Source organism: Pseudomonas sp. dw_358 (assembly GCF_018449655.1).
Classification (GTDB): domain Bacteria; phylum Pseudomonadota; class Gammaproteobacteria; order Pseudomonadales; family Pseudomonadaceae; genus Aquipseudomonas.
Genome location: NZ_JAAVUX010000003.1, coordinates 338,433 through 394,690, shown reverse-complemented (window position 1 = coordinate 394,690; position 56,258 = coordinate 338,433). Strand labels below are relative to the sequence as shown.

Below are 56,258 nucleotides of genomic sequence, written 5' to 3'. Positions count from 1 at the left end.
CGTTGAGAGGTGATCATGAGCCTTGCCAATCGACAGGCGTTTCTGATTTGGAGACATGCGAGCATCAGTCATACACTGGATGGTATATTTCATGGTTCTGAATTTGATTTATTTGTAACTAGTTGATTTAAAAGTGATTTAATCTACTGTTGATAATCGAGTGGGAATGATCCCCTCCCGTTGAACGCTCCCCAAAGCCGCACTGGCGCCCAGGCACTGTGCGGCTTTTTTGCACCCGAGTCCTGGACCTACATTTATATAAAGCCCGCAGGGACCCGCCGCTTCCGATACTTCGCGCTCTTTTATCGTTGCGGAGTTTCCCATGAGCACTCAAGCGTCTTTCTCCGACCTTGGCCAGCAGCTGAAGACTCTGGCCCGCGAGGCCGTCATCGAGCTGCCCGAGCTGTACCAGATGGCGTGGGATGTCGCGTCGCATCTACTCGCCACCCTGGGTGTGCAGGGCGACCCGAATGCCATTCACTGGCACCGCTTCGACAACAGCCAGTCCAGTCACCGTTCGTTTACCGGCTATGTCCACGTCGGGCCGCCCACCGAGTCGATGACGTTCACCGAGTTGGTCATGCAGCGCTTTCGCGTGGGTGATCAGGACAATGGTGATGTGTTGCAGGTGATGGGTGGTTTCTATCACGCGGATGCCGGTCAGCGCTTTTATGATGAGCACAGCGAGGTGCGGCTGCTCCCCGCTCAAGTGCTGAACGCGCTCTGGGAGGTGAATTTCAGCCAGGTTTATCATGGGCGGATGACGGCCTTCTGGGCGGCTCATACCGGGGCGGTGAGTGCGCTGATCAGGCTTAACTGTCTGGCTGCGGCGATACAGGCCTGCGAGGTGGGAGAGGTCAGTCGCCTGGAGGTGCAGCGGGTGTTCGATGGGCTGGGGGTCAGGCAGGCCATGGTACCTGTGCTGGCTGATTTTACCGGTGAGCACTCACCGCAGGGCCGTATCGACGTGCAGCGGTTGCGAGTGGCCGGGCACGATCTGGTCAGCGTGTTGTGTTTCGGCGATCCTGCGGGGGCGCGGCTGTTGTACCTGGCGGGGCGGCAGTCGGCGTTCGAGGCCTTTACCGACGAAGCAGCGTTGCAAGCGTGGTTGCACGTTCAGTTGCAGCATCCCGATAGCCGTGATCATCTGCTGGCCCATGGGCGTTTGCTGGGGCCGAGCGCAGCCTCGGCCAGAAGCGCGGCATTCGCGGCATTGGGCACGCGGTCGTTGGCTGCGGCGCGGAGCGAGCTGGAACTGCTGGCCATGACCGGCGATGCCGGTGCCTGGTTGTGCGAACAAACTCGCCAGCAGATGGCCGCCGAGGCCGACCTGCACCTGCGAGGCAATGGGGATTTGCGCAAGGATATGTGGGTCGGTTACCTGGGCGCCGGGTTGCGTGCGTTCGGTGCCGGGGCCATGGTGGCCTGGCCCGTGGCGCTGTTGGTGGTGGTGGCCAGTGGCGCAAAATTTGCGCTGCAGGTTGATCAGGCCGTCAATGCCAAGGACCCCCGGCGGCGCAGTGCCGCTATACTGGCTGCGGTGTTCAGCGGGATCGAGCTGCTGCTCAACCTCACCTTGCTGATCCCCGCGAGCCGGCCACTGACTTCAGAATTGCTACCTTTCCAGGCAGACCCCGCCATCGCGCCGCTGGCCCCGGCGCTGCCGGGAACCGACGGCGTGCTGATGCGCGAAGGGCTGCCGTATGCTCGTCTCGACGGCCGCCTTTATCAAATCCGTCGCGACCCTCGATTGGATTACTGGCTGATTGTTGATCCGCAGCGGCCGTTTGCCTTCAATGGCAATTATCCCGTGCGCTTTAATGAGCAGTTGCAGTGGGAACTGCTTGATCGTCCGTGTTTGCTGGGCGGTGGGCAGTGTCTTGGCAAAGGCGTGGCGGATTCGCAACTGCCAGACTTCCATGAAGCGTTTCAGTTGCCGACACCGCTTTACGAAGTGCCAGTGTCGGCGCGGGGCGCGGTGCGCGAGTTGTACCGGCCGGAATACCGCAACCTGCTGAGTGGCCTTGGGCTGGAGTCTGGACACCCCTTGGAAGCGACGTTGGCGATTGTGAATCGTCTGCGTGGCCAGCTGATCCAGGACTCGCTCGACTTTATCGAGCAGTGGCGGCGTAATCCCCGGCCCCGCTCGGCGTTGCTTGCGCCGGACAGTAGCCTGCCGGTGCCACTGGCTTTTCAGCGGCTGGTCCAGGAGAGCAGAGGGGTGGTGATTGGCGAATCGCACATCGCTACCTCCAGCAAGCGGTTGCTGATCGAGAACATGCACACCTTGGCCCGCGAAGGTGTGGACACCTTGTACATGGAGCACCTGATGAGTGACTTGCATCAGGTCTGGCTGGAAAAGCTTCGGCGCAGTGGCAACCTGCCAACCCGCCTGCAGGACTACTTGCGTGGGCTGGATCAAGGTCATGGCCTGGACATCACCAGCGAATACAGCTTCACGCGGCTGGTGCAAGCGGCGTGTCGCGAAGGCATCAAGGTGCGAGCGCTCGATTGCGCCGCCAGTTATCGCCTTGATGGCATGGACGACGTATTCGATCAAGTCGGCAGCACCCTGCGTCATCAGGTGTTCAGTTATTATGCCAGCCGAGTGATCGGTGTGCGGCAAGCGGCGTCCGGCGCCGGCAAGTGGGTCGCACTGGTGGGCAACACTCATGCTTCGACCTATAAAGGCGTACCAGGGCTGGCGCAGCTCGAAGATGTCTTGGCATTGCGGGTGGTCGACGCCGGCGCAGGGCAGGGGACCGGCATGACCCTCGATCCCGGTGAGTTCTTCCTGCCGTCCATGGGTCGCCCCGATGGCGTAGTGAGAGGCGACTGGCGGCTGGCGCTGCAGGTACGGGTGGAACCTTACGAGTACCTGGACCCCTCTCTGGCTCCGCCGGGTGTGGTCCGGCCCTGAGCCAGCGGGGCGCGGAGACCGTCATCAGGCCAATAACCCGCGTGTCCAGTGGGCGCGCGTAGCAGGTCATCCCAAGTCTGGGTGTAGCAGCAATCGAGGTTTCCCGACGTTGAAGCAAGTAAAGATCATTGATCGCAGCCGCGATGCCTTTTTCATGGGCGAGGCGCTGAAACGGGCCGCCGACGGCGCGCGCCTGGGCGAAGTGCCGGTGGGCGCTGTGGTGGTGCAGGACGGACAGATCATCGGCCAGGGGTACAACTGCCCCATCAGCGGTTCGGATCCCAGTGCCCATGCCGAGATGGTAGCGATCAGGGCGGCGGCCCAGGCGGCCAGCAATTATCGGCTGCCGGGCAGTACGCTGTATGTGACTTTGGAGCCGTGCAGCATGTGCGCCGGCTTGATCGTGCATGCGCGGATCGCGCGGGTGGTGTTCGGCGCACTGGAGCCCAAGGCGGGGGTGGCACAGAGCCAGGGGCAATTTTTCAGTCAGGGCTTTCTCAATCATCGGTTGCTGATCGAAGGGGGGGTGCTGGCCGAGGAGTGCGGGGCGATCTTGAGCGAGTTTTTCAAGGCGCGCAGGGCCAAGCCGTCAGTGTCTTGATTCGCTGGGCTGGATTTTCTGGATTTCAGCTCAAGGCCTGGTGGCGGGAGCAGGCCTTGCCGACCAAAAATCGTGCAGATCACCCTGGAATCTCCCGCAGGGTGAACCTGGGTCTGACACCCGTCCCGCAGCGATTCAACTCCCCGGCGGTGGGTCGGCCGGGGGTTTGGTCTTGTCTACGCCGGGCACGTGCAGGTTGCTCTCGGCCACTTGGCTGCCTTCGAGCTGCGGCTGGGTCACCCAGGTGAGGATGTCATAGTAGCGACGAATGTTGGCCACGAAACTCACCGGTTCGCCGCCGCGGGCGTAGCCATAGCGAGTCTTGCTGTACCATTTCTTCTCCGCCAGGCGCGGCAGCATCTTCTTCACGTCCAGCCACTTGTTCGGGTCCAGACCTTCGTTTTGCGCCAGTTTGCGCGCGTCATCAAGGTGGCCGGTGCCGACGTTATAGGCGGCGAGTGCGAACCATGTTCGGTCCGGTTCGGCGATTTTCTCGTCGAGCTGGTCCTTGATCGTCGCGAAATACTTGGCGCCGCCGGCGATGCTCTGGTGCGGGTCCAGGCGGTTGGAAACGCCCATGGCCTGGGCGGTGTTCTGAGTCAGCATCATCAGCCCGCGCACGCCGGTCTTGGACGTCACGGTGGCCTGCCACATGGATTCCTGGTAGCCGATGGCTGCCAGCAGTCGCCAGTCGACCTTCTCATCCTTGCCGGTAGCCTCGAAGTGCTTCTCGAACTTGGGCAGACGTTGCTGCAGATGTTGGGCAAAAGTATAGGCGCCGACGTAGCCGAGGACGTCGACATGGCCGTAATAACGATCCTTGAGACGCTGCAGTTCGCCGTTCTTCTTGACCTTGTCGATGTACTTGTTGATCTCGTCGAGCAGGCTGGTGTCTTCCCCCGGCGCCACGGCCCAGCGCTGGTCGCGGGCGTCCCCCAGGTCGAAGGCGACCCGCACGTTGGCGAAATACACCTGGTTCATCGCCACTTCGTTGGAATCGACCAGGGTGATGTCGATCTGGCCTTCATCCACCATGCGCAGCAGGTCGACCACCTCCACGGCGTCAGACTCTTCCCATTGCAGAGCGGGGTACTGTTTTTTCAGCTCGGCCAGTTGCTCGGCGTGGCTGCTGCCCTTGAGCACCATGATTTTCTTGCCCACCAGGTCCGCCGCGCTGGTCGGACGTGACTGACCGTTGCGGTAGATCACCTGGGGGCTGACTTCCAGGTAGGGGTGGGAGAAGCGTGCCTGCTGCTGGCGCGAGGTTGTGCTCACCAGGCCGGCGGCTGCCAGCACCGGGCCGTTGGGCTGGTCGAGGCGGCCGAAGACGTCGTCGAGGTTGTCGGCGGTCTCGATCTTCAGTTCCACGCCCAAATCGTCGGCGAAATGCTTCACCAGCTCATATTCGAAGCCAGTCTCGCCGTTACGATCCTGGAAATAGGTCGCCGGGCTGTTGCGGGTGACCACGCGCAGCACGCCTTCTTCCTTTATGCGTTCCAGGGTGCTGGGTTTATCCACGCAGCCATGGAGCAGGAAGAGCATTGCAGCTGCGATGAACCACTTGGCACCGCGCGGTCGTAGGGCAATTGGGGAGGGCATGGCGTGCAGTATACGCAAAGCACTCGCGCCGCCATATCTCGACAGAACGGAGCGAGTCTGCTAGCGAGTCCGCGCGGTGATTTCCCTGTAATTAATGGATCATTCACACCCGTTACGGTAAGTTTTCCTACAGTGCAACGCGGCGCATGCCCTTGTTTTTGTGACCTGCGCGCACCAATGGTCTGCGCCCGACGTGCCAATTGCCGTTTCGGATGCCGTGGGCGGCGGTTTACGCTAGAATGCACGGCCTCAAAGCACACCCCTTCCCGAGGCTGTCCCGAAGATGTTGATCCTGCGCGGCGCTCCTGCCCTTTCTGCCTTTCGCCACGGTAAATTACTCGAGCAATTGGCCCAGAAAGTCCCTGCTGTCAGTGGCTTGTATGCTGAATTCGCCCATTTCGCCGAGGTGACTGGCGAGCTGTCCGGTGACGAACAGCACGTACTGGTTCGACTGCTGAAATACGGCCCCAGCGTGCCGGTCCAGGAGCCAACCGGGCGGTTGTTCCTGGTCATGCCACGTTTTGGCACAATTTCGCCGTGGTCGAGCAAGGCGAGCGACATCGCTCACAACTGCGGGTTGGCCAAGGTGCAGCGCCTGGAGCGCGGCATTGCTTTCCATGTGGCCGGGCAGTTCAGCGAAACCGACGCGCAGCTGATCGCCGACGTGCTGCACGACCGCATGACCCAGATCGTGCTGGCCCGGCTGGATGACGCGGCAGGGCTGTTCAGCCACGCCGAACCCAAGCCGCTGACCGTCATCGATGTGCTGGGTGGTGGCCGTGCCGCGCTGGAAAAAGCCAACGTCGAACTGGGCCTGGCCCTGGCCGAGGACGAGATCGATTACCTGGTCACCGCCTTCCAGGGCTTGGGGCGCAACCCCCATGACATCGAGTTGATGATGTTCGCCCAGGCCAACTCCGAGCACTGCCGTCACAAGATCTTCAACGCCAGTTGGGACATCGACGGTCAGGAACAGGAAAAAAGCCTGTTCGGCATGATCAAGAACACCTACCAGATGCACAGCGAGAACGTGCTCTCGGCCTACAAGGACAACGCCTCGGTCATCGTTGGCAGCGTCGCCGGGCGCTTCTTCCCGAACCCTGATACCCGCCAGTACGGTGCGGTGCAGGAGCCGGTGCATATCTTGATGAAGGTCGAGACCCACAACCACCCGACCGCGATCGCGCCGTTTCCCGGTGCCTCGACGGGTTCCGGCGGCGAAATTCGTGACGAGGGTGCGACCGGCCGTGGCGCCAAGCCCAAAGCCGGCTTGACCGGCTTCACTGTGTCCAACCTGAACATTCCCGGTTTCGAACAGCCTTGGGAAAAGCCCTACGGCAAGCCCGAGCGCATCGTCACTGCCCTGGACATCATGATCGACGGCCCACTGGGTGGCGCCGCGTTCAACAACGAATTCGGCCGTCCGGCCCTGACCGGTTACTTCCGTACCTTCGAGCAATCGATCACCACCCTGCACGGCGATGAAGTACGCGGTTACCACAAGCCGATCATGCTGGCCGGCGGCATGGGCAACATCCGCGCCGAACACGTGCAGAAAGGCGAAATCACCGTGGGTTCCAAGCTCATTGTGCTGGGCGGCCCGGCGATGCTCATCGGTCTGGGCGGCGGCGCCGCCTCGTCCATGGCCACCGGCACCAGCTCGGCCGACCTGGACTTCGCCTCGGTGCAGCGCGAGAACCCGGAAATGGAACGCCGTTGCCAGGAGGTCATCGACCGCTGCTGGCAGCTGGGCGAGCGCAACCCTATCAGCTTTATCCATGACGTCGGCGCGGGCGGTCTGTCCAACGCCTTCCCGGAGCTGGTCAACGATGGCGGCCGCGGTGGCCGTTTCGAACTGCGCAACGTGCCTAACGACGAGCCTGGCATGGCGCCGCTGGAAATCTGGAGTAACGAATCCCAGGAGCGCTACGTGCTGGCCGTGGGCATGGCCGACTTCGAGCGTTTCCAGGCCATCTGCGAGCGCGAGCGTTGCCCGTTCGCGGTGGTTGGCGAAGCGACCGCGGAGCCACAACTGACCGTGACCGACAGCCACTTCGGCAACAGCCCGGTGGACATGCCGCTGGAAGTCCTCCTCGGCAAGGCACCGCGCATGCACCGCAGTGCCGTGCGCGAACAGGAGCTGGGCGATGATTTTGACCCGAGTGCCCTGAGCCTCACGGACAGCATCGAGCGCGTCCTGCATCACCCGGCCGTGGCCAGCAAGAGCTTCCTGATCACCATCGGCGACCGAACCATCACCGGCCTCGTGGCCCGCGACCAGATGGTGGGTCCGTGGCAGGTTCCGGTGGCTGACGTGGCCGTCACCGCCACCAGCTTCGACGTCTACAGCGGCGAAGCCATGGCCATGGGCGAGCGCACCCCGCTGGCCCTGCTGGATGCTCCGGCATCGGCACGCATGGCGGTCGGTGAAACCCTGACCAACATCGCCGCCTCCAGCATCGGCAAGATTTCCGACATCAAACTTTCGGCCAACTGGATGTCGGCCGCCGGCCACCCCGGTGAAGACGCTCGCCTGTATGACGCGGTCAAGGCCGTGGGCATGGAGTTGTGCCCGGCACTGGGCATTACCATCCCGGTGGGCAAGGACTCCATGTCCATGAAGACCCGCTGGAGCGAAGAGGGCGTGGAGAAGAGCGTGACCTCGCCGCTGTCGCTGATCATCACCGGCTTCGCCCCCGTGCTGGACATCCGCAAGACCCTGACCCCGCAACTGCGCCTGGACAAGGGCGAAACCGATCTGATCCTCATCGATCTGGGCCGCGGTCAGAACCGCATGGGCGCCTCGATTCTGGCCCAGGTTCACGGCAAGCTGGCCAGCCAGGCACCGGACGTCGATGACCCCGAAGACCTCAAGGCCTTCTTCGCAGTGATTCAGGGCCTTAACGCCGACGGTCACCTGCTGGCCTATCACGACCGTGCCGACGGTGGCTTGCTGACCACCGCTGTGGAGATGGCGTTCGCCGGCCACTGCGGCCTGGACCTGCAACTGGATGCCCTTGCGCACTCTCGTGAAGAGGTCAACGCGCTGCTGTTCAACGAAGAGCTGGGGGCCGTGATTCAAGTGCGTCAAGGCGCAACCGCCGACGTGCTGACGCAATTCAGCGCTGCCGGTCTGGGCGACTGCGTGTCGGTGGTCGGCCGTCCGGTCAACAACGGCGAGGTGACGATCCGTTACAACGACGAGATCATCTTCGAAGCCCAGCGTCGTCTGATGCAGCGTCAATGGAGCGAAACCAGCTACCAGGTGCAGAAGCTGCGCGACAACGTCGACTGTGCCGAGCAGGAATTCGACGCTCTCCTGGAAGAAGACAACCCGGGCCTGAACGTCAAACTGTCGTTCGACGTCAACCAGGACGTGGCCGCACCGTACATCAAGAAGAATGTGCGCCCGCTAGTGGCGGTGCTGCGCGAGCAGGGCGTCAACGGCCAGGTCGAAATGGCCCAGGCCTTCGACCGTGCCGGCTTCAATGCCATCGACGTGCACATGAGCGATATCCTCGCCGGCCGTGTCGACCTCAACGAGTTCAAGGGGCTGGTGGCCTGCGGTGGCTTCTCCTACGGTGACGTGCTGGGTGCGGGCGAGGGCTGGGCCAAGTCGGCGTTGTTCAACAGCCGCGCCCGGGATGCGTTTCAGGGCTTCTTCGAGCGCACCGACAGCTTTACCCTCGGCGTGTGCAACGGTTGCCAGATGATGTCCAACCTTCACGAGCTGATCCCCGGCAGCGAATACTGGCCCCATTTTGTGCGCAACCGGTCGGAGCAGTTCGAGGCCCGCGTGGCCATGGTTCAGGTGCAGGAGTCGAATTCGATCTTCCTGCAGGGCATGGCCGGTTCGCGCATGCCGATCGCCATCGCCCACGGTGAAGGCCATGCCGAGTTCCAGAATGAAGAGGCATTGCTGCAAGCGGATCTGTCCGGTTGCGTGGCCCTGCGTTTCGTCGATAACCACGGCAAGGTGACCGAGAAGTACCCGGCTAACCCGAACGGCTCGCCGCGCGGGATCACCGGCCTGACTAGCCGCGACGGCCGCGTGACTATCATGATGCCGCACCCTGAGCGGGTCTTCCGTGCGGTGCAGAACTCCTGGCGCCCGGATGACTGGAACGAAGATGCCGCATGGATGCGCATGTTCCGCAACGCGCGAGTCTGGGTGAACTGAGGCGTGTACAAGCTGGCCTTCTTCGTTCCGCCCAGCCATGTGGCGGCCGTCAAGGAGGCCGTCTTTGCCGCCGGTGGCGGCCGGATCGGTGACTACGACTGCTGCGCCTGGCAGGCCCTCGGCCAAGGCCAGTTTCGTCCGCGGGAGGGCAGCCAGCCCTTCATCGGACAGACCGGTGTGGTGGCGCAGGTCGAGGAGTGGAAAGTCGAATTGGTGGTTGCCGATGACGTGATCGTGGGGGTGGTCCGGGCCTTGAAGGAGGCTCATCCCTATGAGACGCCGGCTTACGAGGTGTGGCGGCTGGCCGAGTTCTAGCGGTATTGCGCGGTGCTGTCGTCGCAGGTAAGCCTTGCTCCTGCAGAGTGATCTCGGCATGGATTACACCCTGTGGGAGCAGGCCTTGGCCGCGTTGGCCTTTACACGGTGTCAAGCCATCAATCGATACTCGACTTCAACACCTGCACCGTGTCATGCCCTCCCGCTCGGATCAGCCCCAGATCCAGCGACGTCTCGCCACTGATCTTGCGTTTGGCCGCCTCGATGATGCCCTGCGTCAGGTCGACCGGCGCGTTGCTCAAATCCACAATCGCTTCAGCGCGATAATCGCTGCCTGACAGCGTCTCCAGCTTGACCGAACTGCCACCCAGAGCGACCTTGCCCGCGACGGCATTGATCGCCGCGCCGCTCAGACGGGTCCCGCCGCCAACGTTCAAGTCAATGCTGTCCATGGCCTTGATCCCGGACGCCTGACCCACGGTGTTGCGGTCCTGCTTGATCACCGAAATGTCCAGGCTTGGGGTGATCCCGGTATCGAACAGTTGGATCTTCCTGCCTGCGTGTTCCTTGACCTTGGCCGCAGCGGGCCCTGCAAACGCGCTGACGCCATTGATCAACCCCTGCGGATTCTTCTCGCTGCTCAGGCGTGCATCGCCGTCGATTTTCAGGCTGTTGACCTGATCCTGGCGGCTTTCGACGATGAGGTCACCGCCAATCGTGCCGGTCATCCGCTCGGCCGCCAGATTGGCCCCCGATAGCCGCACGTCCTCGCGGCTATCGACGTTCAGAATGCCGTCGGCGCGCAGCTGGGTGTTGCTGTGGGTGGTGCTGGCGATGCGGTCCAGGTTCAGCGTGGCGCGGGCGAACCCGGCGTGGGTATTGGTGCTCGCGTCCTGATTGCGGCTGGCGTTCATGCCCAGGCCGCCCGCGGCGCTCAGGTTGTCGCGTGTTTCGGTGGTGGTGGCCGCCTCGATCAATACGCCACCGTTGCGCGCGTTCAGGTCGATAGCCCCGGCGTTGGCATGCAAGCCCTGAATTGTCAGCGCGTCATTGCCGCGAGCAGCGGCGCCCAGATGGGTGGCTGCTGTGCTGTGAAAATCACCTCCCGCCAAAGTCCGCGAGCCTTCGTCGAGTTTGCCCATGGTGATGCTGCCACCCAGGCCACCGCCTTGGCCGGTGCTGCTGTGGCTGACGGTGGGTTGCAGGCCGCCGCCGATCTTGCGTCCGCTGAGGCTGTGGGTATCGACCGAGGCCAGCAGCCCGGTCCTGCCGTCGGCAGAGAAATCGATACTGGCCACCTTCGCCTCTTTCGAGCCAATACGCCCACCTTCCATGCGCAGGTTTTGCCCAGCCTTGGCGGTCATTGCGCCTTGGCCGTCGAACTGTACGGTTCGTGCATGGCTATCATCGCCGGTCTGCTGGCTGTACTGGCCGATGCCGCTGCCGCCGAACGATTTGCCCGCGGCCGGGCTGCTGCCGCCCTTGGCCCAGGCACTGCCATCAATGAGGACTTCATCCAGGTGTTGGCGGTCGTTGGCCTGAGCAAAGTCCAGCGAGCCTCCGGCCTTGATGGTCACGTCGCCGGTGCCGCCATTGAACGCGCTGCCTTCGTAACGTCCGTCGGTCCCCAGCTGAACTTGCAGGCCGGTGGCGCCGCTGAGGCTGCCGACCACGGCGGTCTCGTGGCGGGTGGTGCGGTCGATCGAGCTGCCAAGCCCACTGAGGCGGACATTGAGATCGGCGCCGGTGTTGCTGTCCACGCGTACGCCACCTTCGATGTCCAGACGCTTGAGCTGGGTTTCGCTGACATTGGCCACCGTCAGTTGCTCGTGTTGCCCTGCCTGGACTCGGGCTGTGCCGCCCGTGGCGACGTATTGCGTCGCGTGATCGCGCAACAGCTCGGTGCCTTGGACGTCGATTGTCTGGCCTTGGAAGCGGGTGACCTGTGCGGTGCTGTCAAACTGATCCGTAGCGCGCTGCTTATAGCTCAGATCCAGGTCGGCGCCCAGGCTCGGCGGGGCAAGGGCGTCTTCTACGCCAGGCTGCTGGAAGCGCGCCTGCTCCTCGCCCAGCACCAGTTTTTCGATCGGCCGGGTGAGGTCACGGTATTCCAGGCTGGCCCCAAGGCTGCCTTTCCACTGACTGCTTTCTCGCGTTTCGCGAACGCTGTCGGTGGCTTCGCGATTCTCGGCGCTGTCGAAGGTCGCAATCAGTTCGCCGCCAGTGGTGATCCGGGTGCCCTCGTTGGTCAGCTTCTTCGTCTCCAGCGTCAGCCCTGCGGGGGCATTGATGCTTGAGACTACGGCCTTGGTGGTATCGAGGGTGACCTTCTCGTGGCTGGTATGACCCTCGAATGCGCTGCTCAGGCGGTCGATGCCGCCGCCCACTTGCAAGCTGCCGCCGGCCTGGGTATTGACGGTTTCTACTGTCTCGCGGTCGCGGCTGGCCAGCAGGTTGATGTGCGGTGCGGTGACCGTGGCCTTGCCTGTCTCGGAATTCAGGCTTGAGCCGGTGACGTTAAGCGCTGCTTCGCTGTTGACGTTCACGGTGCCGCCTTTGAGCGCAGCGCCGCGGTGCTCGGTCTTGCGAATGCCCTGAGCAGTACGGGTCACGTTGTAGCCGACACCGGCCGTGTATTGCCGTGAGTCGGGTTTGCCGTCCTGGGCGTCCTTGGTCTGGCTCGCGTTGGCGGTGAAGCCGCGTTCCTGTGTGGTGTGATTGACCTCGCTCTGCTCGGCACTGGCCAGCACATTGATCGGCCCCTTGGCTTTGACTTCCAGCAGGCCTCCCGCTGTGGCGTTGGAGCCGATGATGGTCAGCTCTCCGTCGCTCACTAGATGTTGCGAGCCGTTGGCGACGATCTGGCTGCCTTCGCTGTGTGCCTGGCGACCGGTGTCGTTGCTCTTGCGATTCTTGAAGACGCCGCCGAGGGCGTCGCCGCGTGATTCGCGATGGCGGGAGGAGTCTTCAAGCTCCACCGAGTCGACCAGGATCTTTTCCCCCGCCTTGATCCGCAGGGCGCCTTCACTGCGCACGTTGCTGCCGCGCACGTGCACGATGGTGTCACTTTGCAGATCGATTTCAGCCGCCTTGAGCGAGCTACCGGCAACGGTTTCCACCACCGTGTGGCGGTCACTATTGCCGCGCCACAAGTGCTTGCGATGGCGCACGGTTTCGGTCAGCTCGCTGCGATCGGCACGCCCGTCGATGAGTATTTCATCGCCGGCCTTGGCGCTCAGACGCCCGCCGGCTTCGAGGCGAGAGGCGCTGACGTCGATGCGCCCGCCGGCATCCAAGGCGATGTCCCCCGTTGCCACCCATTGGCTGCCGGTGTGTTCGACGTACTCTTGATTGCGGACCTTGGAGAACTCCTCTGTCGGAATGAACCAGGCCTTTTTCTTGTATTGTTCACGCCGCTCTTCCAGGCGTCGGGCAATGGCGGCGTCAACACGGAGGTTCTTGCCGGCGCTGCCGCGAATGTTGCGGCCGGAGATATCGACGGCGGTCAACGTCAGGTCATCCTTGGCGTTCAGTAGTACGTCGCCGCTGCCCCCTTCGAGGGTGGAGCGTTGTACCCGAGTAACGCCTTCGCCACGACCATTGATGCTCCCGGCGCTTTTCACGCTGACGCCCTCGCGCGACAGCATTTCTTCGGGCAGGCGCACGCCGGCGCCCTGGGTGGTGCTGACGATACGGATCCGCTGGCCCATCATGGCGCCAAGCAATTGAGCGTCCACCGGCGGCCGGGAAGGGTCGTGGGCAGCGGTTTCCCGTATCTCGCCGCCTTTGTGGGCGATACGGTTGTTGCCGAGGATCAGGGTGACATCGCCCTTGCCAGACACAGGACCGGTTTGCTCTATATAGGGCGTCAGCAGGTCGACTGCGCCGCTCTCGTGGTCGACGCCATTGCTGCCGACGATCACCTTGCCCTGGCTGTGCAAGGTGCTCAGAGACTGGATCTGGCCATCGACCATCTCTGGTTTGCCCACCAGGAAGGTCATCTGGGCGATATTGATGAAGCTGGCACCGTTGACCACGATGCCGTTGGGGTTGGCGAGGATGTAGTCAGCCTTCTGGCCGAAAATCTCCTGGGGCCCCAGCACGTTGGTGGTGTTGAAACCGACCACTTCATTGATGATCGCGCTGGCCGCGTGGCCCTGAAACTGCGCGTTGGCTTGCAGCACGCCCGCCAGCACAGACTCGCCGGCCTGCAAGGCATTGTTGAGCACGGCGCCCTGCTCGCCGACGTTGAATTCCAGGTATTGATTATGGGAAACGCCGTGGCCATTCGGGGCGACGATATCGATGACCGGGATGCCATGGGCATCGGAGATCATCGGCGTGCCGCCGGGGCCGGGCGTGGCGATGGTGGGATCGGCCGAGGCGGCCAGGGTCGGGGCCAGCAAGGCAGCGGAAATAATCCAGCGCAGGCGATCGGGACGAAGGCTCGTTGAGGTCATTTTTATTTCTCTTGTGGGTGACGGATCAAAGGGCGAAGGAGAGTTCGGTGAGCCAGAAGCCGGGTTCGAGCCGGATGGCGTGGCTGTTGCGAAGGGCGTGTTGGTAGGACAGGCGCAGGCGGCTATCTCGCCAGTGAAGGGTGACGCCCGCAGTCGCTCCAGCCAAGCGCTGGACCGATGGCACAAGTTTCGCGTCCTGGTGGTGATGTTTGGCGACGGCTGCATCCAGTCCCAGGAACGGGACGATTTCGCCTATAGGCATCCGCAGGCCTGGCAAGGTCAATGTCGACTGCCAAACGATACCGCTGGCGCTATTGGCACTCGTGTCCCTGAAGCCGCGAACAGCACCGGGTCCAGTCAGGCCCAGGTGTTCCAGGTCTGGCAGACGGTCAGAACTGTATTGAGCATCGAGCTGGCTGATCAAAAACCAAGGCCGGCTCAAGCCCTTGCCACGCACCTGCCAGCGACCGCTCACGTGGTACTTCTCGAAACGTGGTTCTACGTCGTTGGCAAACCTGGCCGCTCCCTTGAGGCCCCAGGCGTAGCTACCTCCCAGCGTCCACATGGACTGACCGAACCTTGTTTCTTCTCCGATCAGGATCGCACTCAGGCCTATATCGGCTCTCTCGAGGTCCAGTGCCTGATGACGCATGACGAACTCGCCGATGCGGTTCGCTCGTTTTTGGTGCGACCATTTCAGATGGCCATTGATCAGGCTTTGTCCGTCTCGCCACAAGACCCGATCCACGTTCACGCTTTGCCCCGCCAGCTCGCTGTGCAAGAACTGGGAGCGTTGTGTCAGCAGCGAATCGGACTCGGACCGTATGGCATCGGCGCGCAGGGTCCAGCGCCCATAGGGTATTTGATAATTGACGGCCACCAGCCGCGACTCTCCAACCCCCTTCAATGACTGTGCGTAGGACAGGCCGATCAAGTCGTTGGAATGCGTGGGGCTGTCCAGGCTGACACTTAAGTGCGTCCTCTGTCTGGCCACACTATCACTGCCAGAGTTGGCCAACGAACCCTGCAACTGCCATCGCGAAGGCTTGCTCCGTGGGCGCACTACCACTCTGGACCCACCCTCGAATTCCCCCGGCCCCACATCCGCCGTCAAATCGAACGCCCGCAGCCGGTTGAGCTGATCCATCCCCTGTTCCAGGTCGCGCAGTTGCAACGGCTCACCCAGCATCCCGGGAAAGGCGCTGGACAGCGACAGCGGCAGGTCCGGGTCACTGATCTCGATGGCTTCGACAAAACCCTCGATGATCATGATCTCCAAGGGTTGCCCGTCCTCCGGCTGGCGAACCAGATAGGGCCGGCTGGACACATACCCGGCCTCCAGGTAGAGCGTCGTGATCGCCTTGAGCACTTGATTGATCTGACTCACGCCCATGCACGGTTGCAACCATGGGACAGCCACTGAGGTAATGCGAGCGCTGCTCAGGCGCTGGTTCCCCGTGATCTGCAAGCCGCTGACTTGCCAGCAGGCATGATCGGAACCGGCGAGCGTGTCGTCGGGCGCAGCCGGTGCTGGCGCGCTGCGCTTGAGCTGGCGCAGACGCTGCTCCAGCAGCCGTTCCTCATTTTCGCGCTGGTGCTCCTGATAGAGCCTCAGGCTTTCGTCGGCCCAGGCGAGTTGGGCCGGAACAATCGATAACAGGAGGCAGAGGCAGCAAGAGCGATTCATCAGCACCGTTTCCGAACAGGAGAACACTTCAGGTATCCAGACGGATGGATGCTAAAGGCTGATTCATCGCAGAGTGTTTATCCCGATCCGAGAACCGAGTAGGAAATTTCTTATAAAGCTATAGGAAATGTCTGAATCCGATGATCAGGGGCGAATATCGATCAAGGTCCCGTCCCGCACCAGGTTCCACACTTCGCGCATGTCATCGTTCTTCAAGGCGATGCAGCCGTCGGTCCAGTCCAGCGAGCTGAAGTACCACTCGGGGTAGTCGTTATCCACCGGTGTGCCGTGGAGCATGATCATGCCGCCAGCGGCCACGTTCTTGTCACGCGCCTGGGCGGCGTCGCGAATATTGGGGTAGGACAGGTGAATGGCCAGGTTGTAGCGGTCGCTGGTCTTGCGCCAGTCCAGCCAATAGAGACCCTCGGGGGTGCGCAGGTCGCCTTCACGCTCCTTGGGGCCGCGCGGAACTTTGCCCAGAGACACGTGGTAAGTCTTGAGTGCCTGACCGTGGCTGAGCAATTGCAGCTGGTGGGCCGATTTGATCACCAGTACTTTATCAATGGCCCCGGGAATGACCGGAGAGCTGGCTGGGGCGATCAACACCGGCGCACCGGCCGGGGCGACGGGTTTGCTGATGATTGTCTGAGTGAAGGAGGCCGAACACAGCGGAGCGCAGGTCAGACATAAAACGGCAAGCAACCAACGCATCAAGGCATGTTCCCGGGGTGATCGGCTCAGCTCTGTCGCGGGCGCGACAGCAAGGGCGGCAGGTACTCGTTGCGCACCGGGTAATGCTGGTGCGCACGGTCTGCGAAGAAGCATTCTAGAGTACGCCCGACCGTGGGGAAAGCCAGCTCGGCCCAGGGAATGGAACGTTCGTCGAACAGCTGCACTTCAAGGCTCTCGGGCCCCACGGCAAAGTCCAGGTCCACCAGCTGCGCGCGGAAGAACACATGCACCTGGCTGATGTGGGGCAGGTCGAACAGGGTGTACAGCTCAAGCCCGGAAACCCGCGCGCACGCCTCTTCGTCGGTTTCCCGGGCGGCAGCCTGTGCCAGGGTCTCGCCATTTTCCATGAACCCGGCCGGCAGCGTCCAGTAGCCCAGGCGCGGCTCGATGGCACGCCGGCACAGTAGCACCTGATCACCCCAGACCGGCACGCAACCGGCGACGATATTGGGGTTCTGGTAGTGGATCACGTCGCACTGGGTGCAGACGAACCGCAGGCGGTTATCGCCTTCGGGAATGCGCTGGGTCACCGGGTGACCGCACTGGCTGCAGAATTTCATGCTGGGCTTCCTGGGGGCTGGCTCTATCTTGCGGCCATCGGGCCGAACGTCGCAAGTCATGGGTCGAAGGGCTTGGGCGCTTCGCCGGTTTGGTGCATGATGCAAAGCAGCCCTTACTAGAGAGAAGCCATGCTGGACGAGCTGCTCCGACGTGTCAGTGAGTACGTACCCCACGATCTGGAAACCGAGGCCGACCGACGTTTCCCCGAGGCTGCCGTCCTGCTGCCCATTACCCGCAGTGACGAGCCCGAGCTGGTACTGACCCTGCGCGCGTCCGGCCTGTCCACCCATGGTGGCGAAGTGGCCTTTCCTGGCGGCCGTCGCGACCCCGAAGACCCTGACCTGATGTTCACCGCCCTGCGCGAGGCCGAAGAAGAGATCGGCCTGCCTCCGGGCCTGGTGGAAGTGCTGGGGCCGCTCAGTCCGTTGGTGTCCAAGCATGGCATCAAGGTCACACCCTACGTCGGGGTGATCCCTGATTTTGTCGAGTACCGCCCCAACGATGCCGAGATTGCCGCCGTGTTCAGCGTTCCGCTGGCGTTTTTCCGCCAGGATCCGCGCGAGCACACCCACCGTATCGATTACCAGGGCCAGAGCTGGTATGTGCCGAGCTATCGCTACAAGGGCTACAAGATCTGGGGATTGTCCGCGATCATGATCGTCGAGTTGATAAACCTGCTGTACGACGCCGACATCAGCCTTCACCGACCACCGCGACACTACCCCCCTTTCTAAAAACAATCCCATCGAGGCCAACCGTCATGAAATATCGCCTGGGCGATGCTCGTGTAGAAACCCATCCCCTGAGCTGGACAGCGCCCACCGCCACACTGATCGGCCGCGTGCGGCTGCAGGCCAATGCCAGCGTCTGGTTCGGCGCTGTACTGCGGGGCGACAACGAATTGATCGACATTGGCGAGAACAGCAATGTCCAGGATGGCACCGTGATGCATACCGACATGGGCTCGCCGCTGACCATCGGCAAGAACGTGACCATCGGTCACAACGCCATGCTGCACGGCTGTACCGTGGGGGACTGCAGCCTGATCGGCATCAATGCGGTGATCCTGAACGGCGCGAAGATCGGCAAATACTGCATCATCGGCGCCAACGCCTTGATTGCCGAAGGCAAGGACATCCCGGACGGCTCGTTGGTGATGGGCTCGCCCGGCAAAGTGATACGCGAACTCACCGATGCGCAGAAACAGATGCTCGAAGCCAGTGCAGCTCATTACGTGCAAAACGCCCAACGCTATGCTCGCGATCTCGCGCCTCAGGACGAATGATGAATACCCCCGAACGGCCGGTTCGCTCGCCGTGCATCAGTATTTGCGCGCTCGACGAGCAGGATATCTGCACCGGCTGTCAGCGCACGGCAGACGAAATCACTCGCTGGGGCCGCATGCAAAACGACGAACGGCGGGAGGTGCTGCGCCGGTGTCATGAGCGCGCAGTGGCCCAAGGCATCATGATGCCGTAGGGGCGCGCGTAATCATGTAAAATACGCGCCCTTGATCCCGCCATACCCCTGAGGACCTGCAATGACCCGTATCGGAACCCCTCTGTCGCCCACCGCGACCCGCGTACTGCTGTGTGGCTGCGGCGAACTCGGCAAGGAAGTGGTGATCGAACTGCAACGTCTGGGCGTTGAAGTGATTGCCGTCGACCGTTACGCCAACGCGCCGGCCATGCAGGTCGCTCACCGCAGCCATGTGATCAACATGCTCGACGGCGCGTCGCTGCGAGCGGTGATCGAGGCCGAGAGGCCCCATTACATCGTGCCGGAAATCGAGGCCATTGCCACGGCCACGCTGGTGGAGCTGGAAGCGGAAGGCTTTACCGTGATCCCGACGGCCCGCGCCACGCAGTTGACCATGAACCGCGAAGGCATTCGTCGCCTGGCTGCCGAAGAGCTGGACCTGCCCACCTCGCCTTACCACTTCGCCGACACCTTCGAAGACTATCGCCAGGCCGTGCAAGACCTCGGCTTTCCCTGCGTGGTCAAACCAGTGATGAGCTCGTCGGGCAAGGGCCAGAGCCTGCTCAAGAGCGCAGCCGATGTGCAGAAAGCCTGGGATTACGCCCAGGAAGGTGGCCGCGCCGGCAAGGGCCGAGTCATCATCGAAGGCTTCATCGACTTCGACTACGAGATCACCTTGCTCACCGTGCGCCATGTCGGTGGTACCACCTTCTGCGCGCCGGTCGGCCATCGTCAGGAGAAGGGCGACTACCAGGAATCCTGGCAGCCTCAAGCCATGAGCCCGGTGGCGCTGGCGGAATCCGAGCGGGTTGCCCGCGCCGTGACCGAAGCCTTGGGCGGCCGCGGTCTGTTTGGTGTTGAGTTATTCATCAAAGGCGATCAGGTATGGTTCAGCGAAGTGTCGCCGCGCCCCCATGACACCGGCCTGGTGACCCTGATTTCCCAGGACCTGTCGCAATTCGCCTTGCATGCCCGTGCCATTCTGGGCTTGCCGATTCCGTTGATCCGCCAGTTCGGCCCGGCGGCTTCGGCGGTGATCCTCGTGGAGGGCCACTCGCAGCAGACTGCCTTCGCCAACCTGGGCGCAGCCCTCAGCGAGCCGGACACGGCGTTGCGCCTGTTCGGCAAGCCCGAAGTCAACGGCCAGCGCCGCCTCGGTGTGGCCTTGGCCCGCGACGAGTCCATCGACGCGGCGCGCAGCAAGGCCACGCGTTCGGCCCAGGCAGTCAAGATCGAGCTGTAACCGTCACGCCGGCTGCACTGCGCTCGACAGCAAGTCGGGCAAGGTGCGGCCACGGCTGCGCTCGGTATTGAGGGGCAGGTCGTAGGTGATCCGCGCGCCATAGGCTTGTGGCGCGTGAGGATCGACACGCACCTTGTCGAATACCAGCAGGCGTGTGCCCAGGCTGAACCCTTCGGCCAGGTCATGGGTGACCATGAACACCGTCAACCGCGTCTCCCGCCACAACTCCAGCAGCAAGTGATGCATGTCCTTGCGAATGCCGGGGTCCAGTGCCCCGAACGGCTCGTCCAGCAACAGCACCCGGGGTTTCATGATCAGCGCTTGAGCGATGGCCAGACGCTGCTGCATGCCGCCCGATAGCTGGCTGGGGTACTTCTTCAAGGAATGCCCCAGGCCGACCCGTTCCAACAGCTGCGCGGCCTGATCGCGGGCCTCGCTTTTCGCCCGGCCCAGCAGCCGCCCCAGCAGCGGGGCATGGGGCAGCTCCAGGCCGAGGGCGACGTTGTCCAGCACGCTCAGGTGGGAAAACACCGAATAGCGCTGAAACACCACACCACGGCTGGCGTCGGGCTCGTTACGCAAGGGTTGTCCGTCCAACAGGATCTGGCCTTTGCTCGGCACTTCCTGGCCCAGCAGCAGCCTCAGAAAAGTGGACTTGCCGCAGCCGGAGGTGCCCACCAGGGTGCAGAACTCGCCCTCGGCGATGCTCAGGTTCAGACGCTCCAGCACCACTTGCTCGCCGTATTGCTGCCAGACATTGTTGACGCTGATAAAGCTCATGGCCGTGCTCCCTCGTACCACGGAAACGCCAGCCGGGTCAGGCGCTTGAGGCCCATGTCCATCAGCCACGCCAGCAGGGTGATCCACACCACGTAGGGCACGATCACGTCCATGGCCAGGTAGCGACGGACCAGAAAAATACGGTAGCCCAGGCCATCGGTGGAAGCGATGGCCTCGGCCGCAATCAAGAACAGCCAGGCCGAACCCAGCACCAGACGCACGGCGATCAACAGGCGCGGCATCAGTTGCGGCAAGACGACCCGCAACAGCAGCGTCCAGGTGCTGGCACCCAGGGTCTGCGCCTTGATCAACAGTTCGACCGGAATGGACCGGGCATGTTGCTCCAGGTCCCTGGCCAGAATTGGCGTGATGCCGATGACAATCAGCATTACCTTGCTCAGTTCGTCCAGCCCGAACACGATGAACAGCACCGGCAGGATTGCCAGCGGCGGTACCATGGACAGGACGGTCAGCAACGGCGACAGGGTGGCGCCAAACAGCGGCAAAGTCCCCGCCGCGATCCCCAGACACAGCCCGGCCAAGGCACTGATGCCCAGGCCCATGGCCAGACGTCGCAGGCTTGCTTCGGTGTCTTGCCACAGCAAGTAACCACCGCTGCGTTTATCCTCCTCGAAAGCCATGCGCTTGACCGCATCGGTCATCTGCACGGCGCTGGGCAGCAGTTTGTCGTTGGGATTCTCCGCAAGCCGTGTGGCCGAGCCCATGAAATAGGCGCACAGCAACAAGGCAAACGGCAGGATGATCAGCAACAGCCGACCGGCACCGTCGGGGTGACGATTGATCAAACGCATGGTGAGGCCCTCTGGCATGCGGCTTAGAGTTTGCCGTCGGCGGCCATTTGTACAAAGGACGGGTCGAAGCGCAGTTTGGTGTTGCCCTTGTCACCCAGGCTGATGCCTTTGGCGAAGGTCATGCCGACCACGTTGGCGTCTTTGGCGCCGTCGCCCAGCAGGCCATGGGCGAAGGAAAACTGCGCGACTTTCTCCATGGTCGCAGGCAGGACAGGGCTGTTGGCGAATTCCAGAGCGTCCTTGGGCGTGTAGAACAGCTTGGTGGTGGCCAGTTGCGATTTGAAGCCGGCCAGATCGGTGCCTGAGGCCTTGGCCATGTGCTCAAGGGCGTCGGTGCTCTCGACCGATTGGCTGTTCATCAGCGCTACCACTTCGAACCAGGCGCCGGTCAAGGCCTTGCCCAAGGCCGGGTTATCTTTGAGGGTGGCGCTGTTGACCACCATCATGTCCATGATCTCGCCGGGGATCTTGCTCGAATCGAACACCTCAGTGACCCCGGGCTTGGCCTTGATGTCGGCGAGCATCGGGTTCCAGGTGGTCACGGCCTGGACCTGGTCGGTGTCGAAGGCGGCGGAAATATCGGCGTCGGAGGTGTTGACGACTTTGAGGTCCTTCTCGCTCAGGCCAGCTTGTTCCAGCCCCCGCGCCAGCAGGTAGTGTGAAACCGACAGCTCCACCAGGTTGACGCTCATGCCCTTGAGGTCGGCCAGGGTCTTGCCTTCGCCCTTGATCACGATACCGTCGTTGCCATTGGAGAAGTCGCTGACCACCAGTGCCGTGCTGTCCACGCCGCCGGCCGCCGGAATGGTCAGGGCGTCCATGTTGGTCATGGTGCAGCCATCGAACTGGCCAGCGGTGTATTGGTTGATGGATTCGACGTAATCATTGAGCTGCACCACGTCGATGGCGATGTGGTATTTGTCCGCCCATTTCTTGATGATGCCCTGCGCGCCCGCATATTCCCAAGGCATCCAGCCGGCATAGATCGTCCAGCAGACTTTGAAATGATCCTTGGTGGCGGCCTGGGCCGAAGTCACGGCGAGGGAAAGGGCGAGGGTAGCAGCGGCGAGGACGGGCAGACGGCGTTTGAGCAAGAAAGAGTTGAACATCGGAATTCTCCAGTTGAAGTGGGCGGACAGGAGCAGCGCGACACCGTAGGGTGGTCTGTCTCCCGGGCTTTTATCCCGCCGTGTAACCTCAACTGGAGGTCGCCAACTCTCGGACCAGCCACTCGCGTTCAGCGAGCCGGAACCCTAGTCAGCCATTTGCAAATTGTGGTGCCGCGAACCTGAGTTGACTCCTGCACGGCAAAGGTCAAGCGAGAGACGTGCCAATTTCCGCGGGGCTTGCTTTCTCTGGTCTGAACGGCGACAGGACGGGGGGAGCAGCGGGGGGATGCTGAATCATGGTGCGTTGCGCACCGTTTTTGCGCGGCCCTGACCCGGGCCTTGGCCAGTGTCAGCTTTGTGTAAAGCATGTTACCGCGCGTTACAAGAACCGCACAGCATGGCGATTTCGTGGTCTGATCCTGTGCCGGTGAACCCTAGATTCCCGGTGCTGGCCAGCGTCGCTGGTCGAGCCGTTTCGCGGTCCAGGAGGCCGCCATGTATAGCCGACTTCTGCTGATAGTCTTGCTGGGTTCGCTGATCACTGCCTGTGCTCCTTATGATGGAGGCGGCGGCTACTACCAATCGACCCAGGTTTACACATCCGATCCTTATCCCTATGGCTACGGCTGGGGTTACAGCGGTGGTTACTACCGCTACAACCGTGGCTATGCGCCCGGCCCTGGTTATTACCGACCGCCACCGGGGTACTACCGGCCACCGGGGGCGGGCTTTCGTCCCCCGGGAGGCGGCTTTCGTCCGCCGCCTGGCGGCGGGTTCAGACCGCCCATGGGTCATGGGCCCGGACCGGGTCGGCCCGGTGGCGGCCCACCGGGCGGCGGTCACGGCGGTTTCGGGGGCGGTCCAGGCGGTCACTCCGGCGGGGGCCAACGTTGATCCAGCCTTCTGCGCGGATGCACCTTCCCACGCAGGTCGGCGTGAACGTGTTAGTGACGTGTAAACGTCTGGTTCAATGCACCCGTTTTTGTAAGATTTTATATTGAATAACTGTCAATCCTGACAGTCGTTAACAGCACATCGTGGCACTAGCCTACGTTGGAAATCTGGTGACAGTGCAGCCGAACGAGCCGTCGGTTGTGCTCATGATTCTCAACGGAGGTGAGCATGCCCATTCGAAATTCCAAAGCGATCAGCCGGCCAAAAATCAACGACGATGCCTTGTCAAGCCGACATGGGCATATCTCATCGCCGCCTTCGCGCGCTTACAGGTTGTGGCAGGCCGGGGAGCTGGATACAGGCGAGCTGAATCAGCTCGAGGGCGGTAAATTTTTTCCACTGACCGCCGGTGGCGTGCGTGACAGTCTGGCCCCTACTGACGAGGCCAATGTTGCTCCTCCCCCCGACGGCAAGATTGCCAGTGGCGGTCATCCCACTGCCCAGGCGTTGGATGCTCCGGGTCGGCAATGGCCGAAAAGTACGGTGTACAGCGCTGAAATACTGGATTTCACCTGGGCTTTTACAGCGCCTCACAAAACGCGACGCTTCAATTACTTCGTCACTAAAGTTGGGTGGAACCCGGATCACCTATTGAGTCGCGCGCAGTTCGATCCCCTGCCGTTCTGGCAAGAAGAGAGTGCCTTGCAACCTCATTGGGACCACCCCGAGGCACTTCTGCCCGCGAATCCCTCTCGCCATGAAATTCCACTGCCGGAGCGCGAGGGGTACCACGTCGTATTGGCTATCTGGGAAATCGCCAATACGCCCATGGCCTTTTACCAAGTGGTCGATCTGGACTTTCTGCCTGCCGAGGGTGGGGATGAGCGGCCGTCGGCCCCCGCCCACCTGACGTTGGGTACGGTGACTGACTCCACCGTTGCGCTGGCGTGGGGAGCATCGAGTGGCGCGTCGCCTGTCGCGCACTACCTGGTCTTGCGTGACGGTATTCAGGTTGCCCAAGTCGGCGCATCGATTCTGGGCTGGACCGACACGACAGTCGCTCCCAGCACCTCTTACCATTATTTTGTCACGGCCATCGCGGCCAACGGTCACTCTTCAGCGCCCAGCAACACGGTAACCGCCGTCACCCAGGCGCCAGGGGGCGAAAACCCTCGGCCGACCCGGCCGGAAAACCTGCACGCCATGAACATCACGGCCACCAGCGTCGAGCTGATGTGGAGCGCTGCCAGCAGCAGTGCCGGGATCGCCCGTTACAAGCTCCAGCGCCTCGGCGATGTGGTTCAGGTCGTGTTGCCGCCGCAGACCCATACCATCGACACAGGGCTGGCGCCCAATACCCAGGTCGCCTACCTGGTATACGCCGAGGACAATAACGGCCGACAGTCCGCCAGCTCCAACATCATTGTGGTTCGAACACGGGCCGATGGCGGCACGGAGCCGGCATGGGCTCTCAATACGCTGTACACCGCTGGGGTATTGGTCGGCCACAACGGTCGGGACTGGCGTTGCCTGCAGACCCATACCTCGTATACCGCCGACTGGGCACCCGGTGCGCCTGGGGCGGAGTCACTCTGGGTGCCGGCGCCTTGAACGCGGCCTGCAGCCGAGAAAAAGCGGGCCGCACTCAGTATTCGGACAAATCCGCCAGCGGGTGGCGTCCCTCCCAGGCTTTGCTGAAGTGCGCATCCACCACCGCAAGGGGGATCTTGCTGACATCCGGCCAGTGCCAGCGGGGTTTGTGGTCTTTGTCGATGAGCCGGGAGCGCACGCCCTCGCTGAACTCGGGGTGACGACAGCAGTTCAGGCTCAAGGTGTATTCCATCTGAAAGACCTGGGCCAAGGACATATGGCGGGCACGGTGCAACTGTTCCCACACCAGATGCGCGGTCAGCGGACAGCCTTCGGTAAGGGTCCGGCTGGCCTTGGCCAACAGAGCGTCGGTGTGGTTGCGCAACATGCTCAGGGCTTTCCAGGCACAAGTCACGTCGGTGACATCCAAGGCGTGGTCGATTGGCTCCCTTCGGGGTAGCCATTGCGCTTCTGGCAGCTTGGTCACGGCCTGCTGTTCCAATGCCTTGAGCAAGCTGTTGAGTTGCGGCGCCGTTTGTTCCTGCCAATTGAGCTGGAGCAGGCCGTTGATCAAGGGCTCCTGTTGCGAGTCGTCGAGAAACCGGTCAGCCAGGCCAAGGTCAAGCGCATCGCGAGCATTGATGTGCGACCCGGTCAGGCCCAGGAACAGCCCCAGGCGCCCCGGCAGGCGCGAGAGGAACCAGCTGGCACCGACATCGGGAAACAGCCCGATGCTGATTTCCGGCATGGCCAGTCGACTGCTGGGTGTGACGATGCGCACCCCAGCCCCTTGCAGCAAGCCCAGACCGCCGCCCAACACATAACCGTGCCCCCAGCACAGCAAGGGCTTGGGGTAGGTGTGCAGGCGGTAATCCAAGCGGTATTCAGCAGCAAAAAAATGGGCGGCCAAGGGCGGCACGACGCCGGGCTCGCTGCGACATGCATTGACCAGGCTGCGCACGTCGCCCCCGGCGCAGAAGGCTTTTTCCCCATTGCCACGCAACAACACGCAGACCACTTGCGGGTCTTGGGCCCAGTTATCCAGACGTTCGGCCAACGCCTGAAGCATCGGCAACGACAACGCGTTAAGGCTTTTTTCCGCGTCCAATGTGGCGATGCCCAGGCGAGCGCCATCCACACCGGTCAATTCTTCAAAATGCAGATTCATTGAACCCTCTCGTCGAGTGATACCGTGGTCCGCTGTGGGCGGTGCCATCACTTGAGTATGGCTGCTGCGTCGAAACCCGCAGGCATCCGGTCGGATGGATTGACAAGCGCAGCGGGCTTTCCTAGTGTCGCGCATTGTTTCAACGGATGCAGACATGACCCAAGACGACCGTATCAAGCTCGAACCCAGCTGGAAGCACGCCCTGCGCGCCGAGTTCGACCAGCCCTACATGCAACAACTGCGCGAATTCCTGCGCGAGGAGCATGCCGCCGGCAAGGAAATCTATCCGCCCGGACCGCTGATTTTCAACGCCTTGAACCTGACACCGCTGGATCAGGTCAAGGTGGTCATCCTGGGCCAGGACCCATATCACGGTCCGGGCCAGGCCCACGGCCTGTGCTTTTCGGTGCAGCCGGGTATCCCCACGCCGCCGTCACTGGTCAACATTTATAAAGAGCTCAAGCGCGACCTCAATATCGACATCGCCGCTCACGGTTGCCTGCAGCATTGGGCCGAGCAGGGGGTGTTGCTGCTCAACACCACCTTGACCGTGGAGAGGGCCAATGCCGCTTCCCATGCCAACAAAGGCTGGCAGCATTTCACCGACCGGGTCATTCAAGTGGTCAGCGAACACCAACCCAACTCGGTGTTCCTGTTGTGGGGCGCCCATGCCCAAGGCAAACAGAAGTGGGTGGACGCCACCAAGCACCTGATCCTGACTTCGGTGCACCCATCGCCACTCTCTGCCTATCGTGGCTTTCTCGGCAATGGGCACTTTGGCCGAGCGAACAAGTTTCTCGAGCAGCACGGCCTGGCGCCGATCGACTGGCAATTGCCAGCGCTCTGAACCCTGCTTCAGACCTCGGAAGGTGCGCGGCGCAGTTTGGCGCGCTTGCGCCACAGCCTGAACAGCGGCAGTACCAGCACCACCGCGCTCAGGCACCAGACGCCGAGGGCAATCGGGCTGGCATAGAGGATGTCCAAAGCACCGCTGGAGATCGACAGCGCGCGACGCAGGTTCTGTTCCATCAGGCCGCCGAGAATGAAGCCCAGCAGAATCGGCGACAGCGGAAAGTCCAGTTTGCGCAGGGCGTAGCCGAAAATGCCGATGCCGATCATCAGGAACAGGTCGAACGTCGTGGCATGCACTGCGTAGACCCCGATGGCGGTGATGATGGCGATCACCGGCACCAGCGCCCAGTTCGGTACCGAGAGAATGCGGGTAAACACGCGGATCATCGGGATGTTGAGCACCACCAGCATGACGTTGGCGATGAACAGCGACGCGATCAGCCCCCAGACAATGTCCGGCTGCTGTTGAAACAACAGCGGGCCGGGGGTGATGTTGTACAGCGACAGGGCGCCGATCATCACCGCCGTGGTGCCAGAGCCCGGGACGCCCAAGGTCAGCATCGGCACCAAGGCGCCGCAGGCGGTAGCGCCGATGGCGGTTTCCGGTGCCGCGAGGCCACGTTTGTCGCCTTTGCCGAACTCGCCACTGGCGCCGGCCAGGCGCTTTTCCGTGGTGTAAGCCACGGCGCTGGCCAATGTCGCTCCTGCGCCGGGCAGCACACCCATGATGAAGCCTAGAACGCCGCAGCGGATGTTGACCCAGAACACCGAAGCCGCCTCCTTGACGTTGAACATCATGCGCCCGCTGGCCTTGACCGCTTTTTGGCCGTGATGGGTCTTTTCCAGCAGAAGCAGGATTTCACTGATGGAAAACAACCCCAGCACCAGCGCCACGAAGGGGATGCCGTCTGCCAGGTGGACCATGTCGCCAGTGAAGCGGTATACGCCGCTGTTGGCGTCGATGCCGATGCTGGCCAGGAACAGGCCGATCAGTGCGGCGACGAAGGTCTTCAGCGGTTTGTCTCCCGCCATGCCCCCGAGGCAGACAACAGCAAATACCATCAACACGAAATATTCCGCCGGGCCGAACGCGATGGCCCACTGCGCCAGCAGGGGTGCAAACAGCACCATGGCGCAGGTGGCGATCAGCGCTCCGATGAACGAGCTCCAGGCTGATAGCGACAGGGCGACGCCTGCCAGGCCGTTGCGCGCCATGGGGTAACCGTCGAGGGTGGTCATGACCGTGGAGGCCTCGCCGGGAATGTTCAGCAGAATCGAGCTGATGCGGCCGCCATATTCACAGCCCAGGTACACCGCCGCCAGCAGGATCAGCGCGGACTCCGGCGGCAGGCCGAGGGCGTAGGCAATCGGAATGAGCAAGGCCACGCCATTGATCGGTCCCAAGCCCGGGAGCAAACCGACCACGGTGCCGATCAGGGTGCCGCACAAGGCGGTGATCAGGTTGTAGGGCGTGAGGGCGACGCCGAAGCCCTGGCCCAGGTATCCAAGTGTGTCCACTGTTCAGTTCTCCAGAATATCGAGGACGCCCAACGGCAATGGCACGTCCATTGCCTTGTCGAACAGCAGGTACAAGCCGATGCTCATCAGGCTGATGACCAGCGCGGCGGGCAGCCAGCGGCCGCCGTATAGTCGCGCCATGGGAATACCTGCCAGCACGCTGGCGAGGATGAAACCGAGGGGCTCGAACAGCCCGGCGAACAGCAGCAACAACGCCGTGCACTGGGCGATCTTGGTCAGGGCAGCAGGGTCCAGCGCGGGCTCGTCGGCGTCCGGCACTGCCGCCACCGGCCGCCAGGCCATGTAGATCAGGGCCACAGCCATCAGCCCGAGGATGAGCAAGGGGTAGGCACGGGGCCCGACCGGCTCGTAGGAGAACGCCGCCTGATAGGGCCAGGCCATCGTGGCGAGCAAGGCGCAGGCGATCAGCAGTATCAGCGCAAGGATGCGTTGGGCAGTCATGGTCAGATTCCTTTACGGGCAGGCGAGCTATTGGATCAGGCCGAACTCCTGGGCCAGGCCCCTGTAGGTGGTCACCTGTTGTTTGACGTAAGCTTCCAATGACGGCCCGGTCATGGCGAACGGGAAGAGTTCGCGCTCCTCGCGCAAGGTCTTGAACGCGTCGGAGATCAACAAGCCGTCAAAGGCGGTTTTCCACCATGCGTACTCTGCGTCACTGACCTTGGGCCCGAGGTAGAAGCCGCGTACCACCGGCCAGACGATGTCGTAACCCTGTTCGCGAGCGGTGGGGATCTGGGCCATGCCGTCCTTTTCCAGGCGCTGTTCCGAGAACACCGCCAACAGGCGCATGCCACCGCTTTGCAGGTGTGGCATGGAATCGGAGATGTCGGTGCTGCCGACCTGGATATGGCCGCCGAGCAGCGCCGTGACAATTTCGCCGCCCCCTTCCAGCGCCACATAGCGCAGCTCGCGGGGGTTGACGCCGGCAGCCTTGGCGATCAAGGCGGTCTGCATCCAGTCCTGGCTGCCGACGGTGCCCCCGGCACCGATCACCACTTGGCTGGGGTTGTCTTTCAGGGCCTTGACCAGGTCGTCGAGGGTCTTGAAGGGCGAGTCGCTTTTCACCGCAATGGCGCCATAGCTGGTGCCCACGGCGGCCAGCCAGCGCACCGCGTTCTCGTCGTAGCGACCGAATTTGCCTTGGGCCAGGTTGAGCAGCGAGCCGCTGGACCAGGCCACCAGGGTGCCGGGATCGGCCGGGCGCTGGGCCACTACCGCGTTATAGGCCACAGCGCCCACGCCCCCCGGCATGTAGGTCACGCGCATGGCTTTGCCGAGAATCTTCTCGTTGACCAACGCACTCTGGATCAACTTGCAGGTGAGGTCGAAACCGCCACCGGGAGAGGCGGGAGCTATGCATTCGGGGCGTTTGGGCTCGGCGTACAGAGGCGCAACCAGCAGAAGTGTCGTGCAGGCGGCGATCGCCATCGGGCGCAGGAATCGCATCAGGATGTTTCTCCGATCTTGTTTTTGTCGTGAGGGAGCGGATGCTAAGCGCCGAACCTTTCAGCGACCTTTCACGCCGGCTTTTGCCACACCTATAACAACAGGAGAAACCGATGCGCGTGCTGCTCGTCGAAGACCATCCATCCCTGGCCGACAGCATTGTCCAGACCCTCAAGGCCGCTGGTCTGACCGTCGATGTGTTGAGCGACGGGATATTGGCCGACCTGGCGCTGACCGATGAGGATTACGCCATGGCCGTGCTCGATGTGGGCCTGCCTCGGCTGGACGGTTTTCAGGTGCTGGCCCGCTTGCGTGCCCGCGGCAAGACCCTGCCGGTGTTGATGTTGACTGCACGCAGCGACGTCAGGGACCGGGTCCACGGGTTGAATCTGGGGGCCGATGACTACCTCGCCAAGCCCTTCGCGTTGAGCGAACTGCAAGCCCGGGTCAACGCCTTGCTGCGGCGCACGGTGCTGGGCGGCGAGCGTCGGCAGCGGTGCGGGCCGCTGCTCTATGATCTTGATACCTCACGTTTCAGCCTGACCGAGCAACCCTTGATACTGACTGCCCGGGAACACTCGGTCTTGCAGGCGTTGATCGCGCGGCCCGGTCGGGTGATGAGCAAGGAGCAGCTGGCGGCAAAGGTGTTCGGCCTCGACGAAGAGGCCAGCGCCGAGGCTATCGAAATCTATGTGCATCGCCTGCGCAGAAAGCTTGAGGGCCACGCGGTGGCCATCGTTACCTTTCGCGGTCTGGGTTATCTGCTGGAGAGTCGGGATGCCTAGGGCCGAGAGTCTGCGCTGGCGGTTGCTGTGCAGTCTGGCCGTGCTGTTGGTGGTGCTGATGCTAGCCAGTGGCTTGAGTGCTTACTGGAACGGCCGCGAGGCCGCAGACACCGCCTATGACCGCACACTGCTGGCCTCGGCACGGACCCTCGCCGCGAGGCTGTCGCCCCATGAGGCCAGTCTCAGTGTCGAGGTGCCCTGGCTGGCCCTCGATACCTTCGCTTACGACAGCGCCGGGCGGATCTACTATCAGATCAATGATATTCAGGGCCGGCCGGTGTCCGGCTACGAAGACTTGCCGCCACCTCCCGCCGATGCGCCGCGCACGGATGATTATCCTGCCCTGGCGCGTTTCTACAGCGCCCGCTACCGCGGTCAGGACGTACGTGTCGTCAGCCTGCTCAAAGCCATCAGCGACCCGCAGATGAACGGCATGGTCGAAATCCGCGTGGCCGAAACCGATGAGGCGCGGGTGCGCATGGCGCGTAGCCTGATGAGCGACACGCTGTTTCGTCTGGGCCTGCTGGGCGTCGGCGCGCTGCTGCTGGTGTGGCACATGGTCAGCGCCGCGCTGCGACCTCTCGAGCGTCTGCGCATGGCGGTGGAGGCGCGACAGCCGGATGATTTGCGGCCATTGCCCGCGATCGACGTGCAGCAGGAATTGCGCCCCCTGGCCCGTGCCCTGGACCACTTCACCGCACGGTTACGCCAGCAGTTCAAACGTCAGGCGCAGTTCGTCGCTGAGGCGGCCCACGAGCTGCGCACGCCATTGGCGGCCCTCAAGGCGCGGCTGGAGCTGGGCCTGCGCGCCCCGGCGCCGGAAGAATGGCGACTGGCCTTGCAAGCGGCGGCCCACAGCACTGATCGCCTGGTTGGTCTGGCCAACCAGTTGTTGTCTCTGGCCCGGATCGAAAACGGTGCCCGGGCCATGACCGACGGTGGCGCACAGCCCGTCGACCTGGCGCAGTTGGCGCGCGAACTTGGCCTGTCCATGGCCGCCCTGGCCCACGGCCGTGGCGTGGCGCTGGCGCTGGAGGCAGAGCAGCCCGTGTGGCTACGGGGCGACCCGACGCTGTTGTATGAACTGCTGAGCAACCTGGTGGACAACGCGTTGGCCCACACCCCCTCAGGTGGCAGTGTGATCTTGCGCGTGAGCTGGCCGGCGGTGTTGGAGGTGGAGGACGATGGGCCCGGCATCCCGACCGAGGAGCGCGAACGGGTGTTCGAGCGCTTTTACCGGTGCGGCACCCAGGGTACCGGCTTGGGCCTCGCGATTGTCGGCGAGATATGCCGCGCGCACCGGGCCCAGGTGAGCCTGCACGAAGGCGGGAAGGGAGGGTTGCGGGTGCGGGTGGCGTTCACGGCCGTCTGATCAGCTCGGATGTCAGCAGAACATGTCCCTGGCTGCCTGCAGTTGTTCTTCGGTCATGGGCGCGCGCGAATGCATGCGCAGTTGCCTGTAGGCGGGCAGATCGGAAATCCCCAGCACCGGATCGCGGCCGCGCTGGTTGAGCAGGGTCGCCACTTGCACGACATCGCCATAGTCGGCGCGCGGCGACTCGCGCTCGCGGTCCAGGTACTGTCCGGGCACTTTGGCCAGGGCAAGGGGGAACTCCCACTTACGCAGGATCTTGGCGCCGATCACCGGGTGGATGGCGTCGATCACGTGGTTCAGGCACACGGGGTCGGACAGCAATTCATTGTTGTCCTGGGCGTAGGTAAGAATGGGCAGCACGCCGATCTGGTGGATCAAGCCGGCCAGGGCCCCTTGATCCGGTTCCAGGCCATCGAAGCGACGGCAGATTTCGTAGCTGATCCCGGCAATTTCCTGACTCTGCTGCCAGACCTCGCGCATTTTGTGCTCGACCACGCTGGAACGAGCGTGAAAGATCTGTTCAATGACCAGGCCGATGGCGAGGTTGCAACTGTAATTGACCCCCAGTCGGGTGATCGCAGTGTGCAGGTCGGTGACTTCGACCGTGGCCCGCAACAGCGGACTGTTGACCACCTGGATCAGGCGGGCGGCCAGTGCCGCATCGCGACCGATCACGCGGCTGAGCTGACTGACGCTGATTTCGCTGTCTTCGGCCGCCTCACGTATCGCCAAGGCCACCTCGGGAAGCGTCGGCAATACCAGGTCGTCCTTGTCTATGGCTGTCAGCAGATCCTTCTGCACCACTTCGGCCAACTCGCTCATCTGGGTTTCTCTATCGGAAAATCAGCACTTCAGGGCACAGAACAAGCGCGAATCAGCGCTGGATCTCGCGGTCACGGTCCAATGTGTAGGGCAATTCCAGCAGTGCCAAGCGAGCCCCATCGGGCGTGCCCAGATGCAATTCGCCTTGCTCGGCCGCATCGTTTCGCAGCACAGCCAGCAATTCGATGCCCTGTTCTCCCCGGGCGGCCAGGGCGACATCGCCGACGGCGCTGGCATGCACCGGCGAGAACAGCTCGGCGCCAGGCTCAGGTAATACGTCGCCTTCAAGGTGCAAGCGGTACAGGCGCTGCTTCAGCTTGCCGAGGTATTGCATGCGCGCGACGATTTCCTGACCGGTGTAGCAGCCTTTCTTGAAGCTGACACCGTCCACGGCCTGCAGGTTGAGCATTTGCGGGATGAATGCTTCGCGGGTCTGGGGCATGACCTGAGCGATGCCGGCGCGAACCTGGCCCAGCAACCAGTCGTTCAGCCTGGCCTCGCGTGCCTGTCCTGCGAGGCGGCGGTGCAGCTCAAGGGCCTGATCGGCGGGCGCCCAGAGCTCTGCCCGCTCGGGAGAGACCCTGACCGCGATCAAGCCTTCGGCGCGGACCACGGCGCCGGACTGAGCAGCAAGCTCGAGGCCCAGGCCGGTCAGCAGCGCATCGGCATGATCGAGCCCATAGCGGACCCAGGAAGCACTTTCATCGGTGAGCTTTGACTTGGAAAACACCGCGTATTTCTTCAGATCAGCCAGCTGTGGCTCGATCAACTCATGGGCCATTGCCAGCAGGACGCCGTCGCCTTCCAACAGGATGCGAAAGCTCGATTGCATGCGCCCCTTCTGGGTGCAGCGTGCACCCAGACTGGCATGATGTTCATCAAGGTAATTGATGTTACAGGTCAATTGACCCTGCAGGAACTTGCCAGCATCCGAGCCGCGCACGGCCAGGATGCCTTCGTGGGACAGCACGCAGAAAAATGCGGAATCGGCCATGGGTCTTCGCTGGAATGGGATACTGGGCACCATGATAGAGCGCGCCGGGGAAAATAGGTAGGCGGCTTCCCACTATTACGGCTACTGGCGGTGACGGAGCCGGACCGTCATGGGCGGTTACCACGGCCCGCTCCGGGGTACACGGCTTCCTGTATACTTCTCGCCTGTCCAAAGGAGAGCTCCATGGTTGAAGACGTAGAACTGAATCGGCTCTACTGGCATAGCCGCCGCGGCATGCTGGAGCTGGATGTGTTGCTGGTGCCGTTCGTGCGCGAGGTCTATCCGCACCTCGACAAGGCCGACCGCGAGTGCTACACCCGCTTGCTCGAATGCGAGGATCAGGACATGTTCGGTTGGTTCATGGAGCGGGCGGAGTCCGAGGATCCCGAGCTGCAACGCATGGTTCGCATGATACTGGACCGTGTCCAGCCCAAGTGACCGTTTCGAATGCCGCTGGCAGCCGTCCCGGCGCCTGCTTGGCGCCTATGCGGCAGGGCAGGGTATGGCGCTGCTGGCCTTGGTCTTGCTGGATATCGATACGCTGTTTCGTGCCTTGGGCATAGCGGTCTGTGTGGTGCACGCCCTTTGGCAGGTGCCGCGGACCATCAGTTTGAGCCATGTTGCTGCCTGGCGCGCTCTGCGCCACGACGGGCAGGGTTGGCAGCTGTGGAGTCCGGCACTGGGCTGGCGCAGCGTGCAGCTACAGGCTGATTCGCTCGCCACCCCTATGCTGATTGTGTTGCGCTGGCGTCAGTCGGGCCAGTGGTTCAGCCGCAGCCTGTGCCTGCCGGCCGACACCCTGAGCGCCGATCATCACCGCAGGCTGCGGGTGCTGCTCAAGTTCAGCCGTTCCAGGTGGGCGGCAGCACAATAGTGTCGCGGGCTTCGGGGAGTATTTCCGGGTAATCCAGGGTGTAGTGCAGTCCACGGCTTTCCTTGCGTTGCATGGCCGACTCGATCATCAATTCGGCCACCTGAGCCAGATTGCGCAGCTCGATCAAATCGCGGCTGACCTTGTAGTTGCTGTAGAACTCATCGATCTCGCCGAGTAGCAGGCGGACCCGGTGCCGAGCGCGCTGGAGTCGTTTGTTGGTGCGCACGATGCCGACGTAATCCCACATGAATCGCCGTAGTTCGTCCCAGTTATGCGCAATGATCACATCTTCGTCAGAATCCGTCACCTGGCTGGCGTCCCAGGCGGGCAAGGATTCGGGCATCGCCACCGTGGTCAATTGCTCGAGGATGTCCACCGCTGCCGAGCGACCGTAGACGAAACATTCGAGCAGCGAGTTGCTGGCCATGCGATTGGCGCCGTGCAGACCGGTGAAGCTGGTTTCGCCGATGGCATACAACCCGGGTACGTCAGTTTGCCCACGCGCGTCGACCATCACGCCACCACAGGTGTAGTGTGCTGCCGGGACCACCGGGATAGCCTGGCGAGTGATGTCGATGCCGAATTCCAGGCAGCGGTCATACACCGTGGGAAAGTGCAGCTTGATGAATTCAGCCGGTTTGTGGCTGATGTCCAGGAATACGCAGTCGATGCCCAGGCGTTTCATCTCATGGTCGATGGCGCGGGCCACGACATCCCGGGGCGCCAACTCGGCGCGGGTGTCGAACCGTGGCATGAAGCGTTCGCCGTTGGGCAGTTTCAAGTGGGCGCCTTCGCCGCGTAGGGCTTCGGTAATCAGAAAGCTTTTGGCCTGGGGGTGATACAGACAGGTGGGATGAAACTGGTTGAATTCCAGGTTGGCCACGCGGCAGCCCGCGCGCCAGGCCATGGCGATGCCGTCGCCGCAGGCGCCGTCGGGGTTGCTGGTGTACAGGTAGACCTTGGCGGCGCCGCCCGTGGCAACCACCACGAAGCGCGCCGCGAAGGTGTCGACTTCGCCAGTGCCACGGTCCAGCACGTAGGCGCCCAGGCAGCGATCGCCGGCCTGGCCGAGGCGACGCTCGGTAATCAGGTCGACGGCGACACGCTGTTCCAGCAACTCGATGTTGGGCTGATCCTGAGCCTTGGCCAGTAGCGTGCGAAAGATCGCGGCCCCGGTGGCATCGGCGGCGTGGATGATGCGCCGATGGCTGTGGCCGCCTTCCCGGGTCAGGTGAAATTCGAAGTGCTGGTCAGGGTTGTCGCCATGTTCATCGCGGGTGAAGGGCACCCCTAACTCGATCAGCCATTCGATGGCTTCGCGACTGTGCTCCACCGTGAAGCGGACGGCGTCTTCGTGGCACAGGCCGCCCCCGGCTCCCAGCGTATCCTCGACATGGGACTGCACGGTGTCGGTATCATCGAGCACGGCGGCCACGCCGCCCTGGGCCCAGAATGTCGAACCGTTGGCCAGATCGCCCTTGCTCAGCACCGCGATGCGCACGTGGGCGGGCAGGTTGAGGGCCAGGCTCAGGCCCGCGGCGCCACTGCCAATGATCAGGACGTCGTATTTAAACTGTCGGCTCATGAGGATTCCGCGATAAGCATTATTGTTGTGGGCGCTATTTTGTAAGCTGCCGTGTGGAGCATTATGCTGACGTCAGTAGTATATCGACGCGCTGGGTTGCACAATAGCGGGCCGCGGTCTTGCAAATGTCCGGTTACATCTCCATTTTAAAATTTGAACTTTCTGTAAATCCCTGGAATCAATAGAAGGTTACCCCCTCAGACGGGGGAGCAGCGTCGACCCGTCGCCGTACCCACTGCGGCGCAGGGCGACGACAAGATTATTGACGCGGCCGGCCAGGACCGGGCCGCGTTTTTCGTGCAGGCAAAAACAAGGTCTGCAGGAAACTTGCCTGGAAGGGGAGAACTTTTGCGAAAAGCCCGAGTCTATGGTTGCAAGCCTGAACACTGGCCAGAGCGACGCTCCTTCAGGTTCAACGAGGAGTGTTCATGCTAACCCAGGAAGAGGATCAGCAGCTGGTCGAGCGCGTACAGCGTGGCGATCGGCGAGCTTTCGATCTGTTGGTGCTGAAGTATCAGCACAAGATTCTCGGGTTGATCGTGCGGTTTGTGCACGACACCCATGAAGCCCAGGACGTGGCGCAGGAAGCCTTTATCAAGGCGTACCGTGCCCTAGGCAATTTTCGCGGCGACAGTGCGTTTTATACGTGGCTGTACCGTATCGCCATCAACACGGCGAAAAACTATCTGGTGTCCCGCGGACGCAGGCCACCGGACAGCGATGTGAGTTCCGAGGATGCTGAGTTCTACGATGGCGATCATGGCCTCAAGGATCTCGAGTCCCCTGAGCGATCGTTGTTGCGGGACGAAATCGAAGGCACCGTCCATCGAACCATCCAGCAGCTTCCCGAAGATTTGCGTACGGCGCTAACTTTGCGTGAATTCGACGGTCTTAGTTATGAGGACATTGCCAGCGTCATGCAGTGCCCGGTCGGTACCGTGCGGTCGCGGATTTTCCGTGCACGGGAGGCCATTGATAAAGCCTTGCAACCTTTGTTGCAGGAAACCTGAGACAGCGGCGACAGCCAAGAGAGGAACGCAATGAGTCGTGAAGCCCTGCAGGAATCGCTGTCCGCGGTGATGGATAACGAAGCGGACGAATTGGAATTGCGCCGGGTCATCGCGGCCTTGGAAAATCCTGAAACTCGTGCCACTTGGGCTCGTTATCAGGTTGCCCGGGCGGTGATGCACAAGGACCTGCTGGACCCGCATCTGGACCTTTCGGCTGCTGTATCTGCTGCGATCGCTGACGAAGTGGCACCGGCCAAGCCGGGGCGCAGCCCATGGCGCAGCTTGGGTCGACTGGCGGTGGCCGCGTCGGTGACTGTCGCGGTGCTCGCCGGTGTTCGTCTGTATAACCAGAACGAAATCACGGGTGCTCAACTGGCCCAGCAGCAGCCTGCCCAGCAAACCATGGGTGTGCCTCAGGTCAAGGGTCCGGCCGTGCTTGCCAACTACAGCGAGAGCTCCGATCAGGCACCGGGCCCCATGGCCAGTGGCGTGATCCAGGGTCAGGCTGACGAGCGTCTGCCCGGCTATGTGCGTCAGCATGCTCAAGAAGCCGCCGGAAAGGGCGTCGAAGGGGCGCTGCCTTACGCACGTGCTGCCAGCCTGGAAAACCGTTAAGGCGGACCATGCGCGCTTTTCCTTTGACAGCTGTCCTGCTTGTTGGATGTTTCGCTGCCCCTGCGTTTGCCGCGACCGATGCCGCTCAATGGCTCGGTCGCATGGCGCAGGCCGAGCAGCAGCAAAGTTTCCAGGGCACGTTCATCTATGAGCGTGCTGGCAGTTTCTCCTCCCATGATATTTGGCATCGTGCCAATCAGGGCCGGGTCAGCGAGCGGCTTTATCAGCTCGACGGTCCGCCCCGTGAGGTACTGCGCGTGGATGACTCGCTGCGCTGCGTGAGTGGTTCATCGCCCATGCCTGGCGCAGGTGCAGCATCCTCCAGTCCGATACTGGACCCCCTCAAGCTGATGTCCTGGTACACCTTGAACGTCGGCGGCGAATCTCGCGTGGCCGGGCGCGAGGCTGTGGTGGTCACCCTGACACCCAAGGACCAGCAACGCTATGGCTTCGAGATGCATCTGGACAAACAGACCGGGTTGCCGCTCAAATCTTTGTTGCTCAACGACAAAGGCCAGTTGCTGGAGCGATTCCAGTACACCCGGTTCAGCACCGACGCGCCCTCGGACACCGATCTGACAGCCACCGATGACTGCAAGCCTGTAGCGCCGGCGAATCAGCGTGCCGACACCTCGCCGGCACCTTGGCGCAGTGACTGGTTGCCGGCCGGGTTCGAGTTGCTCGGCCAGTCAGCACACCTCGATCCCCAGCGCAAGGTCGTAGTCGCCAGCTTGATGTACGGCGATGGTTTGGCGCGCGTGTCAGTGTTCATCGAGCCGCTGGCCGCCAACGAAACAGCCGATACCCATGCCCAGTTGGGTCCCACGGCAGCCGTGTCGCGCCGTTTGGCAGGCAAGGGCGGTGATTTGCTGGTGACGGTAGTGGGCGAGGTGCCAATCGGTACTGCCGAACGTATCGCGTTGTCCGTGCGTGCCGACGATGTGAAAACCAGCCCATGACAGCGCGGCCTCTCCTGAAATATTGAGTGACATAGTGTTAATAGGACTGGCTTTGCGTGCATGGCAACATGAGTTTCGACCGCGTCACGCCGCGTGCCAGATGAAATCTGCAACCGTTCGGTTGCAAAGCGCCTGCAATCAAAGCTTCTATAGATCAGCCCTCACGGGGGCTGGCCTTGTCTGCCACCAGGGGTGTCCGATATCCCGAAGGCGCTGCTCAACCATGCTCGTTATGAACGGGAGCCGTATGTCCATACCAAGTTTGAAATCTTACCTGTCGTTCTTTGCCGCGGTGCTGATGCTCGGCCAGGTCGTGTCGGCTCAGGCCGAGGCACTGCCGGACTTCACCGGTCTGGTGGAGCAGGCCTCCCCCGCGGTGGTCAACATCAGTACCACCCAGAAGCTCCCCGATCGCTCCGTGGCCGATTCGCAGATGCCGGATCTGGACGGCCTGCCGCCCGCCTTTCGCGAGTTTTTCGAGCGCAGCCTGCCGCGCAAGTCGCCCAACGGAAAGTCGCCGCGCGGCGACCGTCAACGTGAGGCGCAGTCGCTGGGCTCGGGCTTCATCATTTCCAGTGACGGCTACGTGCTGACCAACAACCATGTGATCGCCGATGCCGATGAAATCATCGTGCGTCTGGCAGACCGCTCGGAACTGAAGGCCAAGCTGGTCGGTACCGATCCGCGCACGGATGTGGCCGTTCTGAAGATCGACGGCAAGAACCTGCCCACCGTCAAGCTGGGCGACTCGGACAAACTCAAAGTGGGTGAATGGGTATTGGCCATCGGTTCGCCCTTCGGTTTCGACCATTCGGTAACCAAGGGTATCGTCAGCGCCAAGGGCCGCAGCCTGCCGAACGACTCCTACGTGCCGTTCATCCAGACCGACGTGGCGATCAACCCGGGCAATTCCGGTGGTCCGTTGTTCAATATGGCGGGGGAAGTGGTCGGCATCAACTCGCAGATATTCACCCGTTCCGGTGGCTTCATGGGGCTTTCCTTTGCCATTCCGATCGACGTGGCCATGGACGTGGCCAACCAGTTGAAGAAAGACGGCAAGGTCAGCCGCGGCTGGCTGGGCGTAGTCATTCAGGAAGTCAACAAGGACCTGGCCGAGTCGTTCGGTCTGGACAAGCCGGCCGGAGCCCTGGTGGCCCAGGTACTGGACGATGGCCCGGCGGCCAAAGGTGGGCTGAAGGTGGGTGACGTGATCCTCACCATGAACGGGCAGCCGATCATCATGTCTGCTGACCTGCCTCACTTGGTAGGTGGCCTCAAGGCCGGTGCCAAAGCCGATCTCGAAGTGATTCGCGATGGCAAGCGCCAGACCCTGAGCATCACCGTGGGTGCCTTGCCGGATGACGACGAGGATGGCGCCAGCGTGACCCCTAAAGCGGCCAACGAGAGCAGCAGCGACCGCCTCGGCGTCTCGGTGACTGACCTGACCGCTGACCAGAAGAAGACGCTGGATCTGCAGGGGGGCGTGGTAATCAAGGATGTTCAGGATGGCCCGGCCGCCGTCATCGGCCTGCAACCAGGTGATGTCATCACCCACTTGAACAACCAGGCGATCGGCACGGCGAAGGAATTTGCCGAAGTGGCGAAGGGCTTGCCGAAGAACCGTTCGGTGTCGATGCGAGTCTTGCGTCAGGGGCGCGCCAGCTTCATTACGTTCAAGCTGTCCGAGTAGTCCGCAGGCGCCGCTGATCCGGCGCATTGGAAGCCCGCGACAGGCAAGATCACAGGATTTGTGTCTTGTCTGTCGCGGGCTTCCGTGCACTCCTACGTCTGAATGTCCTGGGCGTCGCCCTGCGGTCACACACAACACCGGCCAAATAAGGTACAATTCCCGGCTATTTTTCGTTGGGCCCCCTGCCCGCAGCCATTTTGAGTGTTGATCCGTGAGTGATTTGAGTCATATCCGCAATTTCTCCATCATCGCCCACATTGACCACGGCAAGTCGACCCTCGCCGATCGGTTCATCCAGATGTGCGGCGGCCTTGCCGATCGCGAGATGGAAGCTCAGGTCCTCGACTCCATGGATCTGGAGCGCGAGCGCGGCATCACCATCAAGGCTCACAGTGTGACCCTGCACTACAAGGCGCAGGACGGTAAAACCTATCAACTGAATTTCATCGATACCCCCGGCCACGTCGACTTCACCTATGAAGTCAGCCGCTCGCTGGCAGCCTGTGAAGGTGCCTTGCTGGTGGTGGACGCAGGGCAGGGTGTCGAGGCGCAATCGGTCGCCAACTGCTACACGGCGATCGAGCAGGGCCTGGAAGTCATGCCCGTGCTCAACAAGATGGACCTGCCGCAGGCCGACCCGGACAAGGTCAAGGACGAGATCGAGAAGATCATCGGCATCGATGCCACCGACGCCGTTGCGTGCAGCGCCAAGAGCGGCATGGGCGTGCTCGAAGTGCTCGAGCGCCTGGTGCAGACGATCCCGGCACCCACCGGCGACATCGAAGCGCCGTTGCAGGCCTTGATCATCGATTCCTGGTTCGACAACTACTTGGGCGTCGTCTCGCTGGTGCGTGTCCGCCACGGGCGGGTGAAGAAGGGCGACAAGATTCTGGTCAAGTCTACCGGCAAGGTGCATCTGGTGGACAGCGTGGGCGTGTTCACGCCCAAGCACACCGCCACCGCCGACCTCAAGGCGGGTGAAGTGGGTTTCATCATCGGCAGCATCAAGGACATTCACGGTGCTCCAGTGGGCGATACGCTGACCTTGAGCACCACCCCGGACGTCGACGTGCTGCCTGGCTTCAAGCGCATTCAGCCGCAGGTCTATGCCGGCTTGTTCCCGGTGAGCTCCGAAGACTTCGAGGATTTCCGCGACGCCCTGCAAAAACTGACGCTCAATGACTCCTCCCTGCAGTATTCGCCGGAAAGCTCCGACGCACTGGGCTTCGGCTTCCGTTGCGGTTTTCTGGGCATGCTGCACATGGAAATCATCCAGGAGCGCCTGGAGCGCGAGTACGACCTGGACCTGATCACCACGGCGCCGAGCGTAATCTTCGAAGTGCTCCTGAAGAACGGCCAGACCGTCTACATCGACAACCCGTCCAAGCTGCCGGACGTGTCATCGGTCGAGGATTTCCGCGAGCCGATCGTCGCGGCGACTATTCTTGTGCCTCAGGAGCACCTGGGCAACGTCATTACGCTGTGCATTGAAAAGCGCGGGGTTCAGCGTGATATGCAGTTCCTGGGTTCCCAGGTGCAAATCCGTTACGACTTGCCGATGAACGAAGTGGTGCTGGACTTCTTCGATCGTTTGAAGTCCACCAGCCGTGGCTATGCTTCGCTGGACTACCATTTCGATCGTTACCAGTCGGCCAACCTGTCCAAGCTGGACGTATTGATCAACGGCGACAAGGTCGATGCCCTGGCATTGATCGTGCACCGTGACAACGCGGCCTACAAGGGCCGGGCGCTCACGGAGAAAATGAAAGAACTGATTCCGCGGCAGATGTTCGATGTGGCGATCCAGGCGGCCGTTGGCGGCCAGATCATTGCGCGGACCACTGTCAAGGCGCTCAGAAAGAACGTACTGGCCAAATGCTACGGCGGCGACGTCAGCCGAAAGCGCAAGCTGTTGGAAAAGCAGAAGGCCGGTAAGAAACGCATGAAGCAGGTCGGCAACGTGGAAATTCCACAAGAAGCCTTCCTTGCCGTGCTCAGGTTGGAATAGTCAGGTCCTATGTCACTAAATTTCCCGCTGTTGCTGGTTATTGCTGTCGCCGTCTGCGGTCTGCTGGCGCTGGTCGATCTGCTCATCCTGGCGCCGCGTCGGCGCACGGCCATCGCCACCTACGAAGGCAGCGTCACGCAGCCGGACACCACGGTGGTCGAGCAGCTGAACAAGGAGCCGTTGCTGGTCGAGTACGGCAAGTCGTTCTTTCCGGTCCTGTTCATCGTGCTGGTGCTGCGCTCGTTTCTGGTTGAGCCCTTCCAGATCCCTTCGGGCTCGATGATGCCGACGCTGGAAGTGGGCGATTACATCCTGGTGAATAAATTCGCCTACGGCATTCGCTTGCCGGTGATAGACAAAAAGATCATTCCGATCGGTGATCCACAGCGCGGCGACGTGATGGTGTTTCGCTACCCCAGCGACCCAAGTGTCAACTACATCAAGCGAGTGATCGGCCTCCCGGGCGACAAGATTCGCTATACCAACGACAAGCAGCTTTATGTCAATGACCAGTTGGTGTCCAAGGAGCTGCTCGGCTCCGAGCCTGGCAGCCTTGATACGGTGAAGCTGTACCGTGAGCATCTGGGCAATATCGAGCACATGATCCGCGAGGAAATGAGTCGTTACCGCGCGCCGCCCGACAGCCAGTGGACCGTCCCGGCTGGCCATTACTTCATGATGGGCGACAACCGCGACAACTCCAACGACAGCCGTTACTGGGATGACCCCAGGATTCCCAAGGACCTGCTGGGCATGGTCCCCGACGAGAATATCGTTGGCAAGGCTTTCGCGGTCTGGATGAGCTGGCCGGATCCGAAGTTCAGTCACTTGCCAAGCCTGTCGCGGGTCGGTCTGATCAAGTAGTCAAGCGCGGCGCCATCCCATGGATGGCGCCGAATGCTTTCAAGGCCAGGGATAGCACGAGGGGTGCAGCATGAAGTCTCCTGTTTCGCAAAAAGGCCTGTCCATGGTGGGGTGGCTGGTTGCATTGTTCGTGATCGGCTTTCTGGTGACCGTCGGTGCCAGGGTCGTGCCCCTTTATATGGACGACATGACGATCAAGAAGATCATCGTTGCCATCGGCACGGACAAGTCTGACGAAGTCGGCAGCGTCGAAGATTTCTACACCCATGTCTACCGAGGCATGCAGGTCAACAATATCCGGGATCTGGATTTGAAAAGCGCTTTGAGTGTCACCGAGCAGCAAGATGTCTACCTTGCTCATCTGAAGTATGAAAAACGTGAGCCACTGGTCGGCAACATTGATCTGGTGGTGAAATTCGACCACGAATTCAGCGTGCGTAAACCGTGAGCGTTTCCTTGAGCCGTCTCGAGCGTCAGCTCGGTTACACCTTCAAGGACCAGGAACTGATGGTTCTGGCCTTGACCCATCGCAGCTATGCCGGGCGCAATAACGAGCGCCTGGAATTCCTCGGCGATGCCATTCTCAACTTCGTCGCCGGCGAGGCGCTGTTCGAGCGCTTTCCATTGGCTCGCGAAGGGCAGTTGTCGCGTTTGCGCGCCCGTCTGGTCAAGGGCGAGACCCTGGCCTTGCTGGCTCGTGGCTTTGATCTGGGCGAATACCTGCGTCTGGGTTCCGGTGAGTTGAAAAGCGGTGGCTACCGCCGCGAATCGATTCTGGCCGATGCCCTGGAGGCACTGATTGGCGCGATCTACCTGGATTCGGGCATGGAGGTCGCCCGTGACCGCGTGCTGGCCTGGCTGAGTACCGAGTTCGAAAGCCTGACCCTTGTCGACACCAACAAAGACCCCAAGACTCGCTTGCAGGAGTTTCTGCAGTCGCGCGGGTGCGAACTGCCTCGCTACGAGGTGGTGGACATCCAGGGGGACCCGCATTGCCGGACGTTTTTCGTCGAATGTGAAATTATCCTTTTGAACGAAAAAAGCCGGGGCCAGGGCGTCAGCCGTCGCATCGCCGAGCAGGTCGCCGCCACTGCCGCCCTGATCGCCCTGGGTGTGGAGAATTGCAATGACTGATTCAACTGTTACCCGTTGTGGCTATGTGGCCATCGTAGGCCGCCCCAACGTCGGCAAGTCGACCTTGTTGAACCACATCCTGGGGCAGAAACTGGCGATCACCTCGCGCAAGCCTCAGACCACCCGTCACAACATGCTGGGCATCAAGACCGAAGGCGCCATTCAGGCGGTTTACGTCGATACCCCGGGCATGCACAAGGGCGGCGAAAAGGCCCTGAATCGCTACATGAACAAGACCGCCTCGGCGGCGCTCAAAGACGTGGACGTAGTCATCTTCGTCGTTGATCGCACGAAGTGGACCGACGAGGACCAGATGGTCCTGGAGCGTATCCAGTACGTCGAGGGACCGGTGATCCTGGCGATCAACAAGACCGATCGCATTGAGGACAAGGCCGAGCTGATGCCGCACCTGAGCTGGTTGCAGGAGCAGTTGCCCAATGCCGAGATCGTGCCGATTTCCGCTCAACAGGGGCATAACCTCGAAGCACTGGAAGTTCTGATCGCCACCCACTTGCCCGAAAGCGAGCACTTCTTCCCGGAAGACCAGATCACCGACCGCAGCAGCCGTTTTCTCGCCGCCGAACTGGTTCGCGAAAAGATCATGCGTCAGCTAGGGGCCGAACTCCCTTACCAGATCACCGTGGAAATCGAAGAGTTCAAGCAGCAGGGCAAGACGTTGCATATCCACGCCTTGATCCTGGTGGAACGTGATGGTCAGAAGAAGATCATCATCGGCGACAAGGGCGAGCGCATCAAGCGCATCGGCACCGAGGCACGCAAGGACATGGAAGTGCTGTTCGACTCCAAGGTCATGCTCAACCTCTGGGTCAAGGTCAAGGGCGGGTGGTCCGACGACGAACGCGCCCTGCGTTCGCTGGGTTACGGCGATCTCTGACTGGTCGCTGGCGCAACCGGCGTATGTCCTGCACTCGCGTGCCTATCGCGAAACCAGTGCCTTGGTCGACTTCATCACACCCCAAGGCCGCTTGCGGGCCGTGCTGCGTAGCGCTCGGGGCAAGGCAGGCAGCCTGGCCCGACCGTTCGTGCCACTGGAAGTGGAGTTTCGCGGGCGGGGCGAGCTGAAGAACGTCGGGCGCATGGAGAGCGCGGGGATTGCCACCTGGATGGTCGGCGATCCACTGTTCAGTGGTTTGTACCTCAACGAACTGCTCATCCGCGTACTGCCTGCCGAAGATCCACACCCTGCGCTGTTCGATCATTACGCCGCAACCTTGCAAGGCTTGGCGGCCGGTCGGGCTCTCGAACCGCTGCTGCGTTCCTTCGAGTGGCGGTTGCTGGATGACCTCGGTTATGGCTTTGCCCTCGACACCGACGTCAATGGCACAGCGGTCGATCCGGCTGGGCTCTACCACCTGCGGGTGGATGCCGGGCTCGAACGGGTCGAATTCTTTCAGCCCGGGCTGTTCCGGGGCATCGATCTGCTGGCCCTGGCTGAAGCCGACTGGAGCGCACCGGGATCACTGGCTGCCGCCAAGCGCCTGATGCGTCAGGCCCTCGCCCCACATTTGGGCGGCCGGCCCTTGGTCAGTCGCGAACTGTTTCGCAAACCCTGAAGCCATCGTATCCTTGCATCCTTCATTACCAGGGAGCCACCCCGTGACCACCAGCAACCGCATCCTTCTCGGCGTCAACATCGACCACGTCGCCACTCTGCGTCAGGCCCGTGGCACGCGGTATCCCGACCCGGTCAAGGCTGCACTGGATGCCGAAGAAGCCGGTGCCGATGGCATTACCGTGCACTTGCGTGAAGACCGCCGGCATATCCAGGAGCGCGACGTGCTGCTACTCAAGGAGGTGTTGCAGACCCGCATGAACTTCGAAATGGGCGTCACCGAGGCGATGCTGACCTTCGCCGAACAGATTCGTCCGGCGCATATCTGCCTGGTGCCGGAAACTCGCCAGGAGCTGACTACCGAGGGCGGCCTTGACGTGGCGGGGCAGGAGGAGCGAATCAAGGACGCCGTCCAGCGCCTGTCACGGCTGGGCTGTGAGGTATCGCTGTTCATCGATGCCGACGAAGGTCAGATCGAAGCGTCAAAACGTATCGGTGCACCGGCCATCGAACTGCACACCGGCCGTTATGCGGACGCGCAGACCCCCACGGAAGTGGCCGAGGAGCTGGGTCGCATTGCCGATGGCGTGGCCTTTGGCCTTAGCCAAGGGCTGATCGTCAATGCCGGCCACGGTCTGCACTACCACAACGTCGAGGCCGTGGCGGCGATCGGCGGGATCAATGAATTGAACATCGGCCATGCGCTGGTGGCCCACGCCTTGTTCGTCGGCTTCAAAGGCGCAGTAGCGGAGATGAAGGCGCTGATCCTGGCTGCCAGCCGCGGCTGACGCTTTTACCAAGCCAGCTCGGTCCTCCTGTTACCCTTGGGGCCGAGATGGTTCGGGAACAATGTAACGCGGACTAGGCCGGAACGAACGGCAACTCGCGCTTGTGGCGGGTATTGTCGTACGTGCGCACGATAATCTCGTAAGCCTCGGCCCGTACGGTCTCACCGTGCAGGAACGCATCGATCTCCGCATAGGTCACGCCATGTGACTCTTCATCGGGCTTGCCTGGGCGCAGCTCTTCGAGGTCGGCTGTCGGTACTTTCAATACCAGGTTTTCCGGCGCACCCAAGTGCCGGGCAATAGCCCGTACCTGACCCTTGACCAGCCCGCTCAGGGGCGCCAGGTCGCAGGCACCGTCGCCGAACTTGGTGAAGAAACCCATCACCGCTTCTGCCGCATGGTCCGTACCGATGACCAGGCCATTGTTGGCATTGGCGATGGTGTACTGGGCCACCATGCGGATCCGCGCTTTGGCATTGCCCACCACGAAATCCCGGCGGGCGTGGGTCAGGCCCTGCAAATGGATAACCTGCTCGCTGAGGCCCAGCACCGCACCGGCAATATTGACTGTGTCCTCGACATCGGCCTTGATGAACTTGATCGAGGCCGCAGCATCTTCCTCGTCATGCTGGACGTTGTAAGGCAGGCGCACGGCGATGAACGTGTAGGAATCATCGCCTGTTTCGCTGCGCAATTCTTCGACTGACAATTGCGCCAGGCGGCCTGCCGTCAGCGAGTCGACGCCGCCGCTGATGCCCAGCACCAGCGCTTTGAGGCCGGCGTTGCGCAGACATTGCTTGATGAATGCCTTGCGCTTGTCGATCTCGGCTTGCAGGGCGGCGATATCGGCAAATGGCGGGACCACGGCCAGAGCGGCAGCGATTTCGCTTTGACGGTTGCTCATCTTGGACTCCTTGAAAGGTTGGGGCGCACATGCGGACAGTTGAAGGTATCGCACTTCCGGGGCAGCTGTTTCAAGTTATTTGCGCGCCTTGATCACTGCACGCATGGGGGCGGGCAGGCCCTCTACAGTGCGGCTGTGATCCTCGGGATCGAGAAAATCGCTCAGTGACTGGTAGCGCATCCAGGGCGTGCTGCGTTGCTCGGCGACGGTGGTCACACTGACGTCCACGCAGGTCACGTCCTGGAAGCCGGCGCGTCGTAGCCAGCGTTCGAGGGCCGGCACCGAGGGCAGGAACCAGACGTTGCGCATCTGAGCATAGCGATCTTCGGGCACCAGCACTTGATTCACATCACCTTCTATCACCAGCGTCTCCAGCACCAGTTCGCCACCTTTGACCAGGCAGTCCTTGAGTGCCAGCAGGTGTTCGAGGGGGGAACGTCGGTGATAGAAGACCCCCATGGAAAACACCGTGTCGAACCCTTCGAGCCGGGCCGGCAGGTCTTCCAGCGCGAAGGGGAGGTGCCAGGCTGCCAGGTCTGGCAGATAGCGTTGCACTGCCTGGAACTGGCAGAAGAACAACCAGTTGGGATCGATGCCGATCACGCTGTCGGCTCCGGCACCCAACATGCGCCACTGGTAGTAACCATTGCCGCAACCCACGTCGAGTACGCGCTTGCCGCACAAATCCAGGTGCGGGCTCACGCGAGACCACTTCCAGTCCGAGCGCCACTCCGTGTCGATGTGAGTACCGAACAGGTCGAACGGCCCCTTGCGCCAAGGTGAGAGGCCCATCAAGGCGCTATGCATCCGTGCGCGGGTCTCGTCGTCACACTCACAGTCCAGACTTAGCCCGCTGACCAGATCGACAACGCCGGGCGTCAGCCGCGGCAGGGCATCCAGTGCGCCTTGCCAGCGCTCGAGGTCGCCGTGGCCTTTGGCCATTTTGCTGTCGAGCTGAGCTTGCAGCGTTTGGGACCAGCCGGCCAACGGGGTGTCCGCCAAGCGGCGGACCAACGCAGATAAATCGATCATGGCAGGGCGATCATCGAAGCAAAGTTAAGACACTGGAACCAAGGCAGCACTTTTGAAAAGCCGGCGGCCAGCAGGCGCTCGCGGTTCTCTTGCAGGCTGTCGGGTTTCATCACGTTTTCGATGGCACTGCGTTTTTGCGCGATCTCCAGCTCGCTGTAGCCGTTGGCCCTTTTAAAGGCGATGTGCAGGTCAGTCAGCAGCGTGTGCTCCTCGGGATCGTCAAAGCGAAGCTTTTCCGAAAGAATCAGTGCGCCGCCGGGCACCAGGGCATGACGAATGCGCGACAGCAGGGCAAGCCGCTGCTCGGGTGCAATGAACTGCAACGTAAAGTTGAGGGCGATCACCGACGCCGGCTCAAACTGTAACTGCAGAATGTCGCCTTCGCGCACTTCGACGGGCAACAATTCTTGAAACATCGAATCCTGAGCCTTCAGGTATTCACTGCAGCGTTCGACCATGGCACTGGAGTTATCCACTGCCACCACCCGACAGCTCTCAGTGCGGACATGACGGCGCAGCGCCTGCGTGACGGCGCCCAACGAGCTGCCCAGGTCATACAGGGTGGTGTCGGGCTGGGCGAACTGCGCGGCCAGCACGCCGATATTCTCGACAATCGTCGGGTAGCCCGGCACCGAACGCTTGATCATGTCTGGAAAGACCCGCACCACATCCTCGTTGAAGGCAAAGTCGGGGACTTCTGCCAGCGGAGTGGCGAAGAGGCGGTCAGGTTGTCTAGGCACGGTGGAAGTCCAGGCAAGTGCAGGGGGCTGGCATTTTACCGACCTTGCCGCGTTTGTGCAGCCGCGCGAGGAGCCGTTTCCACATTCCGACGCATTGGGGGCGGCGATAGGGTATCGAGACACCTCACGCCGCTCGGCTCGGACGCCGTTGTGGCTTCACTCACGAGACAGGAAGTACGTGATGTCCAATCAAGATCAGCCACAGTCGATCCCGTCAGAGCGGTATCGGGTGCGACAGCCCAGTATTGTATTCACCGCCGATAATCTGCAGACCATCAAGCGTTATGTCGAGGCTTATAGTCGCTTGCCACTCGATGAGGAGACTATCCTTGCATCCTTCTCCACGACCCAGAAAGTGCTGGGAGAACCCCTGCTCAAAGCCATCAAGCACTTGAACCTCGCGCTTGAAGACCATGTAAAGACCTGGCCCGATCTGGAAGAATCATGCTCGCTGCTGGGGATCCGCCTGGAGACTTTTTCCAAAGGCTTCGTCGCCACCGGTGAGGATGTTCTGCGGCGGGTCAAAGACACGGTGGCCTACCGGCGGGGCGGGGCGACACTTGAAGAGCTCGAGAGTCTGCCGGTTGACCTGCAGCCCCACGATGACCTCGTGGAAAGCGACCAGGTGGCTGTGCTTTCACTGGGCGAATTTCTCGACTACATGAAGCAACAGATCCTGGGGTACCTGGAGCATGTCCAGAAGACCTATCAACAGGCCTTGGCCTTCAGGACAACCTTGCAATACGAACTGGCTGCACTTCATGAAGACGTGATGGACGCCCTGAAAGCCCACGGTATTGGCGAACAGGTGAGGGAGTTGGAGGACGCCATCGCTCACGTCAGCACTCGAATCGGCGAACAGCAAAAAAACGTCGATTATTACCTGTCTGCCCGATGGTATGGGGCCGTTTTCGGGCCCCTGGGGCTTGGTATTTCCTACCTTGCGGTGGATTCCCATGCGCAACACGCCGAGGACACCATGAACCAGTTGATCGTGGAGCGTGACAATTACTGTCGACGACTGGCTCAGCAAAACGGTATCAAGGGCCGATTTGTCAGTTACGGCGTTGCCCTCGAGGATATGAATATCCGCTTTGGCATCACCCTCGAAGCGTCCAAGCACTTGCTCAAAGTCTGGCGCGACATCTATGCAAGCATCGAAAACTCGCAGAAGGATGCTGCCGCGATCAACAACACAACGTCCCTCATGTTGTTCACGCTTCGGTTTGACAACACGATGGCGCCCTGGCGCGACGTTCATACGCAATCCCGAGAGCTGAACGAGCTCTTCAGATCGTACACTGCCAAAGGAATGGAATGATGAGAACTGTCAACTTCGTCAACGAATCCCTTGAGACCCCGGACGGCACGACCCTTCGCAACAGCCTCAAGGACCTGAGGTCTGCGATCCGCTTGGGGGTGGGTCAATCGCTACCGGTTATTCAGGAGCAGCTGGTGCTGCTGAAATCAGTGGCCCAGGACAGCTATGAGAAGTTCTATGAGCGCGGTGCAGCCACGCAAGCCGCTCTGCATTATGTCGGGCTGGCCCAGATAAATGATGCCTTCGCCGCGCTGGAGAGTGATGCCAGCTTGAATGAAAGCCAGTGCGCCCGACGGCGGGAGGAGCTGACGACGCTGTCGGTCACGATGGTGGCCTATGGCCTTGATGCTGTCAGGGAAGGCGTGAGGATTCTGGAAAAGGGCTTGCAGCGAATTCGCGCGGTGGCTCGGCCGGAGCTCGCACATTTGCAGCGTTGTCTGGAAAAGGAGAACGAGGCCGCACAGGCGCAGGTCGCTCAGCTGCAGACCCGGATCGCCACCATGAACCAGGCAGCGACCGATATCAGCGAAGCCCTCGATCTATTCAAGCGTCATGGGCTCGAAGACTTGTTCAAAAAGGCGCTCCCGACGGCGCAAGAGGCTGAAGTTGCCCTGAATACAGTCAAGAACCAGGGCATCGATAAAGCGCTGGTCATGGCCGTGATAGGCAAGCTTGAAGAACATGTCGAGTTCTTTGGCGAGATCCGCAGGTACACGGTACTGGCGCAGAAACGCGACGAACTGAGAGACGAAGTCGGCGAACTGAGCAAGCAGCTCCACGCCGATCAAAAAACGATCCGCGCACAAATGAGCCAGCTCCAGGCGTTTGCCCAAGTCCCGACCGCTTGGCTGGCCGCCGAGACATGGGATGCAGAAATCAGCAAAATCGTGGTGATCTATCACGCTTTTCTAGATCTTGGCCTGGATACGCGGGTGACCGACCCGACCTCATTCACCGAAATCGAGGGGCACTTCAAGCAGATGAACAGCTTCATCGATTCGCTCCCGCAAGCGTGAGCCAGTGCCGCTCTCCAGCGGTCACTGCACGACAATCACGCACTCGAACGACTTGATCGGATTCACCTCAGGCGCCCACGGCTGCTGGTACACCAGCAGCAGGGCGCCGCTCCCTGCCTGCGACACGTCGAAACGCCAAGATGATTGCCCGGCCGCTCCGACCACGCCGACGTCTTCCGGATTGCTGAACACCTCAGGTCCAAGACTGCGCAGCACTGGCTGGCCAGCATTCCGTACCCGCCAGCGATAACCCGTGGTGGGATCGCTGGGCAGGGTCAGGGTCAGTTTCTGTCCCGCTTGCAAGTGCAGCGGGCAGTCGCCCTGACGTGTCACCGTCACATTTTGCCCGCCCTGCCGGTTCGCGGTACACGCGGTCAGCAGGATCAGGCCGGTGGCAGCAAGCAGGCGAGAAGCAGTCATCGGGAGCTCCAGTCAGGGCAAGAGCTCCTTTCTATCAGAAAAGCACTTTGGCGACATCAGCGAAGCGTTTCGCAAAATGCACGGTCAGCCCTTGCTTGAGGTAATCAGGCAACTCTTCGAAGTTGCCCCGATTCGGCTCCGGCAGAATCAATTCGGTGATTTTCTGTCGCCGCGCCGCAATGACTTTTTCCCGTACACCGCCGATGGGCAGGACATGGCCGGTGAGGGTCAGCTCACCGGTCATCGCCACGCCTTTCTTCGGTGCCTGGTCGCGGGCCAGAGAGAGCAGGGCACTGGCCATGGTCACACCGGCGCTGGGACCGTCCTTGGGGGTGGCACCTTCCGGCACGTGCATGTGCACAAAAGCCTCATCGAAAAACGTCGGGTCGGCCCCGTATTGCTTGAGGTTGGAGCTGACGTAGCTGTAGGCGATTTCCGCCGACTCCTTCATCACGTCGCCCAGCTGCCCGGTGAGCTTGAAGCCGCGATTGAGGGTGTGGATGCGCGTGGCTTCGATCGGCAGCGTGGCACCGCCCATGCTGGTCCAGGCCAGCCCGGTGATCACGCCTTTGCCCGACAGCACCTGCTCGCTGCGGAACACCGGCATGCCCAGCGAGGCCTCCAGGTCCTTGTTGCCGATGCGAATCACCGCGTTGCGGTCATCCAGCAGCTTGACCACCGCTTTGCGGACCAGCTTGCCGAGCTGTTTCTCCAATTGCCGAACGCCGGCTTCCCGCGCGTAGCCTTCGATCACCGCGCGCAGGGCGCCGTCGCTGATGGCCAGGCGCGATTTGTCGACGCCAGCCTTCTCCAGTTGCTTGGGCCACAGGTGGCGCTTGGCAATCGCCAGCTTCTCTTCGGTGATGTAACCGGACAGACGAATGACTTCCATGCGGTCCAGTAACGGGCCGGGAATCGAGTCCAGGGTGTTGGCGGTGCAGACGAACAGCACCTTGGACAGGTCCAGGCGCAGGTCCAGATAGTGATCGAGAAAATCGACGTTCTGTTCCGGGTCCAGGGTTTCCAACAGCGCTGACGCCGGGTCGCCCTGATAGCTCTGACCCATCTTGTCGATTTCATCGAGCATGATCACAGGGTTCATGACTTCGACGTCTTTCAGGGCTTGCACCAGCTTGCCCGGTTGCGCGCCGATGTAGGTGCGCCGATGACCCTTGATTTCCGCCTCGTCTCGCATGCCGCCGACGCTGAACCGGTAAAACGGCCGGCCCAGGGATTCGGCAATGGATTTGCCGATGCTGGTCTTGCCCACGCCCGGAGGGCCCACCAGCAGCACGATGGAGCCGCTGATTTCGCCTTTATAGGCGCCCACCGCAAGGAATTCGAGGATGCGGCTCTTGATGTCGTCAAGGCCGGCATGATGCTGATCCAGAACCTTGCGCGCGTGCTTGAGGTCAAGTTTGTCCTTGCCATATACACCCCAAGGCAGGGCGGTGGCCCAGTCCAGGTAGTTGCGGGTCACGGCGTACTCTGGCGACCCGGTCTCGAGGATCGACAGCTTGTTCATTTCTTCGTCGATACGTTTTTTCGCCGCAGCCGGCAGGGTCTTGTCTTGCAGACGCTGCTCGAACTGCTCGACGTCGGCACTGCGGTCATCCTTGGTCAGGCCCAGCTCTTGCTGGATGACCTTGAGCTGCTCCTTGAGGAAGAACTCTCGCTGATGTTCGCCGATCTGCTTGTTGACCTCGGCCGAGATCTCCTTCTGCAAGCGCGCGACTTCCACTTCCTTGCGCAGCATGGGCAGGACTTTTTCCATGCGCTTGAGCATGGGGACGCAGTCCAGCACTTCCTGCAATTCGGTGCCGGTGGCGGACGTCAGGGCAGCGGCGAAATCCGTCAGCGGCGACGGGTCGTTGGGGCTGAAACGGTTCAGGTAGTTCTTCAGCTCTTCGCTGTACAGCGGGTTGAGCGGCAGCAGTTCCTTGATCGCATTGATCAGCGCCATGCCGTAGGCCTTGACCTCGTCGGTCGGCTCGGTGGGCTGATGCGGGTACTCAACCTCCACCAGGTAAGGCGGTCGATGGTGCTTGAGCCAGGTGCGAATGCGCACCCGCGACAGGCCCTGAGCGACGAACTGCAGCTTGCCGTTTTCGCGGCTGGCGTGGTGGATCTTCACCAGGGTGCCGTACAGCGGCAGGTTCGAGGTATCGAAATGGCGGGTGTCTGGCGGCGTTTCCATGAAAAACAGCGCCAGCGAGTGATGCGGGGTCTTGGCCACCAGGTCCAGAGTTTCGGCCCAAGGCTCTTCGTTGACGATGACGGGCAACACCTGGGCGGGAAAGAACGGACGGTTGTGGATCGGGATGATGTAGACCTTGTCGGGCAGGTTCTGGCCGGGGAGGGTCAGCTCGGTGCTGGAGTGGGTCGAGTGTTCGATGTGATCGCTGTCCAGGTCGGCGTGGCCGTCCAGAGAGTCTTGAGTGTCCGGGTGTTCTTGCTGGTCGCTCATGGGGCACCTGCGCAATGGGTCATGGTGCTTAGATGGGGCGATGGGCACTCGGTTTCAATGGGCTGTTACAGCTTTGCCCACAGCGGTCGATAACTTTCACATGCGCACTGACTACGCTGTAGGTGCTGTGTCTGGTTTGGCCGATGATGGGTGCTCGGAATGCGTGGAATCTTGATTCGAACAGGGATGGCTGCGACCTTGCTGGTCTGTAGCTCATGGCTCAATGCCGCGTCATTGCAGGCTCAGGTCGTTGACCAGCAAGGGCACCCGCTGTCCGGTGCGGTGCTGACCCTGCGAGGTGGCCCATTGCCGGCAACTCCAGGTGCCAAAGCCATCATGGACCAGCGCAAGCAGGAATTCGTGCCCCACGTGCTGGCCGTGCGGACCGGGACGCTGATCAGTTTTCCCAACAGCGATAACATTCGTCATCAGGTCTACTCGTTCTCGGCGCCCAAGCGCTTCGAGCTGCGTCTCTATGAGGGCACGCCCACCGATCCGCTGCTGTTCGACAAGCCCGGCGTGGTCGTGCTGGGCTGCAACATTCACGACTGGATGCTGGGCTACATCTACGTCAGTGACGACCCCTGGTTCGCCGTCACCGATGCCAATGGCAAGCTGAGCATCGATCAACTGCCTGCTGGCCATTACAGCGTGACCCTGTGGCACCCGCAAGTCACCGACATGCTCAATCAGTCGGGTGGTGAGCTGGATATTGCTGCTGCCGGCACCAGCCACAACTTCTCCCTGGCGGTTCAACCGCCCGCTGGCGATGCAACGGCTGCGCCCGCGCCCAGCGCCTTCGGCAACGCATTTGGTAATGCCCTCAGTGAACCTCAAAAATAGCTTTCAGGCGCGCATCGCCGGGGTACTGATCCTGCTGCTGCTGGTGGTGATCGGCGCGCTTACAATGGCGGTCAAAGTTGCCACCAACGAGGCCGTACGCAGCCAGGCCAGTGCGCAGTTGCAGCTGGGCACCAAATTGTTCGAACGTCTGCTGGACACCCGCGGCCGCCGCCTGCGCGATGGCGTGCAGGTGCTGGCCGCCGACTTCGGTTTTCGCGATGCCGTTGCCAGTGGCGATTCGGCCACCATCCGCTCGGCCCTGCTCAACCACGGCGGGCGCATCAACGCCAGCGACATGTTTCTGTTGGGGATGGATGGCAAGGTGCTGGGCAGCACCGTGGATGCGGTCCCCGTCGACAGCGTGTTCCCTTTCGACCAGGCCATGCGCGATGCCCGTCGCACCGGTCAGTCGATGATCATCGTCGCGCTCCAGGGGCAGCCGCACCTGTTGGTGGAAACACCGGTACTGGCGCCGCTGCCGATCGCCCGGGTGGTGGTCGGCTTCAGCATG

Annotated in this window: 50 protein-coding genes and 1 riboswitch (1 of these 51 only partly in view); of the genes, 30 read left to right on the top strand and 20 right to left on the bottom strand. The window is 61.8% G+C overall.

Annotated features, from left to right (window positions below):
• Nucleotides 1-322: 322 nt before the first annotated feature.
• Together HB675_RS07685 and tadA are read left to right on the top strand one after the other, a co-directional pair.
• Nucleotides 323-2,920, top strand: a complete 2,598-nt coding sequence (locus HB675_RS07685) for a membrane-targeted effector domain-containing toxin (protein WP_213877270.1) — start codon at nucleotides 323-325, stop codon at nucleotides 2,918-2,920.
• A 109-nt stretch (nucleotides 2,921-3,029) separates the two neighbouring features.
• Nucleotides 3,030-3,521 (top strand): tRNA adenosine(34) deaminase TadA, encoded by a 492-nt coding sequence (gene tadA / locus HB675_RS07680; protein ID WP_213877268.1) that lies wholly within the window; start codon nucleotides 3,030-3,032, stop codon nucleotides 3,519-3,521.
• A 135-nt stretch (nucleotides 3,522-3,656) separates the two neighbouring features.
• Here the strand turns inward: tadA and mltF are convergent, their stop codons facing one another.
• Nucleotides 3,657-5,120, bottom strand: a complete 1,464-nt coding sequence (gene mltF / locus HB675_RS07675; protein ID WP_213877266.1) for a membrane-bound lytic murein transglycosylase MltF — start codon at nucleotides 5,118-5,120, stop codon at nucleotides 3,657-3,659.
• A gap of 283 nt (nucleotides 5,121-5,403) precedes the next feature.
• On the opposite strand from mltF, the gene purL reads away from it, so the two are divergent.
• Both purL and HB675_RS07665 read left to right on the top strand, forming a co-directional pair.
• Entirely contained in the window at nucleotides 5,404-9,300 is a 3,897-nt protein-coding gene (purL, locus tag HB675_RS07670; protein ID WP_213877264.1) for a phosphoribosylformylglycinamidine synthase, read from the top strand.
• A 3-nt stretch (nucleotides 9,301-9,303) separates the two neighbouring features.
• The gene (locus tag HB675_RS07665) at nucleotides 9,304-9,615 is read left to right on the top strand and encodes an NGG1p interacting factor NIF3 (protein WP_213877262.1); all 312 of its coding nucleotides are present in this window, start codon (nucleotides 9,304-9,306) and stop codon (nucleotides 9,613-9,615) included.
• A 119-nt stretch (nucleotides 9,616-9,734) separates the two neighbouring features.
• Here the strand turns inward: HB675_RS07665 and HB675_RS07660 are convergent, their stop codons facing one another.
• The 4 genes from HB675_RS07660 to HB675_RS07645 all read right to left on the bottom strand — a co-directional run bounded on the left by HB675_RS07660 (nucleotide 9,735) and on the right by HB675_RS07645 (nucleotide 17,015).
• On the bottom strand, nucleotides 9,735-14,036 hold the full coding sequence (locus tag HB675_RS07660) for a hemagglutinin repeat-containing protein (RefSeq protein ID WP_213877261.1): 4,302 nt from the start codon (nucleotides 14,034-14,036) through the stop codon (nucleotides 9,735-9,737).
• A 25-nt stretch (nucleotides 14,037-14,061) separates the two neighbouring features.
• A complete protein-coding gene (locus HB675_RS07655; protein ID WP_256737500.1) occupies nucleotides 14,062-15,723 on the bottom strand; it encodes a ShlB/FhaC/HecB family hemolysin secretion/activation protein in 1,662 nt (553 codons plus the stop codon).
• Between the two features lie 144 nt (nucleotides 15,724-15,867).
• Nucleotides 15,868-16,434: a L,D-transpeptidase family protein gene (locus HB675_RS07650; protein ID WP_213877257.1), complete on the bottom strand. Its 567-nt coding sequence runs from the start codon at nucleotides 16,432-16,434 to the stop codon at nucleotides 15,868-15,870.
• Nucleotides 16,435-16,460: 26 nt separating this feature from the next.
• Nucleotides 16,461-17,015, bottom strand: a complete 555-nt coding sequence (locus tag HB675_RS07645; RefSeq protein WP_213877255.1) for an NUDIX hydrolase — start codon at nucleotides 17,013-17,015, stop codon at nucleotides 16,461-16,463.
• 129 nt (nucleotides 17,016-17,144) lie between these two features.
• On the opposite strand from HB675_RS07645, the gene HB675_RS07640 reads away from it, so the two are divergent.
• The 4 genes from HB675_RS07640 (at nucleotide 17,145) to purT (ending at nucleotide 19,738) form a co-directional block, all read left to right on the top strand.
• The gene (locus HB675_RS07640) at nucleotides 17,145-17,750 is read left to right on the top strand and encodes a CoA pyrophosphatase (RefSeq protein ID WP_213877253.1); all 606 of its coding nucleotides are present in this window, start codon (nucleotides 17,145-17,147) and stop codon (nucleotides 17,748-17,750) included.
• A 26-nt stretch (nucleotides 17,751-17,776) separates the two neighbouring features.
• Nucleotides 17,777-18,301 carry a gamma carbonic anhydrase family protein gene (locus HB675_RS07635; protein ID WP_213877251.1) on the top strand — a complete coding sequence of 175 codons (525 nt, stop codon included), beginning with the start codon at nucleotides 17,777-17,779 and terminating at the stop codon, nucleotides 18,299-18,301.
• Nucleotides 18,301-18,495, top strand: coding sequence for a DUF1289 domain-containing protein (locus tag HB675_RS07630; protein ID WP_213877250.1), 195 nt, complete (start codon nucleotides 18,301-18,303; stop codon nucleotides 18,493-18,495). Before HB675_RS07635 ends, HB675_RS07630 begins: the two co-directional genes overlap by 1 nt.
• 61 nt (nucleotides 18,496-18,556) lie before the next feature.
• Complete coding sequence (gene purT, locus HB675_RS07625; RefSeq protein WP_213877249.1) at nucleotides 18,557-19,738, top strand: formate-dependent phosphoribosylglycinamide formyltransferase; 1,182 nt, start codon at nucleotides 18,557-18,559, stop codon at nucleotides 19,736-19,738.
• Nucleotides 19,739-19,741: 3 nt separating this feature from the next.
• Here the strand turns inward: purT and HB675_RS07620 are convergent, their stop codons facing one another.
• From HB675_RS07620 to HB675_RS07610, 3 genes are read right to left on the bottom strand one after another with little or no spacing between them, the layout of a single operon-like run.
• Complete coding sequence (locus HB675_RS07620) at nucleotides 19,742-20,518, bottom strand: ABC transporter ATP-binding protein (RefSeq protein WP_213877248.1); 777 nt, start codon at nucleotides 20,516-20,518, stop codon at nucleotides 19,742-19,744.
• Nucleotides 20,515-21,330, bottom strand: coding sequence for an ABC transporter permease (locus HB675_RS07615; RefSeq protein WP_213877247.1), 816 nt, complete (start codon nucleotides 21,328-21,330; stop codon nucleotides 20,515-20,517). Before HB675_RS07615 ends, HB675_RS07620 begins: the two co-directional genes overlap by 4 nt.
• Before the next feature lie 23 nt (nucleotides 21,331-21,353).
• Nucleotides 21,354-22,424 (bottom strand): putative urea ABC transporter substrate-binding protein, encoded by a 1,071-nt coding sequence (locus HB675_RS07610; protein ID WP_213877329.1) that lies wholly within the window; start codon nucleotides 22,422-22,424, stop codon nucleotides 21,354-21,356.
• A 72-nt stretch (nucleotides 22,425-22,496) separates the two neighbouring features.
• Nucleotides 22,497-22,598: riboswitch (guanidine-I (ykkC/yxkD leader) on the bottom strand.
• 336 nt (nucleotides 22,599-22,934) lie between these two features.
• Between HB675_RS07610 and HB675_RS07605 the strand changes: the two genes are divergently transcribed.
• Entirely contained in the window at nucleotides 22,935-23,333 is a 399-nt protein-coding gene (locus HB675_RS07605) for a hypothetical protein (protein ID WP_213877246.1), read from the top strand.
• A gap of 228 nt (nucleotides 23,334-23,561) precedes the next feature.
• On the top strand, nucleotides 23,562-24,944 hold the full coding sequence (locus HB675_RS07600; protein WP_213877243.1) for a lytic polysaccharide monooxygenase: 1,383 nt from the start codon (nucleotides 23,562-23,564) through the stop codon (nucleotides 24,942-24,944).
• A gap of 34 nt (nucleotides 24,945-24,978) precedes the next feature.
• On the opposite strand, the gene HB675_RS07595 is transcribed toward HB675_RS07600, so the two are convergent.
• Entirely contained in the window at nucleotides 24,979-26,091 is a 1,113-nt protein-coding gene (locus tag HB675_RS07595) for an enoyl-CoA hydratase/isomerase family protein (RefSeq protein ID WP_213877242.1), read from the bottom strand.
• 154 nt (nucleotides 26,092-26,245) lie between these two features.
• Here HB675_RS07595 and ung point away from each other — a divergent pair, with 154 nt between their 5' ends.
• Entirely contained in the window at nucleotides 26,246-26,938 is a 693-nt protein-coding gene (gene ung, locus HB675_RS07590; RefSeq protein ID WP_213877240.1) for a uracil-DNA glycosylase, read from the top strand.
• Nucleotides 26,939-26,946: 8 nt separating this feature from the next.
• Here ung and HB675_RS07585 read toward each other — a convergent pair whose 3' ends face one another.
• From HB675_RS07585 to HB675_RS07575, 3 genes are read right to left on the bottom strand one after another with little or no spacing between them, the layout of a single operon-like run.
• Nucleotides 26,947-28,461, bottom strand: a complete 1,515-nt coding sequence (locus HB675_RS07585; RefSeq protein WP_213877238.1) for a tripartite tricarboxylate transporter permease — start codon at nucleotides 28,459-28,461, stop codon at nucleotides 26,947-26,949.
• Between the two features lie 3 nt (nucleotides 28,462-28,464).
• Nucleotides 28,465-28,923: a tripartite tricarboxylate transporter TctB family protein gene (locus tag HB675_RS07580; RefSeq protein WP_213877236.1), complete on the bottom strand. Its 459-nt coding sequence runs from the start codon at nucleotides 28,921-28,923 to the stop codon at nucleotides 28,465-28,467.
• 27 nt (nucleotides 28,924-28,950) lie between these two features.
• Nucleotides 28,951-29,934, bottom strand: a complete 984-nt coding sequence (locus HB675_RS07575; protein WP_213877327.1) for a tripartite tricarboxylate transporter substrate-binding protein — start codon at nucleotides 29,932-29,934, stop codon at nucleotides 28,951-28,953.
• A gap of 107 nt (nucleotides 29,935-30,041) precedes the next feature.
• On the opposite strand from HB675_RS07575, the gene HB675_RS07570 reads away from it, so the two are divergent.
• Together HB675_RS07570 and HB675_RS07565 are read left to right on the top strand one after the other, a co-directional pair.
• Nucleotides 30,042-30,713 carry a response regulator gene (locus HB675_RS07570; protein ID WP_213877234.1) on the top strand — a complete coding sequence of 224 codons (672 nt, stop codon included), beginning with the start codon at nucleotides 30,042-30,044 and terminating at the stop codon, nucleotides 30,711-30,713.
• Entirely contained in the window at nucleotides 30,706-32,085 is a 1,380-nt protein-coding gene (locus tag HB675_RS07565; RefSeq protein ID WP_213877232.1) for a sensor histidine kinase, read from the top strand. The genes HB675_RS07570 and HB675_RS07565 overlap by 8 nt, the downstream gene beginning before the upstream one ends.
• 12 nt (nucleotides 32,086-32,097) lie before the next feature.
• Here the strand turns inward: HB675_RS07565 and HB675_RS07560 are convergent, their stop codons facing one another.
• Together HB675_RS07560 and HB675_RS07555 are read right to left on the bottom strand one after the other, a co-directional pair.
• A complete protein-coding gene (locus HB675_RS07560) occupies nucleotides 32,098-32,910 on the bottom strand; it encodes an HDOD domain-containing protein (protein WP_213877231.1) in 813 nt (270 codons plus the stop codon).
• 52 nt (nucleotides 32,911-32,962) lie between these two features.
• Nucleotides 32,963-33,904 (bottom strand): folate-binding protein YgfZ, encoded by a 942-nt coding sequence (locus tag HB675_RS07555; RefSeq protein WP_213877229.1) that lies wholly within the window; start codon nucleotides 33,902-33,904, stop codon nucleotides 32,963-32,965.
• Between the two features lie 183 nt (nucleotides 33,905-34,087).
• Here HB675_RS07555 and HB675_RS07550 point away from each other — a divergent pair, with 183 nt between their 5' ends.
• Both HB675_RS07550 and HB675_RS07545 read left to right on the top strand, forming a co-directional pair.
• The gene (locus HB675_RS07550; protein WP_213877227.1) at nucleotides 34,088-34,342 is read left to right on the top strand and encodes a succinate dehydrogenase assembly factor 2; all 255 of its coding nucleotides are present in this window, start codon (nucleotides 34,088-34,090) and stop codon (nucleotides 34,340-34,342) included.
• Complete coding sequence (locus tag HB675_RS07545) at nucleotides 34,326-34,778, top strand: protein YgfX (protein WP_213877226.1); 453 nt, start codon at nucleotides 34,326-34,328, stop codon at nucleotides 34,776-34,778. The genes HB675_RS07550 and HB675_RS07545 overlap by 17 nt, the downstream gene beginning before the upstream one ends.
• On the opposite strand, the gene nadB is transcribed toward HB675_RS07545, so the two are convergent.
• Nucleotides 34,747-36,363, bottom strand: a complete 1,617-nt coding sequence (gene nadB, locus HB675_RS07540) for an L-aspartate oxidase (RefSeq protein ID WP_213877224.1) — start codon at nucleotides 36,361-36,363, stop codon at nucleotides 34,747-34,749. The genes HB675_RS07545 and nadB overlap by 32 nt on opposite strands.
• Before the next feature lie 428 nt (nucleotides 36,364-36,791).
• On the opposite strand from nadB, the gene rpoE reads away from it, so the two are divergent.
• The 11 genes from rpoE (at nucleotide 36,792) to pdxJ (ending at nucleotide 47,004) form a co-directional block, all read left to right on the top strand.
• Nucleotides 36,792-37,373 (top strand): RNA polymerase sigma factor RpoE, encoded by a 582-nt coding sequence (gene rpoE / locus HB675_RS07535; protein WP_003252049.1) that lies wholly within the window; start codon nucleotides 36,792-36,794, stop codon nucleotides 37,371-37,373.
• Between the two features lie 30 nt (nucleotides 37,374-37,403).
• Nucleotides 37,404-37,988, top strand: coding sequence for an RseA family anti-sigma factor (locus HB675_RS07530; protein WP_213877222.1), 585 nt, complete (start codon nucleotides 37,404-37,406; stop codon nucleotides 37,986-37,988).
• 8 nt (nucleotides 37,989-37,996) lie between these two features.
• Nucleotides 37,997-38,947, top strand: coding sequence for a MucB/RseB C-terminal domain-containing protein (locus HB675_RS07525; protein WP_213877220.1), 951 nt, complete (start codon nucleotides 37,997-37,999; stop codon nucleotides 38,945-38,947).
• Nucleotides 38,948-39,200: 253 nt separating this feature from the next.
• Nucleotides 39,201-40,637, top strand: a complete 1,437-nt coding sequence (locus HB675_RS07520; RefSeq protein ID WP_213877325.1) for a Do family serine endopeptidase — start codon at nucleotides 39,201-39,203, stop codon at nucleotides 40,635-40,637.
• A 211-nt stretch (nucleotides 40,638-40,848) separates the two neighbouring features.
• Nucleotides 40,849-42,645 carry a translation elongation factor 4 gene (gene lepA, locus HB675_RS07515; RefSeq protein WP_213877218.1) on the top strand — a complete coding sequence of 599 codons (1,797 nt, stop codon included), beginning with the start codon at nucleotides 40,849-40,851 and terminating at the stop codon, nucleotides 42,643-42,645.
• 9 nt (nucleotides 42,646-42,654) lie between these two features.
• Entirely contained in the window at nucleotides 42,655-43,509 is an 855-nt protein-coding gene (lepB, locus tag HB675_RS07510; protein WP_213877212.1) for a signal peptidase I, read from the top strand.
• A 70-nt stretch (nucleotides 43,510-43,579) separates the two neighbouring features.
• Nucleotides 43,580-43,957: a DUF4845 domain-containing protein gene (locus HB675_RS07505; RefSeq protein ID WP_213877210.1), complete on the top strand. Its 378-nt coding sequence runs from the start codon at nucleotides 43,580-43,582 to the stop codon at nucleotides 43,955-43,957.
• On the top strand, nucleotides 43,954-44,643 hold the full coding sequence (gene rnc / locus HB675_RS07500; protein WP_213877208.1) for a ribonuclease III: 690 nt from the start codon (nucleotides 43,954-43,956) through the stop codon (nucleotides 44,641-44,643). Before HB675_RS07505 ends, rnc begins: the two co-directional genes overlap by 4 nt.
• Nucleotides 44,636-45,538: a GTPase Era gene (gene era, locus HB675_RS07495; RefSeq protein ID WP_213877206.1), complete on the top strand. Its 903-nt coding sequence runs from the start codon at nucleotides 44,636-44,638 to the stop codon at nucleotides 45,536-45,538. Before rnc ends, era begins: the two co-directional genes overlap by 8 nt.
• On the top strand, nucleotides 45,531-46,217 hold the full coding sequence (recO, locus tag HB675_RS07490) for a DNA repair protein RecO (RefSeq protein ID WP_213877323.1): 687 nt from the start codon (nucleotides 45,531-45,533) through the stop codon (nucleotides 46,215-46,217). Before era ends, recO begins: the two co-directional genes overlap by 8 nt.
• 43 nt (nucleotides 46,218-46,260) lie before the next feature.
• Complete coding sequence (gene pdxJ / locus HB675_RS07485) at nucleotides 46,261-47,004, top strand: pyridoxine 5'-phosphate synthase (protein ID WP_213877204.1); 744 nt, start codon at nucleotides 46,261-46,263, stop codon at nucleotides 47,002-47,004.
• A 73-nt stretch (nucleotides 47,005-47,077) separates the two neighbouring features.
• Here the strand turns inward: pdxJ and nadE are convergent, their stop codons facing one another.
• From nadE to cmoA, 3 genes are all read right to left on the bottom strand, one after another.
• A complete protein-coding gene (gene nadE, locus HB675_RS07480; RefSeq protein WP_213877202.1) occupies nucleotides 47,078-47,908 on the bottom strand; it encodes an ammonia-dependent NAD(+) synthetase in 831 nt (276 codons plus the stop codon).
• Between the two features lie 75 nt (nucleotides 47,909-47,983).
• Nucleotides 47,984-48,940: a tRNA 5-methoxyuridine(34)/uridine 5-oxyacetic acid(34) synthase CmoB gene (cmoB, locus tag HB675_RS07475; protein ID WP_213877200.1), complete on the bottom strand. Its 957-nt coding sequence runs from the start codon at nucleotides 48,938-48,940 to the stop codon at nucleotides 47,984-47,986.
• Nucleotides 48,937-49,680, bottom strand: coding sequence for a carboxy-S-adenosyl-L-methionine synthase CmoA (cmoA, locus tag HB675_RS07470; protein WP_213877198.1), 744 nt, complete (start codon nucleotides 49,678-49,680; stop codon nucleotides 48,937-48,939). The genes cmoB and cmoA overlap by 4 nt, the downstream gene beginning before the upstream one ends.
• A gap of 181 nt (nucleotides 49,681-49,861) precedes the next feature.
• Here cmoA and HB675_RS07465 point away from each other — a divergent pair, with 181 nt between their 5' ends.
• Nucleotides 49,862-51,001, top strand: a complete 1,140-nt coding sequence (locus HB675_RS07465; RefSeq protein WP_213877197.1) for an alpha-xenorhabdolysin family binary toxin subunit A — start codon at nucleotides 49,862-49,864, stop codon at nucleotides 50,999-51,001.
• The gene (locus HB675_RS07460) at nucleotides 51,001-52,017 is read left to right on the top strand and encodes an alpha-xenorhabdolysin family binary toxin subunit B (protein ID WP_213877195.1); all 1,017 of its coding nucleotides are present in this window, start codon (nucleotides 51,001-51,003) and stop codon (nucleotides 52,015-52,017) included. Before HB675_RS07465 ends, HB675_RS07460 begins: the two co-directional genes overlap by 1 nt.
• Nucleotides 52,018-52,038: 21 nt before the next feature.
• On the opposite strand, the gene HB675_RS07455 is transcribed toward HB675_RS07460, so the two are convergent.
• Together HB675_RS07455 and lon are read right to left on the bottom strand one after the other, a co-directional pair.
• The gene (locus HB675_RS07455) at nucleotides 52,039-52,437 is read right to left on the bottom strand and encodes a protease inhibitor I42 family protein (RefSeq protein WP_213877193.1); all 399 of its coding nucleotides are present in this window, start codon (nucleotides 52,435-52,437) and stop codon (nucleotides 52,039-52,041) included.
• Nucleotides 52,438-52,471: 34 nt separating this feature from the next.
• Complete coding sequence (gene lon / locus HB675_RS07450; protein ID WP_213877191.1) at nucleotides 52,472-54,904, bottom strand: endopeptidase La; 2,433 nt, start codon at nucleotides 54,902-54,904, stop codon at nucleotides 52,472-52,474.
• Between the two features lie 159 nt (nucleotides 54,905-55,063).
• Here lon and HB675_RS07445 point away from each other — a divergent pair, with 159 nt between their 5' ends.
• Nucleotides 55,064-55,747, top strand: coding sequence for a methylamine utilization protein (locus HB675_RS07445; protein ID WP_213877189.1), 684 nt, complete (start codon nucleotides 55,064-55,066; stop codon nucleotides 55,745-55,747).
• Nucleotides 55,731-56,258, top strand: the beginning of a protein-coding gene (locus HB675_RS07440) for an EAL domain-containing protein (protein WP_213877187.1). 1,833 nt of this gene lie beyond the right edge of the window; the window shows 528 of its 2,361 coding nt (coding positions 1-528); the start codon lies at nucleotides 55,731-55,733; the stop codon falls past the right edge of the window. Before HB675_RS07445 ends, HB675_RS07440 begins: the two co-directional genes overlap by 17 nt.

What these genes read in the sequence shown, in the direction of transcription:
- HB675_RS07530 (WP_213877222.1), top strand. Translation starts at nt 37,404, where the DNA reads ATGAGTCGTGAAGCCCTGCAGGAATCGCTGTCCGCGGTGATGGATAAC.
- HB675_RS07505 (WP_213877210.1), top strand. Translation starts at nt 43,580, where the DNA reads ATGAAGTCTCCTGTTTCGCAAAAAGGCCTGTCCATGGTGGGGTGGCTG.
- era (WP_213877206.1), top strand. Translation starts at nt 44,636, where the DNA reads ATGACTGATTCAACTGTTACCCGTTGTGGCTATGTGGCCATCGTAGGC.
- purT (WP_213877249.1), top strand. Translation starts at nt 18,557, where the DNA reads ATGACCCGTATCGGAACCCCTCTGTCGCCCACCGCGACCCGCGTACTG.
- HB675_RS07640 (WP_213877253.1), top strand. Translation starts at nt 17,145, where the DNA reads ATGCTGGACGAGCTGCTCCGACGTGTCAGTGAGTACGTACCCCACGAT.
- HB675_RS07650 (WP_213877257.1), bottom strand. Translation starts at nt 16,434, where the DNA reads ATGCGTTGGTTGCTTGCCGTTTTATGTCTGACCTGCGCTCCGCTGTGT.
- HB675_RS07635 (WP_213877251.1), top strand. Translation starts at nt 17,777, where the DNA reads ATGAAATATCGCCTGGGCGATGCTCGTGTAGAAACCCATCCCCTGAGC.
- lepB (WP_213877212.1), top strand. Translation starts at nt 42,655, where the DNA reads ATGTCACTAAATTTCCCGCTGTTGCTGGTTATTGCTGTCGCCGTCTGC.
- HB675_RS07460 (WP_213877195.1), top strand. Translation starts at nt 51,001, where the DNA reads ATGAGAACTGTCAACTTCGTCAACGAATCCCTTGAGACCCCGGACGGC.
- HB675_RS07550 (WP_213877227.1), top strand. Translation starts at nt 34,088, where the DNA reads ATGGTTGAAGACGTAGAACTGAATCGGCTCTACTGGCATAGCCGCCGC.
- HB675_RS07655 (WP_256737500.1), bottom strand. Translation starts at nt 15,723, where the DNA reads ATGAATCGCTCTTGCTGCCTCTGCCTCCTGTTATCGATTGTTCCGGCC.
- mltF (WP_213877266.1), bottom strand. Translation starts at nt 5,120, where the DNA reads ATGCCCTCCCCAATTGCCCTACGACCGCGCGGTGCCAAGTGGTTCATC.
- HB675_RS07525 (WP_213877220.1), top strand. Translation starts at nt 37,997, where the DNA reads ATGCGCGCTTTTCCTTTGACAGCTGTCCTGCTTGTTGGATGTTTCGCT.
- HB675_RS07595 (WP_213877242.1), bottom strand. Translation starts at nt 26,091, where the DNA reads ATGAATCTGCATTTTGAAGAATTGACCGGTGTGGATGGCGCTCGCCTG.
- HB675_RS07465 (WP_213877197.1), top strand. Translation starts at nt 49,862, where the DNA reads ATGTCCAATCAAGATCAGCCACAGTCGATCCCGTCAGAGCGGTATCGG.
- HB675_RS07555 (WP_213877229.1), bottom strand. Translation starts at nt 33,904, where the DNA reads ATGGCCGATTCCGCATTTTTCTGCGTGCTGTCCCACGAAGGCATCCTG.
- HB675_RS07630 (WP_213877250.1), top strand. Translation starts at nt 18,301, where the DNA reads ATGAATACCCCCGAACGGCCGGTTCGCTCGCCGTGCATCAGTATTTGC.
- HB675_RS07560 (WP_213877231.1), bottom strand. Translation starts at nt 32,910, where the DNA reads ATGAGCGAGTTGGCCGAAGTGGTGCAGAAGGATCTGCTGACAGCCATA.
- ung (WP_213877240.1), top strand. Translation starts at nt 26,246, where the DNA reads ATGACCCAAGACGACCGTATCAAGCTCGAACCCAGCTGGAAGCACGCC.
- HB675_RS07580 (WP_213877236.1), bottom strand. Translation starts at nt 28,923, where the DNA reads ATGACTGCCCAACGCATCCTTGCGCTGATACTGCTGATCGCCTGCGCC.
- HB675_RS07605 (WP_213877246.1), top strand. Translation starts at nt 22,935, where the DNA reads ATGTATAGCCGACTTCTGCTGATAGTCTTGCTGGGTTCGCTGATCACT.
- nadB (WP_213877224.1), bottom strand. Translation starts at nt 36,363, where the DNA reads ATGAGCCGACAGTTTAAATACGACGTCCTGATCATTGGCAGTGGCGCC.
- HB675_RS07455 (WP_213877193.1), bottom strand. Translation starts at nt 52,437, where the DNA reads ATGACTGCTTCTCGCCTGCTTGCTGCCACCGGCCTGATCCTGCTGACC.
- purL (WP_213877264.1), top strand. Translation starts at nt 5,404, where the DNA reads ATGTTGATCCTGCGCGGCGCTCCTGCCCTTTCTGCCTTTCGCCACGGT.
- cmoB (WP_213877200.1), bottom strand. Translation starts at nt 48,940, where the DNA reads ATGATCGATTTATCTGCGTTGGTCCGCCGCTTGGCGGACACCCCGTTG.
- HB675_RS07615 (WP_213877247.1), bottom strand. Translation starts at nt 21,330, where the DNA reads ATGCGTTTGATCAATCGTCACCCCGACGGTGCCGGTCGGCTGTTGCTG.
- HB675_RS07620 (WP_213877248.1), bottom strand. Translation starts at nt 20,518, where the DNA reads ATGAGCTTTATCAGCGTCAACAATGTCTGGCAGCAATACGGCGAGCAA.
- HB675_RS07565 (WP_213877232.1), top strand. Translation starts at nt 30,706, where the DNA reads ATGCCTAGGGCCGAGAGTCTGCGCTGGCGGTTGCTGTGCAGTCTGGCC.
- HB675_RS07570 (WP_213877234.1), top strand. Translation starts at nt 30,042, where the DNA reads ATGCGCGTGCTGCTCGTCGAAGACCATCCATCCCTGGCCGACAGCATT.
- HB675_RS07660 (WP_213877261.1), bottom strand. Translation starts at nt 14,036, where the DNA reads ATGACCTCAACGAGCCTTCGTCCCGATCGCCTGCGCTGGATTATTTCC.
- HB675_RS07445 (WP_213877189.1), top strand. Translation starts at nt 55,064, where the DNA reads ATGCGTGGAATCTTGATTCGAACAGGGATGGCTGCGACCTTGCTGGTC.
- HB675_RS07600 (WP_213877243.1), top strand. Translation starts at nt 23,562, where the DNA reads ATGCCCATTCGAAATTCCAAAGCGATCAGCCGGCCAAAAATCAACGAC.
- HB675_RS07645 (WP_213877255.1), bottom strand. Translation starts at nt 17,015, where the DNA reads ATGAAATTCTGCAGCCAGTGCGGTCACCCGGTGACCCAGCGCATTCCC.
- nadE (WP_213877202.1), bottom strand. Translation starts at nt 47,908, where the DNA reads ATGAGCAACCGTCAAAGCGAAATCGCTGCCGCTCTGGCCGTGGTCCCG.
- rpoE (WP_003252049.1), top strand. Translation starts at nt 36,792, where the DNA reads ATGCTAACCCAGGAAGAGGATCAGCAGCTGGTCGAGCGCGTACAGCGT.
- HB675_RS07685 (WP_213877270.1), top strand. Translation starts at nt 323, where the DNA reads ATGAGCACTCAAGCGTCTTTCTCCGACCTTGGCCAGCAGCTGAAGACT.
- lon (WP_213877191.1), bottom strand. Translation starts at nt 54,904, where the DNA reads ATGAGCGACCAGCAAGAACACCCGGACACTCAAGACTCTCTGGACGGC.